Source organism: Streptomyces sp. ID05-26A, from assembly GCF_033794685.1.
Lineage (GTDB): Bacteria > Actinomycetota > Actinomycetes > Mycobacteriales > Pseudonocardiaceae > Lentzea.
The window spans coordinates 57,672-114,593 of sequence record NZ_JARAYZ010000010.1 but is presented as its reverse complement, the minus strand read 5'-3'; the positions used below and the strand labels follow the sequence as shown (position 1 = coordinate 114,593).

50 protein-coding genes (2 of these 50 running past the window's edge) are annotated in these 56,922 nt (G+C 70.6%); 28 read left to right on the top strand and 22 right to left on the bottom strand.

Annotated elements, in window-relative coordinates:
• On the top strand, positions 1-885 hold the 3' portion of the coding sequence (locus tag PV646_RS44300) for a uroporphyrinogen-III synthase (RefSeq protein WP_500349151.1). It extends 207 nt beyond the left edge of the window; only the last 885 of its 1,092 coding nucleotides appear in the window; its start codon lies beyond the left edge, outside the window; it ends in the stop codon at positions 883-885.
• A complete protein-coding gene (locus PV646_RS44295) occupies positions 882-1,595 on the top strand; it encodes a sirohydrochlorin chelatase (RefSeq protein ID WP_500349150.1) in 714 nt (237 codons plus the stop codon). The genes PV646_RS44300 and PV646_RS44295 overlap by 4 nt, the downstream gene beginning before the upstream one ends.
• A gap of 161 nt (positions 1,596-1,756) precedes the next feature.
• Here PV646_RS44295 and PV646_RS44290 read toward each other — a convergent pair whose 3' ends face one another.
• Genes PV646_RS44290 through PV646_RS44280 form a run of 3 tightly spaced genes read right to left on the bottom strand, consistent with a single transcriptional unit; the run spans position 1,757 to position 4,416 of the window.
• Positions 1,757-2,083: an MGMT family protein gene (locus PV646_RS44290; RefSeq protein ID WP_500349148.1), complete on the bottom strand. Its 327-nt coding sequence runs from the start codon at positions 2,081-2,083 to the stop codon at positions 1,757-1,759.
• 13 nt (positions 2,084-2,096) lie between these two features.
• Positions 2,097-3,086, bottom strand: a complete 990-nt coding sequence (locus PV646_RS44285; protein ID WP_500349146.1) for an alpha/beta hydrolase — start codon at positions 3,084-3,086, stop codon at positions 2,097-2,099.
• 7 nt (positions 3,087-3,093) lie between these two features.
• On the bottom strand, positions 3,094-4,416 hold the full coding sequence (locus PV646_RS44280; RefSeq protein ID WP_500349144.1) for a cytochrome P450: 1,323 nt from the start codon (positions 4,414-4,416) through the stop codon (positions 3,094-3,096).
• A 182-nt stretch (positions 4,417-4,598) separates the two neighbouring features.
• Here PV646_RS44280 and PV646_RS44275 point away from each other — a divergent pair, with 182 nt between their 5' ends.
• Positions 4,599-5,417 (top strand): SAM-dependent methyltransferase, encoded by an 819-nt coding sequence (locus PV646_RS44275; protein WP_500349142.1) that lies wholly within the window; start codon positions 4,599-4,601, stop codon positions 5,415-5,417.
• 102 nt (positions 5,418-5,519) lie between these two features.
• Positions 5,520-7,604, top strand: a complete 2,085-nt coding sequence (locus tag PV646_RS44270) for a putative bifunctional diguanylate cyclase/phosphodiesterase (RefSeq protein ID WP_500349140.1) — start codon at positions 5,520-5,522, stop codon at positions 7,602-7,604.
• Here the strand turns inward: PV646_RS44270 and PV646_RS44265 are convergent.
• Entirely contained in the window at positions 7,601-8,599 is a 999-nt protein-coding gene (locus PV646_RS44265) for an alpha/beta hydrolase (RefSeq protein WP_500349139.1), read from the bottom strand. The genes PV646_RS44270 and PV646_RS44265 overlap by 4 nt on opposite strands.
• A gap of 17 nt (positions 8,600-8,616) precedes the next feature.
• Positions 8,617-9,930 (bottom strand): cytochrome P450, encoded by a 1,314-nt coding sequence (locus PV646_RS44260; RefSeq protein WP_500349137.1) that lies wholly within the window; start codon positions 9,928-9,930, stop codon positions 8,617-8,619.
• Between the two features lie 187 nt (positions 9,931-10,117).
• On the opposite strand from PV646_RS44260, the gene PV646_RS44255 reads away from it, so the two are divergent.
• Positions 10,118-10,933 (top strand): SAM-dependent methyltransferase, encoded by an 816-nt coding sequence (locus tag PV646_RS44255; RefSeq protein ID WP_500349136.1) that lies wholly within the window; start codon positions 10,118-10,120, stop codon positions 10,931-10,933.
• Positions 10,934-11,039: 106 nt separating this feature from the next.
• Positions 11,040-13,160: a putative bifunctional diguanylate cyclase/phosphodiesterase gene (locus PV646_RS44250; protein WP_500349135.1), complete on the top strand. Its 2,121-nt coding sequence runs from the start codon at positions 11,040-11,042 to the stop codon at positions 13,158-13,160.
• 40 nt (positions 13,161-13,200) lie between these two features.
• On the opposite strand, the gene PV646_RS44245 is transcribed toward PV646_RS44250, so the two are convergent.
• On the bottom strand, positions 13,201-14,148 hold the full coding sequence (locus PV646_RS44245; RefSeq protein WP_500349134.1) for a chitinase: 948 nt from the start codon (positions 14,146-14,148) through the stop codon (positions 13,201-13,203).
• Positions 14,149-14,377: 229 nt separating this feature from the next.
• On the opposite strand from PV646_RS44245, the gene PV646_RS44240 reads away from it, so the two are divergent.
• Both PV646_RS44240 and PV646_RS44235 read left to right on the top strand, forming a co-directional pair.
• Positions 14,378-17,515: an ATP-dependent helicase gene (locus PV646_RS44240; protein WP_500349132.1), complete on the top strand. Its 3,138-nt coding sequence runs from the start codon at positions 14,378-14,380 to the stop codon at positions 17,513-17,515.
• 491 nt (positions 17,516-18,006) lie between these two features.
• Complete coding sequence (locus PV646_RS44235; protein WP_500349131.1) at positions 18,007-21,366, top strand: ATP-dependent helicase; 3,360 nt, start codon at positions 18,007-18,009, stop codon at positions 21,364-21,366.
• Between the two features lie 4 nt (positions 21,367-21,370).
• Here the strand turns inward: PV646_RS44235 and PV646_RS44230 are convergent, their stop codons facing one another.
• Together PV646_RS44230 and PV646_RS44225 are read right to left on the bottom strand one after the other, a co-directional pair.
• Entirely contained in the window at positions 21,371-21,910 is a 540-nt protein-coding gene (locus PV646_RS44230) for a hypothetical protein (protein ID WP_500349129.1), read from the bottom strand.
• A gap of 76 nt (positions 21,911-21,986) precedes the next feature.
• The gene (locus PV646_RS44225; RefSeq protein WP_500349128.1) at positions 21,987-22,367 is read right to left on the bottom strand and encodes a DoxX-related protein; all 381 of its coding nucleotides are present in this window, start codon (positions 22,365-22,367) and stop codon (positions 21,987-21,989) included.
• Between the two features lie 62 nt (positions 22,368-22,429).
• Between PV646_RS44225 and PV646_RS44220 the strand changes: the two genes are divergently transcribed.
• The 3 genes from PV646_RS44220 to PV646_RS44210 all read left to right on the top strand — a co-directional run bounded on the left by PV646_RS44220 (position 22,430) and on the right by PV646_RS44210 (position 25,599).
• A complete protein-coding gene (locus tag PV646_RS44220) occupies positions 22,430-23,854 on the top strand; it encodes a M20/M25/M40 family metallo-hydrolase (RefSeq protein WP_500349127.1) in 1,425 nt (474 codons plus the stop codon).
• Positions 23,851-24,894, top strand: coding sequence for a potassium channel family protein (locus PV646_RS44215; RefSeq protein WP_500349125.1), 1,044 nt, complete (start codon positions 23,851-23,853; stop codon positions 24,892-24,894). Before PV646_RS44220 ends, PV646_RS44215 begins: the two co-directional genes overlap by 4 nt.
• A gap of 69 nt (positions 24,895-24,963) precedes the next feature.
• Positions 24,964-25,599, top strand: a complete 636-nt coding sequence (locus PV646_RS44210; RefSeq protein ID WP_500349123.1) for a hypothetical protein — start codon at positions 24,964-24,966, stop codon at positions 25,597-25,599.
• Here PV646_RS44210 and PV646_RS44205 read toward each other — a convergent pair.
• Both PV646_RS44205 and PV646_RS44200 read right to left on the bottom strand, forming a co-directional pair.
• Complete coding sequence (locus PV646_RS44205; RefSeq protein WP_500349121.1) at positions 25,568-26,023, bottom strand: hypothetical protein; 456 nt, start codon at positions 26,021-26,023, stop codon at positions 25,568-25,570. The genes PV646_RS44210 and PV646_RS44205 overlap by 32 nt on opposite strands.
• A gap of 43 nt (positions 26,024-26,066) precedes the next feature.
• Positions 26,067-26,648, bottom strand: a complete 582-nt coding sequence (locus tag PV646_RS44200) for a hypothetical protein (RefSeq protein WP_500349119.1) — start codon at positions 26,646-26,648, stop codon at positions 26,067-26,069.
• Positions 26,649-26,728: 80 nt separating this feature from the next.
• Here PV646_RS44200 and PV646_RS44195 point away from each other — a divergent pair, with 80 nt between their 5' ends.
• From PV646_RS44195 to PV646_RS44185, 3 genes are read left to right on the top strand one after another with little or no spacing between them, the layout of a single operon-like run.
• On the top strand, positions 26,729-27,397 hold the full coding sequence (locus PV646_RS44195; protein ID WP_093602248.1) for a response regulator transcription factor: 669 nt from the start codon (positions 26,729-26,731) through the stop codon (positions 27,395-27,397).
• On the top strand, positions 27,394-28,674 hold the full coding sequence (locus PV646_RS44190) for a sensor histidine kinase (RefSeq protein ID WP_500349117.1): 1,281 nt from the start codon (positions 27,394-27,396) through the stop codon (positions 28,672-28,674). Before PV646_RS44195 ends, PV646_RS44190 begins: the two co-directional genes overlap by 4 nt.
• Before the next feature lie 12 nt (positions 28,675-28,686).
• Positions 28,687-29,166: a hypothetical protein gene (locus PV646_RS44185; RefSeq protein ID WP_500349115.1), complete on the top strand. Its 480-nt coding sequence runs from the start codon at positions 28,687-28,689 to the stop codon at positions 29,164-29,166.
• Here the strand turns inward: PV646_RS44185 and PV646_RS44180 are convergent.
• From PV646_RS44180 to PV646_RS44170, 3 genes are all read right to left on the bottom strand, one after another.
• Positions 29,163-30,056, bottom strand: a complete 894-nt coding sequence (locus PV646_RS44180; RefSeq protein ID WP_500349113.1) for a neutral zinc metallopeptidase — start codon at positions 30,054-30,056, stop codon at positions 29,163-29,165. The genes PV646_RS44185 and PV646_RS44180 overlap by 4 nt on opposite strands.
• A gap of 12 nt (positions 30,057-30,068) precedes the next feature.
• Entirely contained in the window at positions 30,069-31,277 is a 1,209-nt protein-coding gene (locus tag PV646_RS44175; RefSeq protein ID WP_500349111.1) for a neutral zinc metallopeptidase, read from the bottom strand.
• A gap of 127 nt (positions 31,278-31,404) precedes the next feature.
• A complete protein-coding gene (locus PV646_RS44170) occupies positions 31,405-32,448 on the bottom strand; it encodes a neutral zinc metallopeptidase (protein WP_500349109.1) in 1,044 nt (347 codons plus the stop codon).
• Positions 32,449-32,805: 357 nt separating this feature from the next.
• Between PV646_RS44170 and PV646_RS44165 the strand changes: the two genes are divergently transcribed.
• The 7 genes from PV646_RS44165 to PV646_RS44135 are packed head-to-tail and all read left to right on the top strand — an operon-like array spanning position 32,806 to position 40,036.
• On the top strand, positions 32,806-34,428 hold the full coding sequence (locus PV646_RS44165) for a DUF2207 domain-containing protein (RefSeq protein ID WP_500349107.1): 1,623 nt from the start codon (positions 32,806-32,808) through the stop codon (positions 34,426-34,428).
• 9 nt (positions 34,429-34,437) lie between these two features.
• Positions 34,438-35,721, top strand: a complete 1,284-nt coding sequence (locus tag PV646_RS44160; RefSeq protein WP_500349105.1) for a M16 family metallopeptidase — start codon at positions 34,438-34,440, stop codon at positions 35,719-35,721.
• Positions 35,718-37,124, top strand: coding sequence for a M16 family metallopeptidase (locus PV646_RS44155; protein WP_500349103.1), 1,407 nt, complete (start codon positions 35,718-35,720; stop codon positions 37,122-37,124). The genes PV646_RS44160 and PV646_RS44155 overlap by 4 nt, the downstream gene beginning before the upstream one ends.
• Positions 37,121-38,068, top strand: a complete 948-nt coding sequence (gene nudC / locus PV646_RS44150) for an NAD(+) diphosphatase (RefSeq protein ID WP_500349101.1) — start codon at positions 37,121-37,123, stop codon at positions 38,066-38,068. The genes PV646_RS44155 and nudC overlap by 4 nt, the downstream gene beginning before the upstream one ends.
• Before the next feature lie 40 nt (positions 38,069-38,108).
• Positions 38,109-38,582 (top strand): YbaB/EbfC family nucleoid-associated protein, encoded by a 474-nt coding sequence (locus PV646_RS44145; protein ID WP_500349099.1) that lies wholly within the window; start codon positions 38,109-38,111, stop codon positions 38,580-38,582.
• A complete protein-coding gene (locus tag PV646_RS44140) occupies positions 38,579-38,887 on the top strand; it encodes a WXG100 family type VII secretion target (RefSeq protein ID WP_500349097.1) in 309 nt (102 codons plus the stop codon). Before PV646_RS44145 ends, PV646_RS44140 begins: the two co-directional genes overlap by 4 nt.
• Before the next feature lie 3 nt (positions 38,888-38,890).
• Positions 38,891-40,036, top strand: coding sequence for a WXG100-like domain-containing protein (locus tag PV646_RS44135; protein WP_500349095.1), 1,146 nt, complete (start codon positions 38,891-38,893; stop codon positions 40,034-40,036).
• Here the strand turns inward: PV646_RS44135 and PV646_RS44130 are convergent, their stop codons facing one another.
• Together PV646_RS44130 and PV646_RS44125 are read right to left on the bottom strand one after the other, a co-directional pair.
• On the bottom strand, positions 40,037-41,638 hold the full coding sequence (locus PV646_RS44130) for a hypothetical protein (protein ID WP_500349093.1): 1,602 nt from the start codon (positions 41,636-41,638) through the stop codon (positions 40,037-40,039).
• 41 nt (positions 41,639-41,679) lie between these two features.
• Entirely contained in the window at positions 41,680-42,690 is a 1,011-nt protein-coding gene (locus tag PV646_RS44125) for a DUF2399 domain-containing protein (protein WP_500349245.1), read from the bottom strand.
• 278 nt (positions 42,691-42,968) lie between these two features.
• Here PV646_RS44125 and PV646_RS44120 point away from each other — a divergent pair, with 278 nt between their 5' ends.
• Positions 42,969-43,580 carry a TetR/AcrR family transcriptional regulator gene (locus PV646_RS44120; RefSeq protein WP_500349091.1) on the top strand — a complete coding sequence of 204 codons (612 nt, stop codon included), beginning with the start codon at positions 42,969-42,971 and terminating at the stop codon, positions 43,578-43,580.
• Positions 43,577-44,317 carry a maleylpyruvate isomerase family mycothiol-dependent enzyme gene (locus tag PV646_RS44115; protein WP_500349090.1) on the top strand — a complete coding sequence of 247 codons (741 nt, stop codon included), beginning with the start codon at positions 43,577-43,579 and terminating at the stop codon, positions 44,315-44,317. Before PV646_RS44120 ends, PV646_RS44115 begins: the two co-directional genes overlap by 4 nt.
• Here PV646_RS44115 and PV646_RS44110 read toward each other — a convergent pair.
• The 3 genes from PV646_RS44110 to PV646_RS44100 are packed head-to-tail and all read right to left on the bottom strand — an operon-like array spanning position 44,314 to position 51,004.
• The gene (locus PV646_RS44110; RefSeq protein WP_500349088.1) at positions 44,314-48,342 is read right to left on the bottom strand and encodes a TIGR02680 family protein; all 4,029 of its coding nucleotides are present in this window, start codon (positions 48,340-48,342) and stop codon (positions 44,314-44,316) included. The two genes, PV646_RS44115 and PV646_RS44110, sit on opposite strands and share 4 nt — an antisense overlap.
• Positions 48,339-49,535, bottom strand: coding sequence for a TIGR02678 family protein (locus tag PV646_RS44105; RefSeq protein ID WP_500349086.1), 1,197 nt, complete (start codon positions 49,533-49,535; stop codon positions 48,339-48,341). The genes PV646_RS44110 and PV646_RS44105 overlap by 4 nt, the downstream gene beginning before the upstream one ends.
• Complete coding sequence (locus PV646_RS44100) at positions 49,532-51,004, bottom strand: DUF2397 domain-containing protein (RefSeq protein ID WP_500349084.1); 1,473 nt, start codon at positions 51,002-51,004, stop codon at positions 49,532-49,534. The genes PV646_RS44105 and PV646_RS44100 overlap by 4 nt, the downstream gene beginning before the upstream one ends.
• 71 nt (positions 51,005-51,075) lie before the next feature.
• Between PV646_RS44100 and PV646_RS44095 the strand changes: the two genes are divergently transcribed.
• Positions 51,076-52,008, top strand: coding sequence for a cobalamin biosynthesis protein (locus PV646_RS44095; RefSeq protein ID WP_500349083.1), 933 nt, complete (start codon positions 51,076-51,078; stop codon positions 52,006-52,008).
• Here the strand turns inward: PV646_RS44095 and PV646_RS44090 are convergent.
• From PV646_RS44090 to PV646_RS44075, 4 genes are read right to left on the bottom strand one after another with little or no spacing between them, the layout of a single operon-like run.
• Positions 51,916-52,734, bottom strand: a complete 819-nt coding sequence (locus tag PV646_RS44090; RefSeq protein ID WP_500349081.1) for an SURF1 family cytochrome oxidase biogenesis protein — start codon at positions 52,732-52,734, stop codon at positions 51,916-51,918. The genes PV646_RS44095 and PV646_RS44090 overlap by 93 nt on opposite strands.
• Positions 52,735-52,738: 4 nt before the next feature.
• Positions 52,739-53,287, bottom strand: a complete 549-nt coding sequence (locus PV646_RS44085) for a DUF1349 domain-containing protein (protein WP_500349079.1) — start codon at positions 53,285-53,287, stop codon at positions 52,739-52,741.
• A 5-nt stretch (positions 53,288-53,292) separates the two neighbouring features.
• The gene (locus PV646_RS44080) at positions 53,293-54,024 is read right to left on the bottom strand and encodes a fructosamine kinase family protein (protein WP_500349077.1); all 732 of its coding nucleotides are present in this window, start codon (positions 54,022-54,024) and stop codon (positions 53,293-53,295) included.
• On the bottom strand, positions 54,003-54,455 hold the full coding sequence (locus tag PV646_RS44075) for a low molecular weight protein-tyrosine-phosphatase (protein WP_500349075.1): 453 nt from the start codon (positions 54,453-54,455) through the stop codon (positions 54,003-54,005). Before PV646_RS44075 ends, PV646_RS44080 begins: the two co-directional genes overlap by 22 nt.
• Before the next feature lie 84 nt (positions 54,456-54,539).
• Here PV646_RS44075 and PV646_RS44070 point away from each other — a divergent pair, with 84 nt between their 5' ends.
• The 4 genes in view from PV646_RS44070 to PV646_RS44055 are tightly spaced (at most 30 nt apart) and all read left to right on the top strand, a layout consistent with a single transcriptional unit that may run on beyond the window.
• A complete protein-coding gene (locus PV646_RS44070; RefSeq protein WP_030472678.1) occupies positions 54,540-54,746 on the top strand; it encodes a hypothetical protein in 207 nt (68 codons plus the stop codon).
• 30 nt (positions 54,747-54,776) lie between these two features.
• A complete protein-coding gene (gene cobC, locus PV646_RS44065; RefSeq protein ID WP_500349073.1) occupies positions 54,777-55,772 on the top strand; it encodes an Rv2231c family histidinol phosphate aminotransferase CobC in 996 nt (331 codons plus the stop codon).
• Positions 55,769-56,803 carry a Nif3-like dinuclear metal center hexameric protein gene (locus PV646_RS44060; RefSeq protein WP_500349071.1) on the top strand — a complete coding sequence of 345 codons (1,035 nt, stop codon included), beginning with the start codon at positions 55,769-55,771 and terminating at the stop codon, positions 56,801-56,803. The genes cobC and PV646_RS44060 overlap by 4 nt, the downstream gene beginning before the upstream one ends.
• Positions 56,800-56,922, top strand: partial view of a zinc ribbon domain-containing protein gene (locus tag PV646_RS44055; protein WP_500349069.1) — the 5' portion only. 615 nt of this gene lie beyond the right edge of the window; the window shows 123 of its 738 coding nt (coding positions 1-123); it begins with the start codon at positions 56,800-56,802; its stop codon lies beyond the right edge, outside the window. Before PV646_RS44060 ends, PV646_RS44055 begins: the two co-directional genes overlap by 4 nt.

Genomic DNA, 56,922 nt, shown 5'->3' with positions numbered 1-56,922 from the left:
ATCGGGTTTCGCGGGTGGTTCGAGGCTGCCGAGGGGTGGGGGCTGGCCGGGCGGTTGCACCGAGCGTTGGAGGGCGCTGTGGTGTTGCCGCGAGGTCCGAAGGCGAAGGGTGCGGTTCGGGCTGCCGGGCTGGTCGAGGCCTGGTCGCCGTCGTCCGAGTCGAACGCCGAGTTGTTGCAGTACCTGTTGCGGATGGGGGTGTCCGGGAAGCGGGTGGCCGTGCAGTTGCACGGGGAGCCGTTGCCGGACTTCGTGAACACCCTTGCCGCCGCGGGGGCTGAGGTTGTCGAGATCCCGGTTTACCGGTGGGAGCCGCCGGCTGATGTCGGGCCGTTGCTGCGGTTGATCGACGCTGTGGTGGCCGGGCAGGTGGATGCTCTGACGTTCACGTCGGCGCCTGCTGCTTCTTCCGTGTTGCGGACGGCTCCGGACTCGGCGGCTTTGATTTCTTGTTTGCGGCGCGATGTTCTGGTCGTCGGAGTTGGTGCCATCACCGCTGGGCCGTTGGTCGCCGCCGGGATTCCCGTGGTGCAGCCCGCTCGTTCCCGGATCGGGTCGATGGTGCGGGAGTTGGCTGTGGAGTTGCCTTCCCGGGCGTTGCGGCTGCGGATTGCCTCGCGGGACATGGAGATGCGCGCTCAGGCCGTGGTGATCGACGGTGAGCTGCGGCCCGTTGCGCCTGCGCCGATGGCTGTGCTGCGAGCTCTGGTGTCTGCCCGGGGACGGGTTGTTTCCCGGCAGGAACTGTTGGCTGCCCTGCCTTCTGGTGGCGAGGAGCATGCCGTGGAGACGGCTATCGGGCGGTTGCGGACCGCTTTGGGGTCGCCGCAGATGGTGTGCACGGTTGTGAAGCGTGGGTATCGGCTAGCTATGGAGCCTGCATGAAGCTGGTGTTGGCGTTTCACGGGACGCGGGATCCTCGTGGGCCTGTGGTGTGTGCTGAGATCGCGGCGGCTGTTCAGGCCTTTGTGGATGTTCCCGTTGTGGTGGCTTATGCGGATGTCCGGGAGCCGTCTGTTCGGGCCGTGGTGGACGGGCCCTGTGTCGTGGTGCCGGTGTTCCTGGCTGCCGGGTATCACGTCCGGGTGGACATTCCCGAGCAGATCGGGGGGCGGGACGGGGTTGTCGTGACTCCGCCGCTCGGGTTGGACGCGGTGCCGGCTGTTCGGGATCGGTTGCGTGAAGCGGGTTTCCGCCGCGGTGATGTTGTTGTGCTTGCCGCGGCGGGTTCTTCTGATTCGGCGGCGTTGGCTTCGGTGCGGGTCGCCGGGGAGTTGCTGGGTGCTGCCGGGGTTGGATATGTGGCTACCGCTACGCCTCGGGTCGCTGATGTTGTTGCTGGGTTTCGGGGTCGGGTGGCTGTGGCTTCCTGGTTGCTGGCTCCTGGGGTGTTCCACGAGTCGCTTGCTGCCTGTGGGGCTGAGGTTGTCTCTGCGCCTATCGGGGCTCATCCGGTGGTGGTTGAGGTGTTGGTGCGGCGGTTCTTGGATGCTGTTGCCGGTTCCAGCGGGGTTGGTCGCGTTCCTGGGGGCGGTCGCCTTGCTAGGACGGGCGCGCAGGTCGTGACGGATCAAGGGCTTGCGATTGGGGCTTGACCTCGAGCCTCTGGCATCCCGCCCAGCCAAGGTCAAGCCCAATCGCCGTGAGCGGGGCCTGTCGCTACCCAGAGCACGAGGTTCACACGGCTCGCTCCGCATCGCCACGCCAGGCGCCGTAGGTGGGTGGCCTGCGCTGGCGAGTGCGGTCGGTGTTGTGGCTACCAGAGACCCGGTGGCTCGACGGGCTCGTCCTTGCGGGCGTCCTCCCAGCGGTAGTCCCGCAGGTTCACCTTGCCGTCCAGGTTCGGGACGCCCTCCTCGTGGAGGAGTTGGAGCTGGGTGTCGCGCAGGTGTGGGGCGCAGGTGCCGTCGGCCTTCAGGACCCGTTGCCACGGCAGGTCGTGGCCGTCCTCGTTGAGGATTCGGCCCACCAGCCGTGGTGACGGGGCCTTGGCCAGATCCGCGATGTCGCCGTACGTGGCTACTCGTCCGCGTGGGATGGCCATGATCGTTTCGCGGACTCGCTCGTGGATCTCTTCGTCCATGCGGTGAGTCTAGCTAGATGGTTCTTGACCACTGGGCTACCGCGGCGTGGTAGTCCGGGGCGTTCGGGGCGTAGTTGATGGAGTGGCCGTAGCCGTTGAGGACGTAGGTGTCGAGGCGCGGAACCGCTGGGAAGAACGGCGCCTCGTCTGCTTTCAGGGCTGCTGGGGTCGAGCAGTCGCTGCCCATGAGGGGGAGGCCCGCGCTGCAGAAGTGGGTGTCGTTGCCCACCACCAGGAACACCGGGACCCTGATCTGGCGGGAGATCGGGATGATCACCGTGTTGAGCAGGATCGTGTCGACGGCCTCGGTGACCGCGAAGACGTCCTTGGTGGCCTCGTCGAACGAGATCGAGCCCGGGATGAGCGGGCCCGGTTTGTGGAACGAGTTGTAGCGGGTGTCCGGCATCGTGGTGAGGTAGCCGAGGTCCAGGCCCGCCGGGATCATGTTGGCCAGCACCGGGACCACGGTTGTGTAGTTCATCTTGTGCGTGAAGCCGGTGACCAGGACGCCGTCCACGTCGCGGTAGGTGCCTGCCTCGATCATCGCCATCGCCGAGCCGATGGAGTGGCCCGCGACGATCACCTTGGTGAAGCGGGGTTTCAGGGTGGTGATGACCTGGTGGACCGCGCTGGCCTGGGTCGAGGCCGTCACCAGTGCGCTCAGGGGTTTGCTGCTCTTGCCGGTGCCCAGGCGGTCCAGGGCGAGGGTGGCGAAGCCCGCGTTGTTCTGGGACCGGGTGAACGAGTGGGTCGACGGTTCGAAGCCCACGTCCCAGTACGTGCGGTCGTAGGTGCCGCCCGGGATCAGGACCTGCACGGTCCTCGCGCCGTCGGGGACGCAGAGCCTGCCCGCCATCGTCTCCTGCGTGGTGACCAGTGGGGTCAGGCCGATGCGCACCGGGTAGGTGACGTCCTGGCAGGAGGTGGCGGCGGAGGCCGTGTGCGGGGCTAACAGGGTTCCGGTGGCGAGCAGCGCTACGGCGCAGAGCCGGCGGAAACGCATGGGGGTACTACCTCTCGGGCTGGGTGCGGGGGACGGCCCTCATGAGCAGGCCGTTCGGGTACGGCGCGGACGTGAACTTCACGCGTGCCGGACGGGTGGGGACCAGTCGCCAGCGGGCGGCGATCGTGGCGAGGGTGATGACGATCTCGGTCTGGGCGAAGGTGTTGCCCAGGCACTGGCGGTTGCCGCCGCCGAACGGGATGAAGGCGCCGCGGGGCAGGCCCGCCGTGAACTCACGAGTCCAGCGGTCCGGCCAGAAGCGTTGCGGGGACGGGAAGTAGCGCTCGTCGTGGTGCAGGGCGTGGGGACTGACGATCACCTCGGCGCCCGCCGGTAACGAGACGTCGCCGAGTTGTACCTCGGTCAGCGTCCGGCGCATCACGAACCAGATCGGGTACATCCGCAGGGTCTCCTGCACGACCTGCGCCGTGTAGGTGAGGGAGGGGACGTCGGCGAACGTCACCGGGCGGTCGCCCACGACCGCGTCGACCTCGGCGTGCAGGCGTTGTTCGACCTCCGGGGAGGTGCCCACCTCGTAGAGGGCCCAGGCCAGCGCGATAGCCGTGGTCTCGATGCCCGCTGTGAGCAGGGTCAGGACCTCGTCGTAGGTCTGCTGGTCGGTCATGCCGACGCCGTCCTCCTGCGCGAGCAGCAGCATGGACAGGACGTCGCCGTTGTCGCGGCCGTCCGCTCGCCAGCTCTCGATCACCTGCAGCACAACGGCTTTCATGCGCGCGATGGCCGCGTCGAACTCCCGGTTGCCCGGCAGCGGGAGCTTCTCGACGAACGACGGGGAGAGCGCGCGGATCATCCCCTGCTGGATGACCGTGAAGATGGACCGGCGGACCTCCTCGACCGCGCGCCTGCCGATCTCCGTCGAGAAGAGCGTCTCGCCGACGATGGTGACCGCGAGCTCCTGCATGTCGTCCTCGATGACGCGGACCTCGCCGGGGCGCCACCGCGCAGCCAGCGAAGCAGCAGCACGAGCCATCGTCGAGGCATAGGCTTCAATCCGTTCCCGATGGAACGCCGGTTGCATCATCCGGCGCTGGCGCAGGTGGTACTCGCCGTTCGACAGCAGCAGTCCCGTCCCCAGGTACGGCTGGAACTTGTCGAACATGGCGCCCTTGCGGAACTTCGATCCTTGCGACACGAGAACTTCGTGCGTCAGCGCTGGGCTGGTGACGAAGTGCGCGTGCAGCGGGCCGAGGTCGAGGCGCACGACGTCGCCGTGTTCGTGCAGCGCGTCGGTGAACTTGGCGCGCCGCGTCAGCATCGACGGGGTGTGCCCGAGCAACGGCCATCGGTGGGGAGCCACCGGGACGGACATTCGGACTCCTGAGGAGTTCGGCCGAATGGGGACGGACCACCCTAGGAGCCGTTTGGGGGAAGACGACAGTGCCTGAACGGGTGGTTCGGCGTCACTCTGATGGTTCAGTGCGTGCGTCGCTCGGGTGACTAAGCTCGTGCGTCTTCCCCGACGAGCCACGAACGACCGAAGAGGTGTTCCCCGTGGCAGAGACCCAGAACTGGGTTCCGCTCGGCATCGACACGAACGTGCCGAGCATGGCCCGCGTCTACGACTACATCCTCGGCGGCGCCCACAACTTCGCCGCGGACCGCCAGGTCGGCGGGCAGATCGAGAAGCTGGTGCCAGGGCTGCCCAGCGTCGCCAGACTCAACCGCCGGTTCCTCGGCCGGGCGGTGAACTTCCTGATGGACCAGGGGATTCGCCAGTTCCTCGACATCGGTTCCGGCATCCCGACCGTCGCGAACGTGCACGAGGTCGCTCAGGAACGCGACCCGGCCGCGCGCGTCGTCTACGTCGACAAGGACCCGGTCGCGGTCGCGCACAGTCAGTTGTTGTTGGCTGACAACAAAAACGCCGCCATCGTGCAGGCCGACATGCGCGATCCGGAGATCGTGCTGTCGAGTCCCGAGGTCGGGAGGTTGCTGCGCCTCGACGAGCCGGTGGGGCTGTTGATGCTGCTCATGATGCACTGGGTGCCGGACGAGGACGGTCCGGAGAAGCTCGTCGCGCACTACCGCGACGCGCTGCCCGCCGGCAGCTTCCTCGTCATGACGCACGTCGCCAAGGACCAGATCGACGGCAGCGTCGACGAGGCCGCCGCGGTCGTGAACCAGAGTCGCAGCGCCGACCAGATGCACATGCGCGACCATGCCCAGGTCAGCGCCTTGTTCGACGGGTTTTCGCTGGTGGAGCCCGGTCTCGTCGGCTGCGGGGAGTGGCGGCCGGACGGACCGGGGGATTTCGCCGACGAGGCGTCGATGAACATGTTCTTGTACGCTGGGGTCGGTCGTAAGGACTGAAACCACGCTGTAGTGTCGGAGGATCACACGGTTGGCGCAATGGGCGTCGACTGCCGGTGGGTAAACTGCCGGACACTCTCCAACCCATACAGGGCAACGGGAATGACGAAACCGAGCCGAAGACCCGATGCCGCTCCACCCGAGGACACCGCCGCCGTCCGTGCGCGAGAAGCCTTGTCGCGCAAGTGGAGCTACCTGCTCAGCAGCGTCGTCGTAGTCGCGCTGAGCAGAGAGGAGCTGGACGCCGAACTGGGCGTTCAGCTCGACGCATTGTGCGCGGCGCTGCACAGCGAACCGTTCGACCCTGCTCCGTTCGAGGAGGTCGGCGAACGGCTCGTCGCTCTCGGCTACGTCAACGAGCCTGGCCTCAAGCGCACGGTCGACGTGCTCGGCAAAGGCTTGCTGGCGCTGGAGGAGTTCCACTCGAGCGACCAGCACACGGTCCGCGTCGTGGGCGGAATCGGCGCGCTGACGTGCGGCTTCACCGCCGCGCGAGCACGCTCGATCCTGGACCAGCAGGAGAGCATGCAGCGCTCGCTGCTCAAGGCGGCCCACGACGCGCAACGGGACCAGCGCCAGAGCGAGGCGAAGTTCGAGGGCATCGCGTCCTCGTCCACCAACGGCGTCCTGATCGTCGGCCTCGACGGCAGACTGGCCTGGGGCAACGAGTCGATCGGCGTGATCATCGGACGTCCGCCCGAGCTGGGCACCCGTCTCGTCGAGCTCATCGCGCCGACCTCGATCGTCGTGTTCCGCGAGATGATGGAACGGGTCCTCTCCGAACGCGGCGAGTTCGAGCGCGAACCGATGCAACTGGTGCGCGGTGACGGGGAGTTCGCCAAGGTGACGCTCACGGCGTCCCTGCTCAGGGACGACGAGGGCAAGCCCAGTCATGTCCTCGTGATGGCGGACGACGACACGGAACTTGCTTTGTTGCAAGGAGAACTGCGCAGGCAGTCACTGCACGACGTGCTGACCGGGCTGCCGAACAGGCAGTTCTTCACCACCCACCTCGAAACGGTGCTGCGCAGGGCCGATCCCGAGTTCGGCGTGACGATCCTCCACCTCGACCTCGACGCGTTCGGCCTGGTGTGCAACAGCCTCGGCGCGCGAGTCGGCGAACACCTGCTCCAGCACGTCGCACGCAGGCTGCGGGCCGTGATGTCGCACGAGAAGTCCATGGTCGCGCGGTTCGACGGTGACGAGTTCGGCATCGTCGTGGAGAACACGGCGCTCACGCCGAACGTCGCGACCATGGTGGCGAACATCAACGCCGACCTGGGCGAACCGACCTATGTGGACGGTCACGGCCTCGCGGTGTCGGTGAGCGCGGGCGTGGTGCACCGGCCGCAGGCCGACATCGATCCGGTCGAACTGCTGCGCACGGCCGACCTGGCACTTCGGCAGGCCAAGCGCGACCGCCGCGGCCAGTGGGAGCTGTTCCACACCAGCGAGGACGCCGCCGGCCGCCGGGACGCGGCACTCGCCGTCGTGATGCCGGGAGCGTGGGAGCAGGGCGACATCGGCGTCGTCTACCAGCCCGTGCGCGAACTGGTGACCGGCGCACTGGCGGGCGTCGAGGCGTTGCTGCACTGGGATCTGTCGGACCACTGCGCGGTGCTCGCGGACGAGAGCGGGCTCATCCTGCCGATGGGTGAGTGGCTGATCAGGATCGCCACCGGCCAGGCCCAGTGGTGGCGCCAGCGCGGCGAGCTCGACCAGCAGTTCGGCGTGCGGCTCACGCACCACCAGTCGACCGACGCCGACCTGGTGTCCCGGGTGTCGAAGGTGCTGGAGGAGACCGGAATGCCAGCCGCCAGGCTGACGCTGAGCATGCCGGTGGGCGTGCTGGGCGTGGCCGACGCGGCGGAGAACCTGGGCACCCTAGCGGACATGGGCGTCCGGATCGCCCTCGACGACTTCGGGCTCGGCCCGCGTGACCTGGCCTGGCTCTCGGCGCTGCCGGTGGTGTCCGTGCTGGTGCCGAAGGACCTGGTGCACAGGCAGGATCCCCGCTCCGCCGCGCTGATCCCGGCCGTGCACGAGCTGGGTGTGAACCTCTGCGTGGACGGCGTCGAGTCCGCCGAGCAGGAGAAGTGGTGGCAGGAAGCGGGCGCCGACCTCGCGATCGGCGCCCACTACGGCTCCCCGCTGGACGCGGGCGAGTTCCTGCGGAAGATCTCTTAGAGGCCGCGCTGCCACTCGGTGACCGCCGAGTGGTAGCGGTCGGCCGTCTTGGTGTCGAAGTTGAAGACGTGCCCGTACCCGTTGACGACGAAGCCGTCGAGCCTCGGTGCCTTGGGGTAGAACGGCTTCTCGGACCGCACCAGCGCCGCCGAGGACGAGCAGTCGGCGCCGAGCGGCGGGGTGCCGCAGAAGTAGTCGGCCGAGGTCTGGATGGTCATCACCGGCACGTTGATGAGGGCGCTCACCGGCAGCACGAGGTTCGACATCAGCGCGGTGGTCACGAACTCGCCCGCGGAGACGACGTCCTTCGTGGCCTCGTCGAGCGTGTTCACGGCGGGAATGCTCGGGCCCGGCGCGTGGAACATGGTGTAGCGCGTGCCCGGCGCCGTCGTCAGGTAGCCGACGTCGAGGCCCCGCAGGCTCAGCTTCGGGTCGATCACGGCGGGGATCAGGTTCGTCAGCGCCGGCACGGCCCTGATGTAGTCCCACTGATGCGTCATGCCGGTGACCAGGACGCCGTCGACGTCGCGGTACCGGCCCGCCTCCGCCATCGCGATGGCCGAGCCGATGGAGTGCCCGCCGACGAGGACCTTCGAGAACCGCGGGCGCAGGTTCTGGATGATCTGGTGCACCGCCTCGGCCTGGTTCGGCACGTCGACGAGGATGCTCAACGGCTTGGTGCTCTTGCCCGAGCCGATCCGGTCCACCGCCATGGTGGCGATGCCCGCGCTGTTCATCGCGCGCGTGACCGAACGGGTCTCGCCCTCGACCGGGATGTCCCAGTAGCCGCTGGTGTACGTGCCACCGGGGACGAGCACCTGAACGGTCCGGGCTCCCTGGGGGACGCACAGCCTGCCGTACATCGTCTGCCGGATGAGCCCGAACTGAACGGGCGTGTACACGTCCTCGCAGGTGGTCGCGGCAGCGCTGGCCGGTGCGGGAACCGGCAGGAGGGCAGCGAGCAGCACGGCGGCACTGAGCCGACGGAAACGCATGGGGGAACAACCTCCAGCTAGCGGGGGACGACCTTCATCATCAGGTCGTTGGGGTAGGCCGCGTTCGTGAACTTGGTGCGCACGGGCCGGTCGGGGACCAGCCGGTAGCGGGCGCAGACCGTCGCCACGACGACGGCGATCTCGGTCAGCGCGAAGTGGTTTCCGATGCACTGGTGGATGCCGCCGCCGAACGGCACGAACGCGCCCTTGGGCAGCTGCTTCGCGCGGTCGGGCGTCCAGCGGTCCGGGTCGAAGCGTTCGGGGTCCGGGAAGTTCGCCGGGTCGTGGTGCATGGTGTGCGGGCTGAGGATCACCTCGGTGCCCGGCGGCAGCACCGCGCCACCGAGCCGCACTTCCTCGGCCGTGCGCCGCATCACGAGCCAGAGCGGGTACTTGCGCAGGACCTCCTGCGCGACCTGGCCCAGGTACGTCAGCTTCGGCACGTCGTCGATCGTCACCGCGCGCCCGGCCAGCACCTCGTCGACCTCCGCCACGACCCGCCGTTCCACCTCGGGGTTGGCGGCGATCTCGTGGAAGATCCAGGCCAGGGCGAGCGCGGTGGTCTCGATGCCCGCGGTGAGCAGCGTGATGACCTCGTCGAAGACCTGGTCCCCGGTCATCGGTTCGCCGGTGTCGGGGTCGCGCGCCATCAGCAAAGTCGACAGCAGGTCGCCGTGGTCGGTGTCGTCGTCGCGGCGGCTCTCGATCACCTCGGTGACGATGGCCCGCATCCGGGCGATGGCCTCGTCGAACTCGCGGTTGGCCGGGATGGGCAGCTTCTCGACGAACCCCGGCGAGAGCGCGCGCAGGATCCCGTTCCTGATGATCACGAAGACCGACCGGCGGGACTCGTCGATCGCCTTCTGGCCGATCTCGGAGGAGAACAGCGCCTCACCGACGATCGTGACGGCCAGGCCCTGCATGTCGGCTTCGAGCTGCCGCACGTCGCCGGGCTGCCAGCTGTCGAGCAGGTCGAGCGTCGCGCGGAGCATGGTGTTCGCGTAGCCCGCGATCCGGTCGCGGTGGAACGCCGGCTGCATCATCCGGCGCTGGCGCAGGTGGAAGGCCCCGCTCGACACCGCCAGGCCGTTGCCGACGAACGGGCGGAACTTGTCGTACATCCGGCCTTTGTGGAACTTCGGCGCGTCGGTGACCAGCACCTGGTGCGTCAGAGCCGGACTGGCGACGAAATAGGCGCGCATCGGCCCGAGATGTACTTCGACCAGATCACCCTGGTCTCGTAAATTCCCGGTGAATACGAATTTTTTCCTGAGCATTGGCAACGAATGCCCGAGAAATGGCAGCCGACCGGGTGCCACCGGGACGGACATCATCGCTCCTCGCGAGGCGGAAAGAGAATCGGGCCACCCTATGAGTCGTTCGGTCCAGAGTGACAGTGCCCGATCGGGTGGAGTGCGTTCACACTTGCGGCCTAGTCGCTAGCGCTTTGTGCATGACTAAGCTAGTGCGTCCGCAACCTGAAGAGGTGCGTCCGCAACCTGAAGAGGGTGGGTCGTCGTGTCCGACGGGCAGAACTGGATTCCGCAGAGCGTCGACGTGTCCGTGCCCAGCGCGGCGCGTGTGTACGACTACCTGCTCGGGGGCGCGCACAACTTCGCGGTCGACCGCGTGATGGGCGACAAGGCGGAGGAGATGATGCCGAACTCCCGCAGCGCGGCCAGGCTCAACCGGGCCTTCCTGCGCCGGGCGGTGCGGTACATGACCGAGCAGGGCGTCCGTCAGTTCCTGGACATCGGCTCGGGCATCCCGACCGTGGCCAACGTGCACGAGGTCGCGCAGGACGAGGCCCCGTCCAGCCGGGTCGTGTACGTGGACCGCGACCCCGTGGCCGTGGCCCACGGTGAGCTGATCGTCGCCGGTAACGACCGCGTCGGCGTGCTGCAGGCCGACATGCGGGACCCCGAGAGCATCCTCGGCAGCGCCGAGGTGAAGCGGCTGCTGGACTTCGACGAGCCCATCGGGCTGCTGATGCTGTTCATGGTCCACTGGGTGCCGGAGGACGCGGACCCGCAGGGCCTGCTCAAGCGGTACCGCGAGGCCCTGCCCAGCGGGAGCTTCCTCGCGATCTCGCACATGGCGGGCGACCACGTCAACGAGGAGGCCAGGGCCGTGACGGACCGGATGGCCCAGTCGGGCGGGGGTGGCGTCGCCTATCGCGACCGCGCGGCGATCGAGTCCTTCTTCGGTGATTTCGAGCTGGTCGAGCCCGGACTCGTCAAGTACGCCGAATGGCGACCTGCCGGTCCTGGTGACATCTCCGATGATCCAGCGGTGAACAGGATCGCGTTCGCCGGCGTCGGCCGGAAGCCATAACCATTCTCGATGGTGTGAACTAGATTCACGCGGCCGGTTGAGGCGGCGCCGACTCTGCGTGGGTAAACTGCCGGACTTCAGAGCCCAATGCGAGGCGGCCCTCCGAATGTCCAACCCGAGTCGAATACCTGATGTAACGCCCTCGCCTCAGGACAATGCGCGGGCGCGGACGACGCTCGCGCGGAAATGGTCGTATCGCCTGCTCGGAGCAGTCGCGATTCCTCTGGGCCGAGACGATCTCGACGACGAACTGCGCGTCCGGCTGGACGCGTTGTGCTCGATGCTGCACGAGGAACCGTTCGCCACCGCGCCGGTCGAGGCGGCGGGTGCGGACCTCGCGGCGCTGGGCCATCTGGGTAAGTTCGGCCTGCGCTGCACGACCGAGGTGCTCGGCAGGGGCCTGCTCGCGCTGCCGGAGTTCCAGCCCCTCGAGCGCTACGCGGAACGGATCGTGCTCGCCATCGGTGCGCTCGGTGCCGGTTTCACCGCGGCGAACGCGGAATCCGTGCTGGCACAGCAGGAGAGCATGCAGCGGTCGCTGCTCAAGGCCGTCCGCGACGCGAACTGGAACCTCAAGGAGAGCCAGGCCCGCTTCAACGAGGTCGTCACGTCGTCCACCAACGGTGTGCTGATCGTCGGTCTCGACGGCCGGCTGCTCCAGGTGAACGCGGCCATCGGCCAGATCCTCGGGCGCACCACGGAAGAGCTCACCGGCACCCCGTTGCTCGACCTGATCGAGCCCTCCTTCGTGGAGTCGCTGCGGGAGTCGATGACCGACCTCGCCGACGGCACCATCGAACGCTTCCGGCAGTCGCAGCGGCTGCTGCGCGAGGACGGCGACTCGGCGCCGGTGACGCTGGCCGCGTCACTGCTGCGCGGCGCCGACGACAAGCCGATGCACTTCGTCGTGGTGGTCGAGGACGGCACCGAACTGGCGCTGCTGCAGAGCGAGCTCCAGCGGCAGGCGTTGCACGACCCGCTGACCGGGCTGCCGAACCGCCAGTTCTTCACGACCCAGCTGGAGATCGCGCTGCGCAAGGCCGATCCCGAGCACGGCGTCACCGTCTTCCACCTCGACCTCGACGCGTTCGGCATGCTGCGCGACAGCTTCGGCGGCCGGGTCGTCGAGCGGTACCTGCAGCACGTGACCGGACGCCTGAAAGCCTTGCTGGCGGCCGAGAAGGTCATGATCGCCCGCTTCGGCGGCGACGAGTTCGGCGTCCTCGTGGAGAACACGGCGACCACGCCCGGCATCGACACGATCATGAAGGGCATCAACGAGGACCTGATGTCCGAGCCGACCTTCGTGGACGGCCACGGGGTCTCGGCGTCGATGAGCGCGGGCGTCGTGCACCGGCCGAGCAGCGAACAGGAGCCGCTCGACGTGCTGCGCGCGGCGGAGAGGTCGTTGCGCAGGGCCAAGAAGGGCAGGCGCGGGCAGTGGGAGCTGTTCCACGCCGGTCAGGACGCCGAGGAACGCCGTGACGACGCGCTGGCCGTGGAGATGCCGGCCGCGTGGGAGAACGGCGAGATCACCGTGCGGTACCGCCCGATCGTCAGACTGTCGGACGGCGCGGTCACCGGCGCCGAGGCGGAGTTCCACTGGGACAGGCCGGAATCCGGTGTGCTGGACCACCAGCGGTGCGCGGACCTGGCCGAGCAGACCGGGCTGATCCTGCCGCTCGGCGGGTGGCTGCTGCGGGTCGCGGGCGGCCAGTCGACGTGGTGGCGGCAGCGCGGGCAGTTCGACAAGCCGCTGGCCGTGCGGCTCACCGCGCACCAGGCGTCCGACGCGGACCTGGTCTCGCGGGTGGTGGAGGTGCTCGACCAGATCGGGGTGCCGCCCGAGCAGTTGATGATCAGCGTGCCCGGCAGCCGGCTGTCCGAGCCCGACGCGGCGGACAACGTGGCCGTGCTGGCCCGCATGGGCGTGCTGACGGCGATCGACGACTTCGGGATGGGGCCGCTGGACTTCGGCCTGCTCGCGGCCGACCTGCCGGTGCGAGCGGTGCGGGTGGCACGGGGCTTGGTCGACTCGCGGTCTCCGTACGTGGTGGCGCTGTTGCCGTTGCTGCAGGAGCGAGGCGTGTCGGTCGCAGTGGAGGGGATCGAGAACGCGGAGCAGGCGCAGTGGTGGTTCGACGCGGGCGCGGACTTCGCGACCGGTGGCCACTTCGGCGCGGCGCGCACGGCGGGAGACTTCTTGCAGGAGCTGGAACTCCGGTGACCGGACGGGGTCGGGGTCACGTCCGGCCACCGGAGAAGCGCTAGCCGGTGAACTTCGCCAAGGCCTTGGTGAACTCGTAGGTCTGCTGGTTGATGCCGCTGCACGACGAGCTCATCGCCCCGCAGTTGCCGCGGTCCCGGTTCACGGCCCAGAACGAGACGCGCGCCAGGTGCTTGGAGTTCGCCCACGTCACGATGTCGCGGAAGTTCTGCGGGGTGACGGTCTCGCCCGTGTCGGTCTTGCCGTTCATGGACGACAGGCCGCTGCGCCGGTACGCCGCGTCGTCGGTGAGGCCGAACGTCGACTTGACGTGGTTCTTCAGGCCGTCGACGGCACTCTTGGTGAGAGCGAGCATGTCTCCGCCGCTGCCCCAGTCGAACGGCATGACGGCCCACGTGTCGATCGGCGCGTTGAGTTCCTTGGCCCGCGTGATCAGGCGCTTGCCCCAGGAGTTCGGGCCGGTGCGGTCGGTCGGCATGGTGATGACGGTCTTCACGCCCGGGTTGTTCTGCTTGACGATCTTCAACGCGCCGAGCACGCGGTCCTGCGTGGTGTTGTTCTCGAACTCGGCGGCCTCGATGTCGATGTCGATCGCCTTGAGCTGGTAGGCGTCGATCACCTTCTGGTAGGCGCCCGCCAGCGCCGCGGGGGAGTTGCAGAACTGGCCGAGCTTGTTTCCGGACCAGCCGCCGATCGACGGAACCGCGTCACCACCGGCCGCGCGGATGTTGGTGATCAGCGTCTTGTCCGACCCGGTCAGCGAGCGGCTGCCGTCCCACTTCGGGTTGCAGGTGCCGTCGCTCAGGATGAACGCCAGGGTGAACGACCTGATGCCCGTCTGCTGCATGACCGTGGCGGGGTTGGGCTGGCCGCCCCACTGGTAGAGGTAGGGCGCCGCGAGCACGGGGTTGACGGCCGCCTGTGCGGTCGTGGGCAGCATGATCGCCGCGCACGTGGCCGCGACTGCGCCGACGAGGAACCGCTTCATCAGTCCTCCAGAGACTGCTCGGTCCAGGGCGGCGGAGCTGGCAGTGAGGGGGCTCACAACGTCTTCAAAAATGGACTAGACCACTGCTGTCTGTCAAGAAGGTAGGCGAAAACGGCCCGCGGCTTCGGCCGAGTGGCAGCGTGCCGCGTTCACGCCTCTGAACTGGGCGATTCGGTGGCTTGCGGCGGGCTTCGACGATCTTGTCGGTGCCGCGTGGTGCAATCGATGCGTGGCACTTCCACCCCAGCTGGTCCGCCGGAAGCCGGAGACGCGGCCGCGTCCCCGGTGGGACGCCGCTGCCCAGCGGGTCTTCGAGCACGAGGGCTTCGTCCGCGTGCTCGGCGGCCCCGGCACCGGCAAGACGACGCTGCTCGCCGAACTGGCCGCGCACGTCGTGCTGGAGCACGGGGCCGATCCGGAGAACGTGCTCGTGCTGACGGCGAACAGGCGCGCGTCGGTGGCGTTGCGCGCGCAGATCACTTCGTTGCTGACCGGGCATCTGTCGGCGATCCGCGAGCCGTTGGTGCGGACGGTGCACTCCTACGCGTTCGCGGTGCTGCGCAACCAGGCGGTGTTGCTGGGCGAGCCGCCGCCGCGCCTGCTGTCCGGGCCGGACCAGGACGCGATGGTGCGTGAGCTGCTCGCCGGCGACGTGGAGCTGGGGGCGTTGAAGTGGCCGGAGCGGTTGCGGCCGGCGCTGGAACTGCCGGGCTTCGCGCACGAGCTGCGGGATCTGCTGCTGCGCGCGGCGGAACGCGGACTCGGGCCGGAGGACCTGATCGAGCTCGGTGAGCAGCACGGGCGGGACGAGTGGGTGGCGGCCGGGCGGTTCGGGGCGCAGTACGAGGCGGTGAACCTGCTGTCCGGGATGGACTCCGCGACGGCGTACGCCCCCGCCTACGACGCGGCCGAGCTGGTGTCGTCGGCGTACGCGGCGTTCGTCAACGACGAGGACCTGCTGTTCGCCGAACGGCGGCGGGTGCGGTACCTGCTGGTCGACGACGTGCAGCACCTCGATCCGATGCAGTACTCGCTGATCCGCTCGCTCGGGTCCGGGGCCGCGCGGTTCGTGCTGGCCGGTGATCCGGACCAGGCGATCTTCACGTTCCGCGGCGCCGATCCGGAGATCCTGCGGGACGCGGACGGCGAGACGGTCGTGCTGCGCCAGTCGCACCGGATGCTGCCGGAGGTCCGGGACGCGGTGGCGCGGCTGGCTGCCCGGCTGCCCGGTGCCTCTCCCGCGCGGGTGGTGGATCCCGTGGACGGCGAGGGGTCCGTGCAGGTGCGGTTGCTCGCGTCGTCCGCGCAGGAGGCGACGTGGGTGGCGGACCAGTTGCGGCGCTCGCACCTGGCCGACGAGGTGCCGTGGTCGCAGATGGCCGTGGTGGTGCGGTCGGCGACGTTGTCCCTGCCGGTGTTGCAACGTGCTCTGCTCGCGGCCGGCGTGCCGGTGTCCGTCGCGTCGGACGAGTTGCCGCTGGCGCAGCAGCCCGCGGTGCGTCCGTTGCTGGCGCTGGTGCGGGCGGCCGCCGCGCCGGGATCGTTGGACGAGGACACGGCGGCGATGCTGCTGTCGTCCTCGTACGGTGGCGCGGATCCGTTGGCGCTGAGGCGGTTGCGGCGTGGTCTGCGGCGGCTGGAGATGGCGGCCGGGGGTGACCGGCCGAGCGGCGACCTGCTGGTCGAGGTCGTGGAGACGGCGGACCGGCTGGCGGCGCTGGAGGACGCGGAGTCGATGCCCGCGCGGCGGATCGGGCACCTGCTGTCGTTGGCGCGCAAGGCGATCGAGGCGGGCAAGTCCGTCGAGGTCGTGCTGTGGGACCTGTGGACGGCGACGGGTCTGCAGGACCGCTGGGTGGCGCAGTCGGCCCGGCGCGGGATGCCGGGCATGCAGGCGGACCGGGACCTCGACGCGATCGTGGCGTTGTTCGAGGCGGCCGCGAAGTACGTCGACCGGTTGCCCGGTTCGGGGGTCGCCGGGTTCGCGGACTACCTGGAGTCGCAACGGATCGTCGGCGACACGCTGGCCGCCTCCGCCCCGACCGGGGAGGCGGTGTCCGTGCTGACGGCGCACTCCGCGGCCGGGCGCGAGTGGGAGGTCGTCGCGGTTCCCGGCGTGCAGGAGGGCAGCTGGCCCGACCTGAGACTGCGTGGCACCGTGCTGGGCGTCGAACGCATGGTGGACGTGCTGGCCGGGCTTGAGCCGTCGGTGTCGGCGGTGGCACCGATCCTCGCCGAGGAACGCCGGCTGCTGCTGGTCGCCGCCTCACGGGCGCGGTCGAAGCTGCTGATCAGCGCCGTGCGCGGGGAGGACGAGCAGCCGTCGCGGTTCCTGGACGAGATCGAGTCGTCCGCCGAGGACGAACGGAAGCTGCACCGCCCGCAACGAGGCCTGGTGCTGGGCGAGCTGGTCGGCGAGCTCCGCCGGGTGGTGTGCTCGGACTCGGAGGACTCGGCCCGGCGTGCGCGCGCGGCCGAGCAGCTGGCCCGGCTGGCCGAGGCGAACGTGCCGGGCGCACACCCGGAGTCCTGGTACGGCCTGGCGGAAGTGTCCGTCGACGCTCCACTGTGGACTGAAGAGCAGAAGGTCAGCGTGACGCCGTCGACCATCGAGGTGATCACGAAGTGCCCGCTGCGGTGGGTCGTGGAACGGCACGGCGGGCAGGACCCGGCGGAGCTCGCCTCGGTGACGGGCACGCTGGTCCACGCGCTGGCACAGGCAGCGTCGTCCGGCGCGGACTCGACCCAGCTGCGGGTGAAGCTGGACGAGGCGTGGGCCGCGGTGGACGCCGGAGCACCGTGGTTCTCCCGCCGCGAACGCCTGCGCGTCGAGAAGATGCTCGACACGTTCCTGGCGTGGCTCGCCATGAGCCGCAGCCAGCTCACGCAGGTCGCGGTGGAGGAGGAGATGGTCGTCGACGTGCCGAAGCGCGACGGCGGCCCGTGGCTGCAGGTGCGCGGCCGGGTCGACCGCCTCGAACACGACGCGGACGGCCGCCCGGTCGTGATCGACCTCAAGACGGGCAAGAGCCCGGTGTCACGCGAGGCCTCGCAGGAACACCCGCAGCTGGCCGTCTACCAGCTGGCGTCGTCGCTGGGCGGCTTCACCCACATCGGACTCGGCACGGAGCCGGGCGGTGCCCGCCTGCTCTACGTGGCGAAGGAGGACAAGAAGACAGGGGCGGTCGAACGCACCCAGGCGCCTCTGGACGAACAGGGCGTGCGGGCGTGGCTGGAGGTCGTGCAGGGTGCCGCGGAGTCGGTGCTCGGGCCCCAGTACACGGCTCGGGAGAACGCGGACTGCGATCGCTGCCCGGCGCGCACGACGTGTCCGGTGCATCCCTCCGGGCGGCAGGTCAGCGAGTAAGCACTGTTGATCTGTCAGCTTCCAGGGGTCCGGCACGGAGTCGGGCGGGCACGTGCCGGCAGCGCCGAGACGTGGTTGTCCGGTGTGGCTTCGGCGCGCTCGGTTTCGGTGGTGGGCTGGGTGCCGGGCGTGCGTGGTTTCGCTGGCGGGCTGGCCGCGTGGCGTGCTCGATCCCGGCGGCGGACCGGCCGCGAGGCGGGCGCGATCCCTGTAGCGGGCTGGGTACCGGGCGTGCTCGGTCTCGGCGGCGGGCTGGCCGCGTGGTGTGCTCAACCCCGGTGGCGGACTGGCCGCGAGGCGTGCTCGATCCCGGCGGCGGACCGGCCGCGAGGCGTGCGCGATCCCCGCAGCGAACCGGCCGCACGGTGCCCTGCCGGGCGCGAACAACAGGGTCACCTTCCTGACCTGCGCGTTTCTCGCGTCAGAACTGTCGGCGAACACACCGTCCCGGGTGGTGCGGACCCGTCCGGCCCGGGTAGGAAGATGTACCGGTGACCGTCAGCCCGTTTGAGATCGCTGAGGCGCTCGGGCTGAACAGGCCGACCCCCGAGCAGGCCGAGGTGATCGCCGCACCCGCGCGCCCCGCGCTGGTCGTGGCGGGCGCCGGTGCCGGCAAGACCGAGACCATGGCCGCACGGGTCGTGTGGCTGGTCGCGAACGGCTTCGTGCTGCCCGACCGGGTGCTCGGCCTGACGTTCACGCGCAAGGCCGCGCGCCAGCTCGCGGACCGGGTGCGGGCCCGGCTGCGCAGGCTCGCGGGCTCGTCCCTGCTGGACGAGCTCGACCCCAGTGGCGAACGCAAGATGGCCGTGCTGACCGGCGAGCCCGTGGTGCTGACGTACCACGCCTACGCGGGTCGCCTGGTGACCGAGCACGGGCTGCGGCTGCCGGTGGAGCCCGGCGTGCGGCTGCTGACGCAGACGGCGTCGTGGCAGCTCGCGCACCGGGTCGTGTCGACGTGGGCGAAGGACCTCGACACGGACAAGGTGCCGGCGACGGTCACCGGGTACCTGCTGTCGCTGGCCGGTGAGCTGGGCGAGCACCTCGTGACGCCCGAGGCGTTGGAGGCGCACGCGCTCGAGTTCTGCGCGTTGGTCGAGAACGCTCCGCGCGCGCCTCGCCAGCGGGACGCGTTGCCGGAGAAGCTGAAGGAGATCGTTGCGGCGCAACGGCTGCGGATCGCGATGCTGCCGTTGCTGGACGCGTACCAGCAGCGCAAGCGCAAGGAGGCGGCGCTGGACTTCGCGGACCAGATGTCGCTGGCCGCGCAGCTCGCCGCTTTCGACGAGGTGTCCGCCGGGGAACGCGAGCGGTACGGCGCCGTCCTGCTCGACGAGTACCAGGACACGGGGCACGCGCAACGCGTGTTGCTGCGGTCGTTGTTCGGTGACGGCGTGCCGATGCCGGTGACGTCGGTGGGCGACCCGGCGCAGGCCATCTACGGCTGGCGCGGGGCGTCGGCCGCGAACCTGCCGCGCTTCGTCGACGACTTCCCGCCGGCGACGAAGTTCGGTCTGCTGACCAGTTTCCGCAACCCGCCCGAGGTCCTCGAGCTCGCGAACGCCGTGTCGCTGCCGTTGCGCGAGGCCGGTCTCGACGTCGACGAACTGCGGGCCCGGCCAGGCGCGGGGCCGGGTGACGTCCGGCTGGCGCTGCACACCGACATCCGCGCCGAGCTCGACTGGATGGCGGACAACTTCGCCGCGCAGTGGGAGGCGCACCTCGACACCGAGGGGGTGCCGCCGACCGCGGCCGTGCTGGTGCGCCGCCGGTCGGACATGGCCGCGATCGCCGCGGCCCTGCGCGAACGCGGGCTGCCGGTCGAGGTCGTCGGTCTCGGCGGCCTGCTCGACGAACCCGAGGTGCGCGACCTGGTGTCGGCGCTGCGGGTTCTCGTGGATCCCCTGGCGGGAACGGCCGCGGCCCGCCTGCTGACCGGGTCGCGCTGGCGCCTGGCCGCCGTCGACCTGGCCGCGCTGTGGTCACGGGCGCGCGAGCTGGCGGGCGTCGCACCGCGACAGTCCGTTGTGGACGATCCGCTGATGGTCCTCGCGGACGCGCTGCCCGGCGAACACGCCGAACAGGCCGGCCTCGCCGACGCACTGGACGACCCGGGCGACCCCGACTCGTACTCCCAGGACGGCTACCGGCGGATCCGGCGGCTCGGCGGTGAGCTCGCGGCGTTGCGGCGCAGGCTCGACCAGCCGCTGTCCGAACTGGTCGCCGACGTGGAACGCACGCTGCTGCTCGACATCGAGTCGATGTCCCGGCCCGGCATGGTCGGCCGGGCCCACCTCGACGCCTTCTCCGACGTCGTGACGGACTTCGCCGCCGCCTCCCCGTCCGCGACGCTCCCGTCGTTGCTCGACTACCTCTACACGGCCGAGCACGCCGAGGACGGTCTGGAACCCGGCGAGGTCGAGGTCTCCGAGGACCGGGTGCAGATCCTCACCGTCCACTCCGCGAAGGGCCTGGAGTGGCGGATCGTCGCGCTGCCGCACCTGGTCCGCGACGTGTTCCCGGGTCGCAAGAAGTCCTCGTGCTGGCTCAAGAACGTCACCGACCTGCCCGCCCCGCTGCGCGGCGACTCGGCCGACCTGCCGACGCTGAAGCTGTCCGCCGGCTACAACCGCAAGGAGGTCGACGAGGCGCTCACCCTCCACGCCGAGGAGTTCGAGGAGCGCAGGCTGGTCGAGGAACGCCGGCTCTTCTACGTGGGCGTGACCCGGGCCGAGCACAGCCTGCTGATGTCGGGCCACTGGTGGGCCGAGGCCGGCGACAAGCCCAAGGGGCCGTCCGTCTTCCTGCAGGAGATGCACGAGGTCCTGCAACGGGAGGACCCGCCGGGCGACATCTCCGTCTGGGCCCCGGAACCCGAGGTGGACACCCCGAACCCGCTGGCCGAGGACGTGAAGTCCTCGATCTGGCCGTCGGACCCCCTCGGCAAGCGCCGCGACGCCGTGGTCGAAGGCGCCGAGATGGTCCTCGCGGCCCTGGACACCCTGCGGAACACCCCGCCGGAGCCGTTGGCCCTGATCTTCGACGAGCCCGAGCCCGAACTGCTCGACGAGGACTACCCGCCTCCGACCGACGAACCCCCGGACGACGACTTCCCGCCGGAGCCCGAACCGCTCCCGGACGACGTGGTCCCGGACGACCCCGAGATGCCGGAGGACGCCGACCCGGAGGGCTGGGCCCGCGACGTCGACGTGCTGCTGGCCGAACGGGCGGCGTCCCAGAACCGCCGCGAACAGGTGGCGCTCCCGGCCCACCTGTCGGTCTCGCAGCTGGTGGAGCTGGCCAAGGACCCGGACCAGCTGGCCCGCCGCCTGCGCCGCCCGCTCCCGTTCCCGCCGAACCCGCTGGCCCGCCGGGGCACGGCCTTCCACACGTGGCTGGAGAACCGCTTCGGCGCCACCCGCCTGCTGGACCTGGACGACCTGCCGGGCGCGGGTGACGCCGACGCCTCCCCGGACTCCGATCTGGAGAGGCTGAAGGAGTCGTTCCTGGCCAGCGCCTGGGCGGACCGCACCCCGCACGACGTGGAGGTGCCGTTCGAGGCGGAGTTCGACGGGATCTCGGTCCGCGGCCGCATGGACGCCGTGTACCGCGACGCCGACGGCTGGACCGTGGTCGACTGGAAGACCGGCGCCGTGCCCGAAGCCGAGGCCCTGCCCGCGCTGTCCGTGCAACTCGCGGCGTACCGGCTGGCCTGGGCGGCGCTGGTGGGCGCGCCGCTGGAGACGGTGCGCGCGGCGTTCCACTACGTGCGGCACGACCACACGGTGCGGCCGGCCGACCTGCTGGAGGAGCAGGGCCTGAAGGACCTGATCCGGTCCGTGGAGTCCTGAGCTTTCAGCCCTGGGAGCTGCTGCTCGCCGGCGCGTGCGCCGCCTTCAGGACCCGCTCGTACAGCACCTCGAGCAGCCACCGCCCGAACAGCGACGGCCCGAACTCCGGCGAGCGGTCCTCCGGCGGCACCATCAGGTCGACCGCGGTCTCGTCACCCACCACGACACCGATGCCGTAGTAGTCGAGCTCGATGTAGGACCAGGCCTGGGACTCTTCGGTGCGGGGGAGCATCACCGCGCACGGGGCCAGGGTCAGGAGGGTGCCGCACGACTGGAGAGCCCGGTCCGTCGTGGACTCGCTCACCAGGACGCCCACGAGTTCCACCGCGGCCACCGGGAGGCGGTCGTGGGCCTCGGGCTCGAACCAGGAGCGGAACCACGAGGGGTCGGCCCGAGGAGGCCAGCCGTTCTGGGTTCTCCACTCGTGCACGTCGGGCAGCAAACGCACGACCGCGGACACCTGCTGGCCCAGGACGGCGACGTCGGGAACGACGGCACCTTCCCAGCCGAGTGCGGTTGCGGCGCGCTCAAGAAGCGTTTGCACAGGGCGCATCCTAAGGTTCCTCGCGCAGAAAATGACAGCGTTTGCGGGATACTTGGTTAAGGATTACCCAGGGTGGTCATGGGGCTGCTTTCGCCACTTTCCACGCCCATGCGACGAGCGGGATCTGCAGTGGCAGGCGGCCGTACGCGATGGCACGGGCTTTGGGTGATTTGTCCCGGAAATCAAGAGCCATTTTCACGTTTGCCGGGAACACGGCCACGAACAGCGCGACCGCGGCGAATGCACCGAGGCGGCGGGTTCGGGGCGTGGCGACCGCCGCGGCGACGGCCAGTTCGGCCGCACCGGACACGTACGTCCACTGCCGCGGGGTGCCGGGCAGCGCACGCGGGACGATCGCGTCGTAGTACTTCGGCCTGGTGAAGTGGGTTGTCCCCGCCAGGCCCAGCAGAGCGGCGAGCGCCAGCGCCGACCGCGCTCGGGAACGGGTTGGTTCCATGGCGTCACCCTGTCATGCCTACGCCGCGTAGGCGAGATCGGGCTGGCCTAGTGTCCACGAGCGTGTCAGGTGATTCTCGTCATTCCGAACGCGCCGCTGTAGCCGCGCTGGCCGACTCCTTCGTGACCGGGCTCTGCGAGTGGATCAGGATTCCGGGCATCGGGGTCGACCCCGCCCACCACGGTGACGTGCGCAGATCCGCCGAGTGGCTCGCGAACGCGCTGGGGGCGGACGGCTGGCCGGAGGTCGAGATCTGGGACGACGGGCCGGCGCTCCCGGCCGTGTTCGCGTGCTGGCCGGCAGACGACCCACAGGCGCCCACCGTGCTCGTCTACGGGCACCACGACGTGCAGCCGGTCGATCCGCTCGACCGGTGGGAGCACCCGCCGTTCGAGCCCGTGATCAGCGGCGACGAGATCCGGGGCCGGGGTGCGAGCGACGACAAGGGGCAGGTCGCGATGCACCTGCTCGCGGTCAAGGCGCATCTGGCAGCCCTGAGTCAGAACGCTCCGAGCGTCACGCTGAAACTCTTCGTCGAAGGCGAGGAGGAATCGGGATCACCGCACTTGCGAAAGCTGCTCGATGATCACGAAAAGCAGCTCGCTTGTGATCTTGTGGTGTTCACCGACACGGCATTGCACGAACGCGACGCACCGACGGTCAACACCGGGCAGCGCGGTGTTCTCGGTGCCGAAATCACGTTCGAGGGCGGAACCGACGACGTCCATTCCGGACGTGCGGGCGGCGCGATTCCGAACCCCGCGACCGCTCTCGCGAAACTGATCGCCGCGCTGCACGACGACGACAACCGGATCCGGCTCGAAGGCTTCTACGACGACGTCCGCGAGCCGTCCGCGAGGGAACGCGAGGACTACGCCGCCCTGCCCTTCGACGAGCAGGACTGGCTGAAGCGCAACGGGGGCGGGGCCCAGGCCACCCGAGGCGAACCCGGTTACTCGACGTTCGAACGGCTCTGGGTGCGGCCCACCGCCGAGGTCAACGGGATCAGCGCCGGCTACACCGGTCCCGGCTTCAAGACGATCATCCCGGCGCGGGCCGTCGCGAAGATCAGCTTCCGGCTCGTCCCCGACCAGCACCCGGACCGGGTCAAGGTCCAGTTGGAGCGGTTCGTCGCCGAGCACACGCCGGACGGCATCACGGCGAGCGTCGTCATCCGGGGCGAGGGCGTCCCGCCGTACGCGATCAGCCCGGACGACCCGGCCAACGCCGCCGTTCACGAGGCCATGGAACTCGCCTTCGGCCGGCCCGTCCGGTTCGCGCGGGCCGGTGGGTCGGGGCCCGCGGCGGTGCTCCGGCAACGGCTGGGGGTGCCCCTCGTCTACCTCGGCGCGACCTTGCCGGATGATCGCGTCCACGCGCCGAACGAGCGCGTAGTGGTGCCGTTGCTCCTCAAAGGCGCGGAGGCGGCCGCTCACCTGTGGCGGATGCTTGCCCAAGCGGAGATCACGAAGAGGTTGTCCCGATGAGCCTGTCTGATGAAGCGTCGCACTCGCTCGTCGGCGTGGTCAGGATGCCGGACAAGGTCGAGAGCCCTGTCCGCGCGATCCTGAAGCGCGTCGTCGGCGCGATGGCGGCGCTGCTGCTCGCGGTGATGATCGTGTACCTGGACCGTGACGGCTATCGCGACGTGAACGAGGACGGCGTCTCCCTGCTCGACGCCTTCTACTACGCCACGGTGTCTCTCTCGACGACCGGCTACGGCGACATCACGCCCGCGTCGTCCACGGCGCGCCTCGTCAACGTCCTGGTCATCACGCCGTTGCGAGTCCTGTTCCTGATCGTGCTGGTCGGCACGACACTCGAAGTTCTCACCGAGCGCTCCCGTCAGGCGTTGCGCATTCAGAAGTGGAGGCGGGTCGTGCGGGACCACGTTGTGGTCGTCGGTTACGGCACCAAGGGGCGGTCCGCGGTCGCGGCGCTGCTCGGCGACGGTGTCGACCCCGGCTCGATCGTCGTCGTCGACACCGTGCAGGAGTCGCTCGACGCGGCCACCGCCAAGGGGCTCGTCGTCGTGCATGGGTCCGGTACGCGCAACGACGTGCTGAGGGTCGCCGGTGCGGCCCGTGCGCGCGCGATCGTCGTAGCGCCGAACCGGGACGACACGGCGGTGCTGGTGACGTTGACGGCCCGTGAGCTCGCCCCCAAGGCGCAGATCGTGGCGTCGGTGCGGGAGCGGGAGAACGAGCACCTGCTCAAGCAGTCCGGCGCCGACTCGGTGGTCGTGTCGTCCGAGACGGCCGGTCGCCTGCTCGGCATGGCCACCGCGACGCCGTCCGTCGTGGCGATGGTGGAGGACCTCCTCACGCCCGACGCCGGGCTCGCGATCGCCGAGCGGGACGTCGAGAAGAGCGAGATCGGCGGGTCGCCGCGGCACCTGCCCGACATCGTGCTCGGCGTGGTGCGGGGCAAGACGCTGTACCGGGTGGACGCCCCGGAGGCCGACGCGATCGAGCCGGGCGACCGGCTGCTCTACGTCAAGAAGGTGACTCCGCCCGGAGAGGAGTGAATCGGCGCGGCCCGCGTAGTCCAATGAGGGGCTCCCCACCGCCGGGGAGCCGTGCCCCTCGGAGGACGTATGGATCCGCTGCTGGTCCTGTTCCTGATCAGCCTTGTCGTGCTGGGCGTGGTCGTGGTGCTCTCGATCGTGTCGTCCGGGGAGGAGAGCGGGAGGGTCCGCGCCGCCACGGCGGCCATCCGTTCCCTCGAGCGACGGGCGGGCACTTCGGGGTGGACGAGGGCGTCCGACCAGGAGGAGATGCCGGCCGGGCGGATGAGCGGTCTGCCCGGGCTGGGACGGGGCGGCACCGTGGCGGGAGTCCGGGAGGGGCGTGCCGTTCGGGTCGCCGTCTTCTCCTCGACGACGTCCGTCGGGCTGACGTCCACCGGTTACTCCCACGTCGAGAGCACCGTCCCGGCGCTCGTGGTGGTGGTGGACGCACCGGAACTGACCGGAGACCTGCGGATGGACCCGCCTCGGCCCGGCGCGGGCTACGAGATCTCGGGTGACCTGGCGCCGGACACCGAACGCGGGGTCGTCGCCCAGCTCAGGTCGTACCAGCCACCTGCCGTCGACATCGCCGACGGCGTCGCGTGCTTCACCTTCACCGACCTGGACCTCGTGGAACAGCTCGACGACCTGGTCGCCATGACGTGCGACGCCGTCGAGATCCTCGTGAGGGCTAAGAAGCCGGCTCCGTCCGCCGAGGAGTAGGCAGGACGGCCGGTGCGCGCAGAGGCGCGTAGCGGAAGAGGAACGCGTAGAAACCGCCCGCCAGCGCTGCCATGCACAGCAGCAGCGCGGTGAGGCGGCGCCCGACCGGGAGTCCGACCGGGACGGACGCGGCGGACGACACCATCTCGCCGCCGGTGTTGACGATCTCCACGGTCTCACCCTTGGTGTGACCGCAGCCGTCGAGTTTGGCCTGCTTCTTCTGGCCGTCGGCGTCCCACTCGACCGTGTCCATGCCGGAGCCGCAGGAGCCGCTCTCGACGACCGTCGCCATCACGGGTCTAGGGGGTTCCTCAGCGCCCAACACCTTGGCGGGCAAGAAGAGCGCGAGCGCGACCCCGATCCCGACCAGTCCGACGACCAGCAGGATGAACACCCATCTGTCCGGGCTTCGCGGAACCGCCACACTGCGATGTTCGCAGACGCGGCGGCCCGCGTGGAGCCCAGGTTTACTTCGGCAGCTGACGCAGCTGCTCGACCTTGATGGTCTTGCCGTCGGTCACCGAACCGGTCACCGCGACGAGGTCACCGTTCTTCGGCTTCTCGGTCACCGAGGTCAGGTCCAGCGACGTCTGCAGGCCGTCGACCTGGACCAGCGTGGCGTTGTTGCCGTTGACGTCCTTGACGGTGCCGCGCGCCTGGGCCTTCGCCAGGGCCACGTTCAGCGCCTTGCCGTCCTTCACACGCACGGTCACGCGCTGGTCGGCCTTGAGACCGGCGAGGTCCCCGCCGCGCAGCTTCGTGGAGCCGTCAGTGGTCAACGACACCTCGCTGCCGTCGTCCTTGGTGATCGTGAGCTTGCCGGACTCGACCGACTTGACCCGCCCGACGACGAGCGTGCTGTCCTTGAGCTTGGCCTTGTCCGGACGTCCCGGCTTGTTCTGCCCGTGGGGGCCACCGAGGTGGCGTTCCGCGAACGCCGCGTTCGGCGGGCGGTCGGGACCCTCGGCCGCCGTCGCGACCGCGATGCCGCCGACGGTGAGGCCGACGGCCGCGACGATGGCGCCGGCCCACGCTGATTTCTTCGACATGCGCACCAGCGTGCGCGTGCATTCTGAGGGCGAGCTGAAGGCGAGTCGCCCGAAGTCCCGATGATCAGCAGAATGGAGAGGTGTCCGCCAGGGTGTTGGTGATCGAGGACGCCGAGGCGATCGGCGCCGCGGTGTCGTCCGCGTTGCGCGAGTCCGGGTACGAGGTGCAGCACCGCCTGGACGGGCGTCAGCTGGAGGCCGATCTCGGCCGCTTCCGCCCCGACCTGGTCGTTCTCGACGTGATGTTGCCCGGCCGCGACGGCTTTCAGCTGCTCGAGGTCATCCGCCGCTCGTCCGGCGCCGGTGTGGTCATGCTGACCGCGCGCGACGGCGTGCCGGACCGGTTGCGCGGCCTCTCGGGCGGCGCCGACGACTACGTGGGCAAGCCGTTCGTGCTGGCAGAGCTCGTGGCACGGGTGTCAGCGGTGCTGCGGCGGCTCGGCCGCACGCCGTCGACCGTGCAGGTCGGTGACCTGGTCGTGGACGCCGACGCCGGTGTCGTCATGCGCGCCGACCAGCCCATCGAACTGACCGCCACCGAGCTGCGGCTGCTCGTCTACCTGGCTGCTCAGCGCGGACGCGTGGTGTCCAAGACGCAGATCCTCACGGCCGTGTGGGGCTACGAGGACTACGACCCGAACCTGGTCGAGGTCCACGTCAGCGCCGTGCGTCGCAAGATCGAGGAACACGGCACACGGCTCGTGCACACCGTTCGTGGCCTTGGGTACGTGCTGCGGGCCGAAGAATGAACCTCCGCACGGTCTCGTTGCGCCGGCGGGTCGCGGTGTCCGTGCTGCTGGTGCTGTTCCTGGTGCTCGTGACGCTGGTCATCTCGGTCGACCGGACGTTCGCCGGGCAGTCCTCCAAGGACGTCGACGGCGTGCTGAACAGCGCCGAGTCGCGCGCGGTGGAGATGCTGAAGAACGGCAGGCGCCCGGCCGAGGTCGTCGGCGTGCTGACGAAGCGGAACATCCACGTCACCATCGACCTGCCCAACGGCACGACCGTCGGCAGCGCGCCCGAAGAGGGGCAGTTCCAGCGCCAGGTCCGCAACGTGGGCCGCAACAAGATCACCCTCTACGCCGACACCGAGGCGATCTCCCAGGCGCAGCACCGGTTGCGCAAGCTCCTGCTGATCCTGGGGCTCGTGGCGATCGGCGTCACCGGACTGCTGATCGTCGTGGTGGTGCGCAGGGCGTTGGCGCCGCTGGACGCCATGACGTCGCTGGCCCAGGCCATCGCCGCCGGGCACCGCGGCGGGCGGCTCAACCCGTCCAGGACGGACACCGAGCTGGGACGGACCGCGGCCGCGTTCGACGGGATGCTCGACTCGCTGGAGGGCTCCGAGCAACGCACCCGGCGGTTCGTCGCCGACGCCGCCCACGAGCTGCGGACGCCGATCACCGGCGTGCAGGCCGTGGCCGAGGCGCTCGTGCAGGCCCCGGTCGACTCGCCGGACCGCGACCAGATGTCGTTCCTGCTGGTCAGGGAGGCTCGACGGGCCGGACGGCTGGTCGACGACCTGCTCGCGCTCGCCCAGCTCGACGCCGGGTACGAGATGCAGCGCGAGTCGGTGGACCTGCTGGGCCTCGCCGAGGCCGAGGTCGCGCGGACCCGGTTCGTGGCGCCGGACTTCGACATCAGCGCCGAGGGCGTCCCGGTCGCCGTGGTCGGGGACGGGCAGCGGCTCGCTCAGGTGCTGGCGAACCTCGTGGACAACGCCCGCCAGGCCACCGGACCGTCGGGCGCCGTGCGGATCCGGGTCGACCTGACGGGGTTCACCGTGTCCGACGACGGACCGGGCGTGCCCGAGGCCGAACGGGAACGGATCTTCGACCGGCTCGTGCGGCTCGACGACGCCCGCGACCGGCGTTCGGGTGGGTCCGGACTGGGGCTGGCCATCGCGCGCGGCGTGATCCGCGCACACGGGGGAGATCTGACGTGCGAGCCGTCCGAGCAGCAGGGAGCCGTGTTCCGGGTGAGGCTGCCCGCGGTAAATCCGGTCGCCCAGCCGAGCCAGGTTTGATTCCATCGGTGCGTGGACGCGAACGTGGTGGTGCAGTGGGTGCGGACCGGGTGGACCAAGAAGTCCCGCGGCGGGGCTGAGGCGACCCTCCGCAACGCGGTCCCTGTCGGGTTCGCGCTGCCGCACCTGATGCCCGCCGTGCACGAGGTCCGGCACCACGAGTGGGACGGCTTCAACCCCGTGTGGTCGAAGGAGCGCGACGAGATCAACCGGATCGAGCTCACCCTCCGCGAGGACGACGACGTGCTGACCGTGCAGCTGCAGGACACCATGCGCTCCGCACCGAACCGGTGGAGCAGGCCTTCCCCGGTGCGGCTGGCCCGCGGGGAGTGGGTCCGCTGGCAGATCAACCACCGGTGGTCCGGCAGGAGCTACGGCGAGTGGAACTACCAGCTGACCACGCTGAACCTGGCCTACGGATCACCGGGTGACGCGAAGGTGTTCCTGCGGACGCCCACCCAGTACGTCGACGAGCGGGCCCGGCTGCGTTAGGAGACCTGGGCCGCGGGCGCCGAGAACGTGTTGCAGACGTCCGTCGAGTTCGCCTTGAAGCCCGCACCCGCCCACTGCGCCTGGTTCTTCGCGGAACCGTGCGCGTTGTTCTCGGGCTTCTCCTCGATCGCGAACTGGAAGTCCTCCTGCGCCTGCCGCGCGAGGCCCGCGGTCAGCGAGCCCCGGCCCGCCGCCGCGCTCAGGAACATGCCCGCGAAGCAGTTCGCCTGCAGTTCGATCCGGCGGGACATCTCGAGGCCCGCCGGGGTCTTCTCGCCCGCGTCGGTGATCTTGAGGTCCGCCGCGCGCAGCAGGCCCGTCAGCGCCTGCACGTGGTGGCCGTACTCGTGCGACAGCGTGGCCAGGTGGGTCGCCGGGGCGTCACCACCGCCGTTGTCGCGCAGGCGGGCCGTCGGCATGTAGATCGTGCGGTTGCGGCCGCAGTAGTACGCCACCGCGTGATCGGACTCCGGGGCCTCGCCGCACGGGCCGTCCTTCAGCACCGGCGAGGCGTCCAGGGTCGGCTTGTCGAACGGCAGGTTCGCGCCCGCCAGCACCGGGCCCCAGGCGGCGTCCAGGCACTCGACGCCCGCCGCGTAGTACGCGGCCAGCTGGGCGTCCGCCGTGCCGAACGGCGGCAACGAGCACGTCACCGGGGTCAGTGAGACCGGCTTCACCAGGAACGGGTGGTCGGCCAGCCGGAACACGGCGCGCGGCCGGATCGGCGTCGACGGCTCCGACGGAGGCGTCGACGCCGGGCGCGAACCGGCCAGGGCGTGGCCGGTGACCACTCTGGGACGACTCAGTTGACCGATTCCGAGGACGAACGCGACCACCAGCACGAACACTCCCGCGAGCAGGACCGGGTTGTTCTTGGCTGGTTGGGTCACGTTCTCCCCTTCCTAGGAGACGGAACCTGGGTCCGCTGCCCAGGTGTTGCACTCGGACGCCTTGTTCGACTTGTAACCGCGGTCAACCCAGCTCGCGTTGTTCTGGGGCGTGCCGTGGTCCTTCGTCGGATAGATGTCGTAGTCACCCCGGTTGCCCGCGTCGGTCAGGGCCACCCGGATCACCTCGATCGGAATCGCGCCGTGCGACAAAGGGGCCAGCGACATGCCTCCGAAGCACGTCGCCTGCAGCTCCATCCGGCGGTTCAGGTCGAGGCCCTTCGGAGTATCCCACCCTCCCGCGTCGTACTGCGCGCGGTCCGAGGCTTTGAGCATCCCGGTGAGCCACTGGAGGTGGTGGCCGTACTCGTGGGCGAGCTGGCCCAGGTACTTGCCGGGGTGGTTCGGGTTGTTCGGGTTGCGCTCGGCGGCGTAGGCGTTCGCCGTCCAGTAGATGCCGCCCTGGCAGTACCGCGCCGTCTGGTCCGGGCGGACGGTGCCGCACGGGTACTGCGCCGTCTCCGTGATGACGTGCAGTTCGACGGGCTGGTACGGCAGGTTCGCGGCCTGCAGCGCCGGCTTCCACATGTTCTCGATGCACGGCAGCGCGGCGCGCAGGAAGCGGTCCTGGCCCGCCGGCGAGTAGTCCATCGGCGGGAGGCCGCAGCCCGGGATCGTGTTCGCGCCGAAGCCCGGCTTGAGGAACGGGTGGTCCGCCAGCGCGTAGACGGCCTTCGGACCGGCCGGGGTCGCCGGGGCGGACGGGGTGCGCGACGCCGAGGGACGCGGCGCGCTCGTCGTCGTCGCGGGGCCCTCCGTCGTGGTCGGGAGGGAGAACGTCGGGCTGTACGTCGTGTAACCCGAGTAGCCCGTGTCCTTGACCTTGTTGCTCAGGGTCGCCGCGAAGACGCCGATCGCGCCGAGACCGAGGACCACGACACCGCCCAGGATCAGGGCGATCATCGGACCGTTGCTCCTGCGGCGCGGCGGCATCGGCGGGTAGTGGCCGTAGCCGGGAGGGGGCGGGCCCCACGACGGCTGCGGCGGCGGCATGACCGGGCCGGGAGGCGGCGGGCCGTAGTAGCCGGGCGGCGGGCCCTGCGGAGGCGCGCCGTAAGGAGGTGGTGGGCCTTGAGGCGGACGCTGCCCGAGTGGTGCGGGCATCGGTGGCGGGCCGACCGGGCGCGGCGGCGGCCAGTTGCCCGGTGGCGGTGGTTGCGTCATCGCCGGAGGTCCCCCCAATGGTCATCCTGGGTCGGGTACGAGCATAGGCGGCCCGGGATCACGCGTCCCCCGACCGGGCTAACGCGTCCCGTCCACCTCCTTGAGACGCACGGGCCGGGGGATCGGTTCACGAGACGTCCGCGGACGTCGCCGCCCAGGTGTTGCACGCGCTGATCTTGTTCTGCTTGTGGCCGTGCATCACCCAGCGGTCGTTGTTGGGCGCACTGCCGTGGTCCGGCCTGCGGTCGTAGTCCCCGCGCTTGCCCGAGTCGCTCAGACCGGTGTTCACGACCTCGATGGGGATGACGTTCTTGTGCGAGAACGGCGCCAGCGTCATCCCGCCGAGACAGGTGGCCTGCAGCTCCAGCCTGCGGTTGAGCTCCAGCCCCTTCGGGGTGTCGAACCCGCCCACGTCGTACTGGGCCTGGTCGGCGGCGCGCAACATGCCGGTGAGCCACTGGATGTGGTGGCCGTACTCGTGGCTGAGCTGGCCGAGGTAGACGCCGGGGTGCCGGACCGTCGAGCCGCCCTCGTTCGCGTAGAAGTTGCCGGGCCAGTAGATGACGCCACGGCAGAACATCGCCGTCGTGTTGTTCTGCCGCGAACCGCACGGCGTCTGCGTGGTGCCGGTGAACACCTGGAGCTCGGCCGGCTGGTACGGCAGGTTGGCGGCCTTGAGCGCCGGCTGCCACGCCTTCTCGATGCACGGCAGTGCCGCCTCGAGGAACCGCTTCTCGCCCGCCGGGCTGTATTCCATCCGCGGCAGCGGGCACGAGTCGAAGTCGTTCGCGCCGATGCCCGTGGTGAAGATCGGGTGGTCGGCGAGCTTGTAGATCGCCTTCGGGCCCACCGGGGTCTGCTGCGTGCTCGGCGTGCGGCTCGACGTCGGACGCGTGGTCGTGGTGGTCGTTGTCGTGGTGGTGGTCGTCGGGGCGGTGAAGGTGGGGCTGTAGGTCGTGTAGTTCGAGTAGCCCGTGTCCTTGACCTTGTTGTTCAGGGCCGCGGAGAAGACGCCGATCGCGCCCAGGCCGAGGATCACGACGCCGCCGAGGACGAGGGCCAGGATCGGGCCGCTGCTGCTGCGGCGCGGTGGGGCCATCGGGTACGGGGGCGGGGCGAACGCGCCGGGGTGTCCGTGTCCGTGGCCCCACATCGGTTGTGGTGGGGGCATGACCGGGCGCGGTGGTGGGAGCGGGGCATGGCCTGGAGGCGGACCGTAAGGCGGTGGCGCGCCGTACGGACGTGACTGCGGCGGTGGCCCGTACGGCGGCGGAGCCATCTGCGGACGCGGCGGTCCCTGGACCGGCTGAGGTGGCATCGGCGGCCTGTACGGCGGGGCCGCGGGCACGGGCGGTGGACCTTGTGGCGGACGCTGTCCGAGCGGTGCGGGAACAGGCGGCGGACCCACCGGGCGCGGCGGTGGCCGGTACCCCGGTGGCGGTGGTTGCGTCATCGCCGAAGATCCCCCAGATGGCGTCTGTTCGAAAGTCCGCCGGAGCATATGAGGACTCCGCTATTGTCCGCAGCCGTGTTGAAGAACTGGGGTGCGGCGATCTTCGTCGCCGTCGCGCTGACGTCCGTCACGTCTCTCGGGACGGCTGCCGGCGCGCTCGCGCAACCGCTTCCCGGCACCGTCAGCACCGAGGTGCGGATGAAGCTGGAGCGCGACGCCCGGCTCTCCGTCACCGAGACCGTCCAGGTGCCCGAGGGCAAGACCGTCAAGCGGACCGTCCCCTTGCGACTCGCGGCCGGCAACGACCTGGAGCGCCAGTACGAGGTCACCGACGCCAAGGTCGAGGGCAAGGGCAGCGTCTCGTCCGACGACGACAACTTCACCGTCACCCTCGAAGGCACCTCCACGCTGACCTACACGGTCGTCGGCGCCGTCGCCCCCGTCGGTGACGCGCTCGAGGTCCGCTGGCAGGTCGCGGGCGGCTGGGACGCCGAACTGGACAAGGTCGCCGTCTCCTTCTCCGCACCCGACTCCCCGACGTCGGTCAACTGCCTCGCCGGGCCGGTCGGTTCCTCGCAGCCGTGCACCAGCGCCGACCTCGCGGACGGCAAGGGCGTGCGCGCGCAGGAGATCAAGCTCGGCGCGGGCGAACGGGTCGACGTCGCGATCGGACTGTCCGCCGGGGTCGTGCCGCCCAACGCCGTCGTGGTCGAGCAGTCGGGCCTGGCCGCCGCGTTCGCGCTGACGCCGGTCAGCGGTGCCGCGCTCGGCGGGCTGCTCCTGCTGCTGCTCGGTGGCGTCGCGCTGCTCTGGTACCTGCGCGGCCGGGACGCGAGGGCCCTCGCGAGCGAGGTCGGCGCGGTGTCCGTGCTGGTCCGCGACGGCAACGACCGGGTCGCGTTCGCCTCGCCCGACGGCGTGCTGCCGGGTCAGGTCGGCACGGTCGTCGACGAGCACGTGGACGTCGTCGACGTGACGGCCACGGTCATCGACCTCGCCGTCCGCAACTACCTCTGGATCACCGAGACGGACGGCCACGACTGGCAGATCGTGCGCCGCAACCCGGTGGACGACTCCCTGTCCGGGTACGAGAAGGCCGTCTGCGAAGCGTTGCTGCCGCACGGAACCGAAGCGGTGAGCGTGTCCGAGCTGCGCGGCCGGCAGATCGACCTCGCGCACGTCCGCGACCGGCTCTACGCCGACGTCGTGGAGAAGCGCTGGTTCGTGCGCCGCCCCGACGCCGAGCGGAACCTGTTCTGGTGGGTGGGAATAGTGGTCGCGGTGCTCGGCGTGGCCGCCACGGTCGTGCTGGCGCTGACGATCGGCAACGCCCTGTTCGGGCTCGTCGTCGCGGTCGGCGGGGTGGCGCTGGCGTTCGGCGCGCGGTCGATGCCCGCCCGCACCAAGCGCGGCAGCGAGTTGCTCGAACACGTCCGCGGCCTGCGCGGTTACCTCGCCGGGGTGACGCCGGACGACGTGCCCGAGGCCGACCGCGAGCTCGTGTTCTCCCGGTCGCTGCCCTACGCCGTGGTGCTCGGCGAGACCGAGCGCTGGCTGTCCACGTTCGGTCAGCAGGACCTCTATTGGTACGGCAACGCGGGTGATTTCCGGCGCAGCTTCCCGGCGTTTCTCGGAGCGCTCGACGGCGTCCTCGCCCAGGCGGGCCACCTGCGATCGCTCCGGACTCCGAACCCGTAGGCTTGCCGCATGGCCTCACCCGAACTGCACAGGTTCACGTTGCCCAACGGCCTGCGGGTGGTGCTCGCCCCCGACGCCGGCGCTCCGGTCGTCGGCGTCAGCGTGCACTACGACGTCGGCTTCCGTTCCGAGCCGGAGGGGCGCACCGGGTTCGCGCACCTCTTCGAGCACCTGATGTTCCAGGGCAGCGAGAGCCTGGAGAAGCTGGCCCACTTCCGGCACGTGCAGTCGTCGGGCGGCACGTTCAACGGGTCCACGCACCCCGACTACACCGACTACTACCAGGTGCTGCCGAGCGCGGCCCTGGAGCGGGCGCTGTTCCTCGAGGCGGACCGCATGCGCGCGCCGAAGCTCACCGAGGAGAACCTCCGCAACCAGATCGACGTGGTGAAGGAGGAGATCCGGCTCAACGTGCTGAACCGCCCGTACGGCGGGTTCCCCTGGATCCTCCTGCCCGCGGTGCTGTTCAAGACGTTCGCCAACGCGCACAACGGCTACGGCGACTTCGTCGACCTGGAGAGCGCGACGGTCGACGACTGCGCGGAGTTCTTCGACACCTACTACAGCCCGGCGAACGCGGTGCTGACGGTGGCGGGCGACCTCGACGTCGAGACCACGAAGACGTTGGTGGAGAAGCACTTCGGCGACGTGCCCGCGCGGCCGAAGCCCGAGCGTCCCTCGTTCGCGGAGCCCGGTCCGCAGGGTGAGGTGCGGCACGAGCACGGCGACGCGCTCGCCCCGCTGCCCGCGATCGCGATCGGCTACCGCGTACCGGACCCGACCACGGACATCGACGGCTACCTGTCGTACCTCGTGCTCGCCGGCGTGCTGGCGGACGGCGACGGCTCGCGGCTGCAGCAGCGCCTGGTGCACCAAGAGGGCATCGTGATCGACCTGAACGCCGGCTGCGGTCTGTTCGGCCCGCTCGAGGCCCGCGACCCCGACACGTTCAGCATCACCGCGATCCACGCGGCCGAGGTGCCGGCCGAGCAGGTCGTCGCGGCCATCGACGAGGAACTGCAGAAGCTCGCGCAGGAGCCGCCGTCGGCCGAGGAGCTCGCGAAGGTCACCGCCCGCTGGGCGTCGACCATGCACAAGGAGCACGACCGGCTCACGAACCGCACGCTGGGCCTCGGCTCGGCGGAGCTGCTGTTCGGCCGCGCCGAGCTGATCTACGAACTCCCCCGTCGGATCGCCTCGGTGACCGTCGACGAGGTGTCCGCCGCGGCCAAGGCGCTGCGTCCCGACTCCCGCGCCCTTCTCTTCGTCAAGCCCACCGGAGGATCTCAGTGACCGTCTCGACTTCCTCTCCGGGGAACAAGACCCACCGTTCGGCTGACGAGATCGGGCGCACCGAAACAGGCCCGCGTCCGTTGCCGGAGCTGGGCTCGCAGAAGGCGGCCGCCGAGCTGTCCACTGTGGACACCACGCTGCCGAACGGCCTGCGCGTGATCGCGGTCCGCCGCGCCACCGTGCCGATGGTCGAGGTGCGGCTGCGCGTTCCATTCGCGGACCCGGCCGGCACCAGTGCCGGCTCCCAGCACTCCGCGGTGGCGGAGATCCTCGCGAACACCGTGCTCACGGGCACCGAGAAGCGTTCGCGCGTGCAGATCGACACCGAACTGGCGCTGGTCGGCGGCGAGCTCGACGCCGTGGTCGACCCGGAGCGCCTGAGCTTCACCGGCAACGCCCTGGCCACCGGCCTCGGCACCGTGCTGGAGGTGCTCGCCGACGTCCTGACGAACGCGTCGTACCCGGCCGACGAGGTCGAGCGCGAGCGCACCCGTCTCGTCGAGCGCATCACGATCGCCCGGTCGCAGCCGAGCGTCATCGCGCGCGAGGCGTTGCAGAAGGTGCTGTACGGCGACCACCCGTACGCGAAGGAGATGCCGGAGGCCGACGAGGTCGCCGCCGTCAGCCGCGAAGACGTGGTGGCGTTGCACGGCAAGGCACTGCTGCCGCGCGGTTCGGTCCTGGTCGTCGTCGGCGACGTCGAGCCGGCCGACGCCGTGGCCCAGATCGGCGAGGCGCTGACGGCGTGGCAGGGCGACGGCGAGGCCGTCCAGCTCCCGCCGCTGCCGCAGGTGTCCGGTGGCGACGTGGTGCTGGTGCACCGCGCCGGTGCCGTGCAGTCGCAGATCCGCCTCGCGGCGCAGGCGATCCCGCGCACCGACGAGCGCTACCCGGCGTTGCAGCTCGCGAACCTGGTCTACGGCGGGTTCTTCTCGTCGCGCCTGGTCGAGAACATCCGCGAGGACAAGGGCTACACCTACAGCGCGCGCTCGCACCCCGAGTTCACCGTGCACGGCGCGACGTTGATGGTCGACGCGGACACGGCGTCCGACGTGACGGCGGCGGCGCTGCTGGAGACCCGCTACGAGCTCGCCCGCCTCGGCCTCGTGCCGCCGTCGGAGTCCGAAGTGGACACCGCGCGCAGCTACGCGATCGGCACGCTGCTCACCAGCACGTCCTCGCAGGGCGGTCTGGCGTCGTTCCTGGTGAACCTCGTCGCGCTGGGTCTCGGCCTCGACTGGCTGGTGGCGCATCCGCAGCGCCTGCAGGCCGTCACGTCGGAGCAGGTGGCCGCGGCCGCGCTGGAGTTCTTCGCGCCGGGCAACTTCACCGGTGTGCTCGTCGGTGACGCCGAGCAGCTCAAGCCGAAGCTGTCGGCGCTGGGTGGGGTCTCGTTCCAGTGAGTTTCGACCTGCTCGGTCTGCCCGCGCTGTCGCGGTCCACGATCGACCGGTGCGAGCCGTTGCGCGGCGACGAGGAGAAGCTCGCCGCGCTCTGGCCCAAGGCCCGGATGATCGTCGTGGACACGCGCGGCCGCACCCTGGTCGCCGATCGCGGCACGCGGCTGGCCGACCGGCCGGCGCTCGAGTTCGGCGACCAGCCACCCGTGAACGCCGTCCTGCTCGGTGAGCAGGACGGCGTGGCGTACTTCGCCGTGCTGATGCCCGCCCAGGACGGCGAGGCGGTGCCGGCCAGCAGGGCGTGGGGTCCGCCGGAGCTCACGGACGAGCCGCAGTGGCTCGACCTGCGGCAGGCCGGCGCGACCCTGGACGACATGTCGGCAGGGCTGTTCACGACGGCCGCCGCGTTGTTCCAGTGGCACCGGATCAGCAAGTACTGCGCCAAGTGCGGCGCCAGGACGGTGCTGGAGAAGTCCGGCTGGACGTCGGTCTGCTCCGGGTGTGAGCGGGAGGAGTACCCGCGCACCGACTCGGCCGTGATCTGCCTCGTGCACGACGGCGCGGAGCAGGTCCTCGTCGCGCGTGGACCGGAGTGGCCGGAGGGCAGGTTCTCCGTGCTGGCCGGGTTCGTGGAGGCCGGCGAGTCGCTGGAGGCCTGCGTGGCGCGCGAGGTCTCCGAGGAGGTCGGCCTCGCCGTCCGGGACATCCGCTACCTCGGGTCCCAGCCGTGGCCGTTCCCGCGGTCGCTGATGATCGGGTTCGAGGCCGTGGCCGACCCCGCCGAGCCGTTGCGGCTCGCCGAGGGGGAGATCGCGGAGGCCAAGTGGGTGTCGCGGGCTGATGTCCGCAAGGCCATCGACGAGCCGGGGAGCGTGCCGGGCCTCGGGCTGGCCGGTGGCGCGTCGATCGCGTTCCGGATGCTGCAGAGCTGGTCCCGTCACTCCTAGCCGGGTTGCGCCGAACGGCGTAATCCGGTGTGGTCTACGCATGAGCAACCCGGAGCTCGAAGCGCGCAACGCTGCTTTGCGCGGCCAGGTCGACACGATGCTGGCGAACCTCGAGCAGCAGACCGCCCAGCTCAGGCAGGCGCAGGCCGAGGCGATGTCCAAGGTCGGCCGTGCGCGGTCGCAGGACGGGATGGTCGAGGTGACGGTCAACGCCGGTGGCATCGTCACCGGCGTCACCCTCGCGCCCGCCGCGTTCGAGCGCAGCACGCCCGAGAAGCTGGGCCAGAGCGTCGTGACGACGATCCAGCAGGCCGCCCTGCACGCGCGCGAGCAGGCCGACGCGGTCCTCGCGCCCTACCAGGAGGGCATTCCCGACCTGCCCGACCTGTTCCCGGGCATGCCGTCCCTCAAGGACCTCATCCCGGTGCCGCCGCCGATCGTGCAGCCGGCGCCGCGACAGAGCGACGACGAACCGCCGGAGTCCTTCATGGACCGTCGCGGGGGCCAGTGGTGACGGGCTTCGAGGTAGATCCGACGGCGTTGCGCTCGCAGTCGCCGAAGTTCTCCGCTGCGGGCGACAAGCTCCAGACCGCCTGGGACGCGCTGCGGGGCGTGCTCGACGCCAACAACGGCTGCTGGGGCGGCGACGAGGCGGGCCAGGAGTTCGCCAAGTCCTACCTGCCGATCGCGGACCAGGCGCTGCAGGCGTTCCCGGCGCTCACCGAGGGCATCCACTCGATCCGCGAGGGCCTCGACGCCTCCGCGGACACCTGGGAGGCCGTCGACCAGGCCGGCCGCAGGTCGCTCGGGGGGAGGTGAGCCGTGGGCATCGAGATTCCCGGCGCCGTCCAGTGGCTCACTCCGATCGTGGTCGGTGCGAAGTGGCCGGAGGGCGACGAGGACAGGCTGCGCCTCATGCGGGGCGCGTGGCAGGCCGCCGAGAAGGCGGTCGGCGAGGTCCTCGGGGACGGCAACAGCGCTTCGAAGGCCGCGCTGGGCTGCATGAGCGGGCAGACGGCGGAGAAGTTCGAGGAGTACTGGAAGGCCTACACCGAGGGCGACGCCTACCTGGTCAACCTGCAGCAGATCTGCGCCGACCTGGCGAAGGGCTGCGACAACGCGGCATTGGGCGTCGAGTACACGAAGCTCAGCATCATCGCCGCACTGATCATCCTGGCCGCGCAGATCGCCGCGATGATCGCCTCGGCGGTGGCCACGTTCGGCACGTCGACCGCGGGCATCCCGATCGCGCAGGCCGCGACCCGCATCACCATCCAGACGATCTTCCAGCAGTTGCTGCGGCAGATCATCATCAACGTCGCGATCAACGTCGGCGTCGACGCGGCCATCCAGGGCCTCCAGTTCGCCACGGGTGAGCGGAAGTCCTGGGACGTCGGCAAGACCGTCGACGCGGGCATCGCGGGTGTCGCTGCCGGTGTCGCGTCGGGAGCGGTCGGCGTCGGCAGTGGCGCGCTCGGCAACACCAGCGGCAACTTCGTCCAGGCCGCCGGACGTGGCGCGGTGGAAGGTGCCGTCGCGGGCGCGGGCGGCAACGTGCTGAACAACCTCGCGCACGGCAAGGTCAGCGCGGAGGACTTCGGTTCCGCGATCCTCTCCGGCGGTGTGTCGGGAGGCGTCGGCGGAGCGGTCGGCGGCATGAGCACCAGGCACGAGGGGCTCAGCCAGACCTGGGACACCGGGACGTCACCGGACGGCCAGTACACGGCGGGCGCGAACACCCAGGGCCACACGTTCCAGACCCCCGACGGGTCGACCACGCGCGCCAACATCGACGGCAACCCGTACGAGGGCGGCTGGCGGTCGGACAACGCGAGCACGTACATCCCGGCCGAGGGCGGCCCGAACAACGTCAACGACCCCGAGGACAGCGACTACCAGGTCAGGTCCTCGGCGAACCCGCCGCGGATGGTGGGCAGGCTCGACCTGCCCGACCCACCGGCGCAGTAGTCACCGCCAGGGCTGCCAGCCCGGGATCGGGGCGTGGTCCGGACGGATCTCGCCCCAGTCCGGACTGCCCGGCGGCAGCGCGTTCTGCTCGGCGAGCCGCATCCGGCCCCGCACCCGCCACCAGTCGAGCAGCAACCCTGCGGTCAGCGGCACCGCGACCAGGGTCCCGACGGTGAGCCCGAGAGCGACGAACATCCAGGCGAAGCTGCCGCTGACGGACGCGGCGACCAACCGCCAGCCGATGCCGACGGTCGCGTAGTCGCCTCGCCGGTTGGCGGTCGTCCGCCGGACCGCCCACCGGTGCAGGTCGCGCCACTCCTCGACGGACATCCGTTCGGCGCGCCCCGGCGTTCCCCGGCGCGACCGGATCAGTTCGGCGAGTTCACCGGCCTGCGCCACCGGCAGGATCCACTGCTGCGGCCGCGCCACGAGGCGGAGCATCGGACTGTCGCCGACGGGCGTCCTGACACCACCGGGCACCGGCCACGCGTGCAGGCCCGGCGAGGTGCCGGGTTGGACGAGCGTGAGGTCGCCGAGCCACAGCGCCTGGGGGTGGACGCCGCCGTCGTGCGACCTGTTCAGCTTGTGCACCAAGCGATCCCGTTGCACGTACAGCGACGCGCCGTTGCGCAACGGGACGCGCACCTCGACGGTGCGGCCGAGACCCGCGCCCAGCCGGAACATCCGCCCGCCGAGGTGACCCAGCAGCGGGCACAACACCAGAACCACGGGGATCCAGGCGTAGCCGCCCTTGCCCACCAACCAGAACACGGTCGTCGGCACCGCGAGGAACGCCACCCGCCCCCAGGTCCGCGGCACGTTCCGGTTCAGCACCCACACCAGCCCCGCGACACCCGCGAACGCGGGCGCTTGCCACGTCACGCCGGGTGTGGTGACCAGCGCGACCACCGGCAGCACGACGGTCCCGGCCAGAGCGAGCACGGCCCCGGCCAGCCACCGCACGGCGAGGGACGGCCCGGTGAGCGACACGGCCGGCCCCTCGACCGGGGTGGTCCGCTCACCGGCGGACGGCGGTGCCTGACCCACCTCGTCACCGGCGGCCAGGGCGGCCTCGGCGTGGACCTCGGGGAGGTTCGACACCCTGGACCGCACCAGGGACACGAACTTCCCCGGCTCCTCGACCGGCAGCACCTGCTCGCCCGAGGTGGTCCGCAGCACCACGACGTCGCCCGCCGGCACGGGAAGCCCGCGGCCGTCCGTCAGCGTGATCCACGGCCTCTCACCGGGCACCGCCTGCCGCGTGCCGATGCCGAGCAGGTCGCCGAAGCCGTAGAACACCCTGGTAGGCCCGCTGGAGGCGATCCGCCCGCCACCCGACACCGCCGTGATCTCCAGGCCACCGTCCTTGACCTCGACCGCGTCGGTGTACCAACTCGGCCGCGGGTCCACCCGGAACTCGAACAGCACCTTGCCCGCCACCCGCCGCGACACCAGGTGCACGAGGTACATCGCCACGAGCGGGACCCCGACCAGCACCGCCATGTTGACGGCAGGTGTCTCGCTGCCCGCGACGACCACGAACGTGATCGCGGCGGCGGCCGCCACGCCCAGCGCGACGAAGGGCCAGTGGTGCGGTTTCATTCGCCCATCTTGGCGCAAGTCGTTCGGCCGCGTGGACGAGCTCAGAGCAGCGACGGCAGCGCGTGCTCCTCGGTGACCATCAGCCCCGTCGTGGCCATGGTGTCCGCCAGATCGGGGTCCCAACTCGCGGCCTCCGGGCGGCTGTTCAACGTCGGCAGCTCCACCCCGCGCGCGATCAACGTGGCCACGGCCTCGCGGTAGTCGGCCGCCGACATCCGCCACGCCGTGCCGCCGGTCCAGGCGAGGACCTCGTTCGTCGTGCGGATGCCGTCGGGCGTGAAGTCGTTGTGGCACCGGACCGTCCTGCCGTCGAGGTGGTGCCGGGCCTGGGGGGTCAACCCGTCCGGCAGCACCACCAACGGGCCGGGCACGCCGGATTCGAGCAGGCGCGGGGACCGGACGACGGTGATCTCCCGCGCCGCCAACGAGTCGTTGAGCGTCAGGTAGCCCTGCGAGGTGAGGACGGGGTCGCTGTACGCGTCAGGCAGGACCCCGGCGCGTTCCCAGTCGGTGCCGGCGAGCCGCAGCGCTTTCGCGACGACGCGGGTCAACGGCCTGCCGTCGTCCAGGTCGTTGCCCGCCAGGGCGAACCGCGTGGTCCACTGCCGCGGTTCGGTGCCGAGCCGGGCGAGGATCGCCGCGGCCTGGTTCGCGATCATCGGCAACGCGGGCTGCGGGATCTTGCCGTACCGGCGGACGTGCTCGATCCACTCGGCGGCCCACGGACGGGACAGCAACCCGTGCTCGCGCAACGCGAACTTCAGCACGGCGTCCGCGGTCGACGACTCCTGGGACGTCGACATGCCGAGTGGCTTGCCGTGCACCGATTCCAGCACCTCGGGCAACGAGCTGCCGTGCGCGCGGATGTGTTCGTCCAGGCGTGCCAGCGAGATCTGGCGCCGGGCGGGGTGGTCGATCGGCTTGCGCAGCAGCTCACCGAGGACGGTGGCGGTGCTCGCGTCCTCGACGCGGAAGCTGAACGCGGAGCGGCCGCCGCCTTCCGCCGTCTCGCGGGCGAGACGCCAGAACTCCCGCAGCTCGGGCTGGTCCATGTTCACGGCACCACCCTAGTTTCCTGATTCGGCGCGCCCGGACGACGGTGCTGTCCGTGGCGGGGGTCGAGCGGAGCCGCCCGTAGGCGAGGAAGAAGCAGATGGCCCTCTCGTACAGCCTCGACATCGCGACCACGCTGCCCGCGGACCAGGTCGCGCGTCGGCTGCCGGGGCAGCGTCCCCACCACCGCGGCACACCCACGTTCAGCTAGCCCGGCCGCGCCGAGAGCGCAACCAGACCTTGACAGGGAGAGTCCCGAAGCGGACTCTTCCTAACCATGAGCGTTCTGCCTAATCGTGATAGGCAAGCCGAACGGCGTGAGGCGACACGGCGGGAGATCGTCGACGCGGCGTGGGAGATCGCGCGGCGCGACGGGCTGGGTGCCGTGACGTTGCGCGAGGTCGCGGCCATGATCGGCATGCGATCGCCGTCGCTGTACTCGCACTTCGACTCGAAGAACGCGATCTACGACGCGATGTTCGGGCAGGGCTGGACGCTCTACCTCGCCGAGATGCGCGAGCGCGGGCTGCCCGAGGAGCCGCGCAGGGCGGTGCTGGCCATCGCCGAGCACTTCTTCGCGTTCTCGCTCGCCGACGTCGCCCGCTACCAGCTGCTCAACCAGCACGCCATCCCCGGCTTCACACCCTCCGAAGCCGCCTACGCCCCGTCGGTCGAGGTCATCGGCCTGCTGCACGACACGCTGCGCGGGCTCGGCGTCACCGAGACCGCCGACGCCGACCTCTTCCTGGCCCTGTGCGGCGGCCTGCTCGACCGGCAGTTCGCCAACGAACCCGGCGGGGACCGCTGGCTGCGTCAGCTGCCCCGCGTGATCGACATGTTCGCCGACGAAGTCGGCCTGCCCGGACCGTCCCTGAGGAGTTCACGATGACCGCCGCCCTTGCCGCCAGACCTCGTCCACCGGCACTCGACCGGGAGACCGCGATGAGGCTCGCGGCCACCGAGTACGACCGCGTCGCCGCCCTGCTCGGCGGTCTGGCGCCGCAGGACTGGGACGCGCCCACGGGCTGTCCCGGCTGGGACGTCCGCGCGATGGCGACGCACGTGCTCGGCATGGCCGAGATGTCGGCGTCGATGCTCGAGGGCATGCGCCAGGCCAAGGCCGCCCAGGCCCGCGGCGGCGTGTTCATCGACGACCTGACCGCGGTGCAGGTCGAGGAACGCGCAGGCCTGGCACCCGCGGCCATCATGGCTCGTTTCGCCGAGGTGCAACCTCGTGCTGTGAAAGGGCGTCGTCGCGTGCCGGGCTTTGTGCGCGCACGGAAGATGCCCGGCACTCAGCACGTCAACGGCCGTGACGAGGCTTGGACGCTCGGCTTCCTCAACGACGTGATCATGACCCGCGACCCGTGGATGCACCGCACCGACATCGCGCTGGCGACGGGCGCGCCCATGGAGCTGACGGCCGAGCACGACGGCGTGCTGGTCGACGACGTGGTGCGGGAGTGGTTCGAACGGCTCGGCAGCCCGGTCAGGTTGCGGCTGACCGGGCCTGCGGGCGGCAGTTGGGGCGAGAGCGGTCCGGAGCTGGAGTTCGACGCGGTCGAGTTCTGCCGCGCGCTCTGCGGCCGGGGGACCGCCCCGCTCGGCACCGAGGTGCCGTTCTAGGGATCGATCCGGTCCAGCGCCGCGCCGTCCCACGTGGTCTGCGTGCACGCGACGCCCCGGCCGTTCTTGGGGCGCAGCACGTCGAAGATGTGCATGCGCGGGATCTTGTCCGACACGCCCCAGCCGGACGGCCAGGTGATCACCCAGTCCATGTCGAGGTCGACCAGCAGCCCCAGCATGCGTGCGATGGTCGGGTCGTCGAGGCGTTCGAAGGCCTCGTCCAGCAGCACCAGGCGCAGCGGGTCGAACTCGTCGCTCACGGCGTCGTAGAAGCTCGCCGCCGCCGCGAACAGCGTCACGTACGAGATCAGCCGGGTCTCGCCGGACGACAGCTGCTTGAGCCGCCGTTCGCGCGGGTTGCCGTCCGGGCCCGTGTCCGCGACGGTCACCGTGAACTGGTGCCACGTCCGGTAGTCGAGCGCCCGGGACAGGATCTCGGCGTAACCACCGGAGTGCGTGTCCCGCTCGTTCTCGATCCGTTCGGTGAAGACGCGCCGCAACGTCGCGTCCTGCTCGGGCGTGCGTTCGCCGAACGGCAGCCGCACGAGCGCAAGCGCTTGCCGCGTCGAGTCGTCCAACGCGCTCGACGACTTCCACGACAGCTTGACGTGCACGCCCTGGCTCGACCGGGCCTGGCCGAGCACCTCGTTCATGCGCTTGGTCAGGTCCTCGGCGACGGTGATCTGACCGCGCAGCCACTCGGCCAGGTCGCGGATCAGGTAGTCGGCGAAGATGCCCTGGTACTGCTCGTCGAGGAACCCGCGCTGCTCGGCCAGCTTCGTCGTCACCTGGCGGGCGGCGACGGCGACGGGCTTCGCGCCCTCCTCGCCGGTCACGGTGACGGTGAGCAGGCCCGCGTGTTGTTCGGCGGCGATGTCGTGGCTGCCGGCCAGCGACGTCTGCAGCGCCTGCAGCTTCGCGATCACGGTCGCCTCGGTGCCGCCACGGCGGTCGGGGGTCTCCGCGATGGCCTGTCGGACCAGGGCTTCCTCGGGTGCTTCCGGGAACGCCGCCGCCAGCAGTCCGGGCGCGCGCACGGTCGCCTGGAAGTTCGCGGACGCCCGCGTGAGCCCTTCCTCGGACTCGGTGACCTGCGTGGAGTTGGTCTCCAGCAACGCTTCCAGCTTCGCCGCCTGCTCACGCGCGGTCGTGATGCCCTCGCGCACGCCCTTCAGGTCCTCGCGCATCTTCTTGCGCGACTTCTCCAGCGACGTGAGCTGCTCGCTGATCTCCTTGGCCTCACCGCCGACCGCGTCGGTCAGCTCCGCCAAAGTCCCTGCCTGGGCCGCGTAGTCGACGCACCGGGTGTCGGCGTCGGCCTCCGCGGTCTGCCGGTCGGCGACGGCCTCGTGGTAGCGGTGCGAGGCGTCGGTGAGGTCGGAGATCGTGCCCTGGCACCGCCTCTTCACCGCGTCACCGAGCAGGTCGGCGGTCCGCCTGGCCTCCGCCGCGGCCGACTGGGCCTGGCGCAGCGCCTCCGTGTCGGACGACAGGTCGGCGTCACCCGCCTGCCGGGTCAGCTCGCCGCGCGCCGCCTCGAGCCGGGAGCCGGCGTCCTCCAGGGCGTCCCGCAGCTCGAACGTCCGTTGCTGCGCCCGCACGGCCGACTCCTCGGCGGCCTGGACGCGGCTGTGCTTCGCGATCAGCTCGCCGTCGCCGGGGAACGCCGCGAGGTGCGCCTCCCAGGTGGCGACGTGCTCGTGGGCGCGGGCCAGCTCGTCCTCGGCGGTGCCGAGCTTGGCGCGCAGGTCGGCCAGTTCCTCTTCCAGGGCAACGATTCGTCGGCCGCGGGCGGCTTCCCGCGCGCCCGCGCCGATGAACTCGGCCTCGGGTTTGGTCCAGCGGCCGGTCAGCACGCCCGTGCGCCAGTCGCCGGTGGTGGTCATGTCGTCCAGCGACACGGCACGCAGCAGGTCGGAGACGAACGCTTCCGGCACCGGTGAGCCCTCGACGGCCGGCACCAGGTAGTCGGCCAGCGTCCTGCCTTCGGCCGCGGGCCTCGGCACGGCCAGGACGTCGCTCAGGTCGGCGTCGGCCGGGGTCACCCAGGCGTCCAGCAGACCGCTGGCCTGCAACGCGGCTTCGAGCCCCGCGCGTTCGTCGTCGGTCAGCGCCGGCACGAAGTCGACCAGGCGGTAGAAGGGCGCGCCGACGGCGACGTCGCGGTCCGCCGACGTGTACTGGCCCGGCACCGGCACGCGCTCGTTGCCCGACCGCAGGCCGACGAGCTCCTCGTCCAGCGTGTCGAGCCTCGTGCGCAGATCGGTGCGCTGCTGGGTGAACGCGTGCGCGGCGTCGCGTGCCGTCTGCACGAGCGGGCCTGCCCACTCGCGGGCGGTGGCGCCCAACGTCTTGGCAGCGGCCGGATCCGCGGTCCGCGGCAGCTTCAAGGCCTCCGCGGGGCGTTCGTCCAGCAGCGGGCCGCTCGACGTCCACACCTCGACCTGCTCCAGCCAGGTCTGCACGACCTCGGCCAGCTCCTGCATCTCCTGGTTGCGCATCGACGTCGACTCGGTCGCGCCGAGCTGGGCGTCGCGGGCCTTCTGCCGCAACGACTCCACCTCGCGCTGCTGCGCGTCCAGGGCGAGTGCCTGTTCGTGCAGGGCCAGCGCCAGCGCACCTCGTTGGCGCGCAAGGGAAGCGATGCCGGAGGCCTGGTCGACGACCGACGTCAGCGCGGTCAGCACGTCCTCGGTCGCGGCGGCGGGCGGCACGCGGCGTTCGATCGGCAGCGGCCCGGCCTCGGGGTCCGGCTTCGCGCGCACGGACGCCGTGGTCACGGTGGCCTCGGCGGCCGGGACCTGCGGGACCTCCGGCGCCAGGTCGGAGTCCATGCCCGCGAGGCGCAGGTTCTCGCGCAACGGTTCGCCCAGCGCGTCGGCCGCCTGGAGGTCCTCCGCGAGGCGCTTCAGCAGCCGCAGCACGTTGTCGACGGCCGCGTCCTCCTGCGCCCGCTGGCGATGGGCCGTCTCGAGAGCGGCGACGGCGGACGAACGCTTCTCCGCCACCAGGTTCTCGCGCGTCTTCAGGTCCTGCAGGTCGCGGAACGCCGGCAGTTCCTTCAGCGCCGCGATGGTCTCCTCGGCCTGCTGCTCACCGGTCTCCATGTCGACCAGGGCTTGCTCGGACGCCGCACGTTCCATCCGCGTGAGGTCGAGCTCCTGCGCGAGCTTCGACTGCTCGCGCCGCAGCTTCGCCACGGACTTCTCGGCGGACTCCAGCCGTTCGGACGCGCTTCGGAGACCGCCGAACGCGTAGTCGCTGTACGTCTTGAGGAACGTACCCAGCGCACTGTCCGCAGAGGACAGTCGCACGATGTTCTCGCGGATCGACTCCAGGTCGTCGAACGACGTCGCGAGCTGCTCGACCATCGCCTGGTCCAGCGGCGGCAGCGCGTCGCTCAGGATCTGTTCGAGCTGCCCCTCCAGCACCTTCAGGCCGACGTCGGGGTTGCGCAGCGTCCGCTGGAGGTGCAGCAGGTCGCCGTACCGGGCGGCGGGCACGCCGTAGACGGTCTCGGCGATCTTCGCGCGGAACGCCGGCTCCTCGAACATGCAGTCCGCGCCGATGAGGTCCCGCAGCTGCGCCGGGCCGTGCGGAACGCGCTCGGCGCCGGCGAGCTGCAGTTCCGTGCCGACGCGCAGCGGCGTGACGAACCGCCACGAGTCCGTGATGGCCTGCGAGGTCTTGGACGCCTTCACGCCCAGACCGCACGTCAGGTACTCGTTGCCCGAGTGGTCGGCGGCCTCGCGGATCAGCTCGACCCACGTGTAGCCGATGCGGTTCGGGCCGCCGTCGTAGTCGTCCAGCATGAGGCGCCGCAGGCTGACCGTGTCGAAACCCTTGGAGCCGACCTGGCGCAGGTCGCCGTCGAGGCACAGCGGGAGCAGCAGCTCCAGCGTGCGGGACTTGCCGGAACCGTTGGTGCCCTGGAAGATCGCGCGGCCACCGGAGAAGTCGAACGTCTGCTCGGTGTACTGCCAGATGTTGACCACGCCGCCGCGGTGCAGCCGCCACCTGCTCATGAAACGTTCTCCTCGTCGAACAGGGACCAGCTCGGTACTTCTTGCACCACAACGGGTTCGGATGGTTGTTCTCGTTCCGGATCACCGTCGGGGGACGGCAGCCAGCGGTGCGCGGCCGCGCTGACCGACCACGACCCGTCCTCGGCGCGCGCGGCCAGTCCCATGCGGCGCAACAGTTCCGTCACCTCGGCGACCAGCCGGTCGAGGTCGTCGGTGAACTGCTTCGACCACGCCGCGGGGTAGTCCTCGACCAGCCCGGCGCAGACCTCGCGCAGGCGTTCCGCGGTGACGACGTACCGCGCCGGCGCGTCCTCGTCCTCGCTGTCGAGCAGGTCCGGCAGGGCCAGCAGCGTGATGCGCGCGACCGTCGAGACGCCGGGGAACGACAGGTCGGTCAGGAAGTCCTCGGGGTCGGCGGCGAGCACACCCTCGACCCGGCACTCGGTGTGCAGGCCGAAAGCCTGCTCCAGCAGCGCCGTCTCCTTGCGCTGGTTGCGGCGCAGCCACTCCGCCTGCTCGTTCGGCAGGTCCGCGTAGAGCACCAGCGGGGTCTCGACGAGCCGGCGTCGCACCGCGTGCTCGATGCCGCGCGGACCGGGGCGCGCGGCCAGTTCGACGAGGTGCGCCGGGTCCTGGGCCTCGCCGACCGGGCCCGTCACGAGCTGGCCCAGCAGGTCGGTGTCGATCGTGATCAGCGCTTCCTGCGGCAGCACGTCCTGCGCGACCGAACCTTCGGTCTCGTGCAGCACGCCGAGGGAGACGAGTTGGCGCAGTGCCGCGGTGAGCGCACGCCGTTCGGAGATGTCGTCCGGTGCGTCGATGCCCGCCTCGACCGCGGCGGAACGGATGTCGGCCACGAGCCGGGACAGCAGGGTCTGGCGGCCGATGCCGGTGAGGACCGCGAGCGTGAGAGCCAGGTACGCGTAGCCGCGCGGGGACATGCTGAGCAGGCCGCGCGTGTCGTCGTTGCCGGGACCCGACTTGTAGAGGCGCGCGAACCGGCGTTCCACGACGAGCCGGTAGCCGAGCAGGCCCGCGAACAGGTCCTGCAGCGTCGCGCGGTGCCGGTAGACGAGGCTGAGCAGCTCACCGTCCGGGCCGTCGGAACGCAGCAAAGGCCTGCGCAGCAACGTTCGCGCGCACCGCACCACGTTGGCGGCGTCGATGTCGGAGAGGTTGTCCAAGTGGTTCATCGCTTCAGTGCCACCGTCGCGTCGTGCAGGGTGAGCGTCCCGGCGGCCGACCTGATCTGGGTCGTCGTGCCGTGGGCGATCTCGAGTTTGAGGCCGCGCACGGGGTCGCTGGCCGATCCGCTGTCGTTGGGGGAGTCGCGCTGGGCCATCGCGAGCGTCAGCAGCTCGCAGAAGACCTCCAACGCGCCGTGCGTGAGCGTGGTGTTCTCCAGGTTTCCGGCGGCCTTGGTGAGCTCGGCGACGTGCCGTGCGCGGATCTCGTCCGCCTCCCGCGCCTCCGCGAGCAGCGACTGCTCGGTCATCGGGTCGTCGAGGATCCGGGACGGCCTGCCGCGGCCACCCCGGTCGCCTCTCGTGCGGACGCTCACGGTGACGTCGCAGACCGGGCCGTCGCGCCACGCCGTGCGCTCGTTGTCCGAGTCGTGTTCGGGTGCGGGGGAGAGGTGGCGGGCGCTGTAGAGACCGAACGCGGAGGCGTAGATCTCGTGCGCCTCCTCCCTGGTCGAGTCGTCGAACCAGCGTGCGAGCTTCAGCAGTTCGGCGCGGCGGCCCGGCAGCAGCCCACCCCCGGACGTCGCGCGCTTCACGCTGGCCAGCAGGCTGCCGATGGCACGGGCCGTGGCTTCGCGCAGCGCCGTGACCTGCGACGGACGGCCGGGGCGGTCGACGAACCAGTCCGTCAGCTCCTGCCAGTCCTCCGGTGTGCGGCCACGGGCACGTTCGACGTTCTGGCCGAGTTCGGTGCCGAGGAGGCGCAGGAGCTCGGTGCGGGCCTTCGTGAAGCCGGCCAGCGCCGTGGCGATCGGGGGCGTGAACTTCAGGACGTCCTCGACGACCCGCTGGATGTACTCGACCAGCAGGTTCCGGAAGCCCGCGATCTCCTCGGGTGCCAGGTGGTTCCGCGTCACGACCTGGCCGAGGTAGGCGTAGAAGTCGCGGACCGTCGCCGCGAGCTCGGCGTGCTGCAGGAACAGCGTGGTGACGCGTTCGGCCAGCAGCTCCTTCGTCTTGTCGCCCTCGTTGAGCAGGGCGACGCTGAGGGATCCGCCCAGCTCGTTGAGGCCGCGTTCGATGGCGGGGAGCAGCTCGCGGGAGACCTCGCGGGCGCCTTCGGGGACGCGCAGCAGCTCGTCGACGTCGCGCTGCACGCGGACGGCGAGCTTGGAGACCTGGTAGCGGACGCTGCCGTGCTGGAACTCGGCGATGCTGGCCGCGACGACCTCGCGCCGCCCCTGCACGAGGTTGCCCCACTCGACCAGCTGCTTGAGGCGGTTGATGACGTTCTCGATCCGGCTCTCGCCCTGCTCGACGCGCCCCTCGCGCTCCTGCCCGGCCAGTGCTCCGGCGACCTCGCCCGCGCTCAGGTCCGCGAGCAGCGTGGAGGTGAACAGCCGCATGATCGCCAGGTACGTGCGCTGATGATCGCGCGCGTCCAGATAGGCGTACAGCTTCAGCCGCTTGTGCTCCACGACCGGCCACCCTAATGCGCGCGCCCATCCGATGCGGCGCTACCGTGCCTTCGACGAGCTGGGGAGATGACATGGGCGCGGGGCGCGCGTTGGGGTTGTTGCTGGGCGTGGCCGCGGACGCGGTGTTCGGTGATCCACGCCGATTTCACCCGGTAGCGGCATTCGGGTCGTCCGCCGCGGCCCTCGAAAAGCGTCTGCACGCCAATTCCGAGGCCGCCGGTGTGGCGTACACGGCCGTGCTCGTCGGCGGGACCGTGGCCGCCGGCGTGGCCGTGGAGCGCCTCGCGCGCAAGCACTGGCTGACGCAGGCGCTGGCGACGGGCGTGGCGACCTGGGTGGTGCTCGGCGGCAACTCGCTGGCGACCGAGGGCACGTCGATGGGCCGCGAACTGGCCGACGGCGACCTCGAAGCGGCCAGGTCGAGGCTGCCCAGCCTGTGCGGCCGTGACGCCACCCGGCTGGACACGACGGGCCTGGCGCGGGCGACCGTGGAGTCCGTGGCCGAGAACACCTCGGACGCCGTCGTCGCCCCGTTGTTCTGGGGCGCCATCGCCGGTGTGCCCGGGTTGCTGGGGTACCGCGCCGCGAACACCCTGGACGCGATGGTCGGCCACAAGTCGCCGAGGTACCTGAAGTTCGGCTGGGCCTCGGCCCGCCTGGACGACCTGCTGAACCTGGCGCCGTCACGCCTGGCCGCGCTGCTCACCGTCGGCGGCGCCCCGGTGGTCGGCGGCTCGGCGTCGCAGGCGCTGGAGACCTGGCGCCGTGACGCGGCAGCACACCCGTCGCCCAACGCGGGCCAGGTGGAGGCGGCGTTCGCCGGCGCGTTGGAGATCCGCCTCGGCGGCCGCACCGTCTACTCGCACGGCGTGGAAGAGCGCCCGGTCCTCGGCCACGGCCGCAACCCGGACTCAGGTCACGTGACGCGAGCCGTGGAGCTGTCCCGAGTCGTCGGCTTCGGCGCGGGCTTCCTCAGCGCCGTCATCGCCCTCTTCCGCAAGTAGCTCGGCGATCGACTTCTTCTTGGTGCGGCCCTCGTAGAGCACGCCGCCCGGCCGTGCCTCGCGGATCGTGAAGTACAGCCAGCCACCGACCGCCATCACACCGAACGCGATCCACTGCAGCGCGTAGGAGAAGAACGGCCCGGACTCGAGCCGCGGCAACGGCAACGTCTGGAGCGCACCGGGCTGGTTCTCGATCAGCTGGTAGTAGCCGGGCTCGATGCCCGGGCCGACGGCGTTGTTGTTGATCGAGTAGATCTGCTTGCGGCCGTCCTGGTCGAACGCGGGCTGGTCGTTCGACTCGTTGGGCCTCGCGAGCCCGATGAGCGTGACCTCGGTGGTCGGCGGCGCCGCGAAGTCCGGCGGCTTGATGCCGTTGATCGGCCGCACGTACCCGCGGTCGATGAGGATCCGATGGCCCGTGGTGGTCTCGAACGGCGTGATGACCTCGAACGCCGCCTCACCCTGCACCGTGCGGAGCCGGGCCAGCGCTTCCAGTTCCGGCAGGTAGCGGCCCTTGATCTCGACCTTCTGCCACTCGTCGTGCTGCGCGCCGAACTGCGCGGGGTCGCTCTTCAGCGACTTGGTGATGGCGGTGTTCTGCTGCTGCCGCTCGTCGTTGCGGCCGAACTGCCACGGCGAGAGGAAGTAGACGCAGGACCCCGCGAACACCCAGACGGCCAGGGTCAGCGCCAGCCAGCCCGGCTTGAGGAGGAACTTGAACCGCACGACCTCACGGTAGTTGCGTGAGCTGGACCTCGTGGAACTGGGTCACGAACCCCTCGCCCTCCGGACTCGCGGCCATGATCCCGGCCGTGACCGCCACATCAGGCGGGAAGTACGCCTTGCGCAGCAGATTCGTCGGCTCCGACCCGTCGAGCCCGTACCGCACCCAGACCGCGTCACCCTTGCGTTCCGCACTCACCGTGAAGCGTTGGAACGGCTCCACGAGCGCCAGGTTCCAGTCCGAGAAACCCCGCGTCACGACCGTGCTGGCCTGCAGTTTCTCGTCGAACACCTCGACCCCGGCCTTGATCCAGTTCTCGCCGTCGGCCAGCAGCCCGACGCCCGCGTGGTCGTACTGCGCCGCGTACTCGCCGGAGAAGGTGGCGGTGACGGTGAAGTCGCCGGTGACGCTCAGGCCGTAGAGGTGGCCGTTGTCGCGGATCACGCCGTTGCCGGTCAGGCGCCAGAAGTCGCTGCCGGGGTCGGCGTGCACGGTCAGCGGGGTGGGCGACCACTCGCGCGGTTCGTTGAGCCAGGTCCAGCCGGTGACGTCCATGATCCTCATCCTCGCAAAGCGGCCCGTGCCGCGCTCAACGCTTGTGCGCGGTAGCCGCCGCCGAACAGCACGGCGTGCACGAGCAGCGGGAACAGTTGGTGCAACGGCACCCGTGCCTGCCAGCCGTCGGCCAGGGGCGCGACCTCCTGGTAGGCGCCGAGGACGTGGTCGAGGAACGGGCAGCCGAAGAGCTGGAGCATCGCGAGATCGCTCTCCCGATGGCCGCCGTGAGCTGCGGGGTCGATGAGCCACACCTGGCCGTCGGCGCCCCACAGCACGTTGCCGCTCCACAGGTCGCCGTGCAGCCGTGCGGGAGGTTCCGGCGGACCGGCCAACGACGCAATGTGCGCGCACACGTCACTGACGTCGACGCCGGCTTGCCGTGCGTACGGCTCGATTCGTTGTGATGCGAACCACGCCGACCACTCCGGCGCCGGCTCGTTGACCATCGCGGCCATGCCGATCGTGGCGTCACGCGGACCGCCCTCGGGCGGAGCGCCGAACGCCTCGGCGCCCGCGAGGTGCATCAGGGCGAGCCGGCGTCCGAAGGTCACGGCCGCCTGAAGATTCGGCTCGCCGCGCGGGATCTCGTCGATGACCAAGGTGCCTTCCGACGCGCTGCGCACGAACGGGATCGGCGGGCCGCCGTCGACGCGCAGCCACCGCAGACCGGCCGCTTCGGCAGCGGTGGCCTGCGGTGACTGGTGTTTGGTCCTCAGAGCTGCTCGCGCACCCACGCGATCAACCCCGGCATCGCCGCCTCCGTCATCACCAGCACCTCGGTGAACCCGGCGTCGTCGCCGTAGTAGGGATCCGGAACGTCCACGCCGTCGGCGTCCGGATCGAACGAACGGAGCAGTCGCACCCGATCGGGATCGGCCATCCGGCGCAACGCGCGGGCGTGACCGGAATCGAGGGCCACCAGCAGATCCGCGCCGAGGTGGTCGGAACCGACCTGCGCCGCCACGTGGTCGACGGGATATCCGTTGTCCGCCAACGTCTTCAACGCACGCGGATCCGCGGGGTCGCCGACGTGCCATCCGCCGGTTCCGGCACTGGACACCCGGACCTGGTGCGACAATCCTTCCCGGGACAGCCATTCTCGGAACACGAGCGCTGCCACGGGGGACCGGCAGATGTTGCCGGTGCAGACGAACGAGACGTGCATGTCACGCAGCCTATGTGGTGCCGCCGCACGGTAACGCTCAAGCACTGTCGCAAGATGTACGGACAAACGACATGGAGGCCGCCCATGCAGACAGGTACCGACGTGCCCCCGCAACGGGAGATCATCGGGTGCACCGACGCCCTCGGGCGCCGTCGTGCGTTCGAGGTGTACCTCAACGAGAAGGGTCGCGTCTGCTTCCGCACCCCGCCCGGTGAGTCGGCGCAGCTCGACGCCTTCCAGCTGGACGAGCTGATCAGCCACCTCACCGAGCTCCGCCGCTACATGCAGTGACGCGCCGGGCCGTCGCCTAAGATCGCGGCGATGACCGGACCGGATCTGCGCCACCACGGTGACGTCGACGCCGCACCAGGCCTCGCCGACTTCGCCGTCAACGTGCGGGTGCCGCACCCGCCCGCTTGGCTGCGCGACCGGCTGGCCGCGGCGCTCGGCGACCTGGGGCGTTACCCCTCGAAGCTCGCCGAAGAACGCGCACGTGAGGCCGTCGCACGCCGTCACGGACGTTCACCGGACGAGGTTTTGCTGCTCAACGGTGCCGCCGAGGGCTTCGCGCTGCTGCCGAAGCTCTCGCCGCGCCGCGTCGCGATCGTCCACCCCGGGTTCACCGAACCCGAGGTGGCTTTTCGCGATGCCGGAATCCCGATCGAGCACGTGCTGCTCGACGGTGACTTCCGCCTGCGTGACGTGGTCGCGGACGTCGACCTCACCGTCATCGGCAACCCCACGAACCCGACGTCCGTGCTGCACGAGGCCGCCGCGCTCAAGGCGTTGCCCGGCAGGCTGGTCGTCGACGAGGCGTTCATGGACGCCGTTCCCGGCGAGCCGGAGTCGCTCGCGCACGACCCCGACGTCCTGGTGCTGCGCAGCCTGACGAAGACGTGGGGCCTCGCCGGCCTGCGCGCCGGATACCTCCTCGGCGACCCGGAAACGCTCGGCAGGCTGGCGCACGGCCGTCCGCACTGGCCGGTGGGCAGTCTCACGCTCGAAGCGATCACGGCGTGCTGCGAACCCGAGGCGCTGGAGCAGTCGGCGCGGTTCGCCCGTGAGGCCTCGAAGTACGCCGCGCACGCGTTGGAGCAGCTCCAAGACCTCGTCGTCGTTGCCCCGAACGGGCCGTTCCTGCTGATCAGGGCGCCTCGCGGGACTCGGCAGGCGTTGCGGGACAAGGGGATCGCGGTGCGCCGCTGCGACACGTTCCCCGGACTGGATGACACCTACCTGCGCGTGGCGATCCGGCCGCCGGAGGAGTTCTCGGTGTTCGTGGACGCGTTGCGCGTCGTGATGGAGGAACTGGCGTGAAGCTCGCCGACGTGATCGCGGTCCTGGAGTCCGCGTATCCGCCGAAGACCGCCGAGAAGTGGGACGCGGTGGGCCTGGTCTGCGGTGATCCGGCCGAGGAGGTCAGCAGGATCCTGGTCTGCGTCGACCCGACGTCGTCCACTGTGGACGAGGCGGTGGAGGTGGGCGCGCAGCTCGTGCTCACGCACCACCCGCTGCTTCTCAAGGGCGTCAACGGCGTTCCTGCCGACGACCCCAAGGGTGCGTTGGTGCACAAGCTGATCCGGAACGGCGCCGCCCTGTATTGCGCGCACACCAACGCCGACAGCGCGTTGCCGGGCGTCTCGGACGCACTCGCCGAGGCCATCGGACTGACTGTCACCGGCCCGCTCGACGCCACCCCGCGCACCCCGCTGGACGTGCTGACCACCTCCGTGCCGCTCGCGGAGCCGCAGTTGCTGCTCGAGGCGGGCGCGGTCGAGCTGACCAGGCACGAGGAGACGCGCGTCGAGGTCGTCCTGCCCCGCGCCCGCCGCAACGCGGTCGTCACCGCGCTGAGGGCGGCCCACCCCGACGGGGAACCGGGCTTCACGCTGCACGAGATCGCGGACCTGCCGGGCGACACCGGCCTCGGTCGCATCGGTGAGCTCGCGGAACCGGAGTCGTTGAGGGCCTTCACCCAGCGGGTGGCCGACGCGTTGCCCGCCACCGTGCAGGGCGTGCGGGCGGCCGGAGACCCGGAACGCCTGATCAAACGGGTCGCGGTGTGCGGCGGCGCGGGCGACAGCTTCCTCGGCCTGGTGCAGCGAGCCGGTGTCGACGCCTACGTCACGGCCGACCTGCGGCACCACCCGGCGAGCGAGCACATCGAGTCCGGCGGGCCCGCGTTGGTGGACGTCGCGCACTGGGCCAGCGAGTGGCCGTGGTGCGAGCAGGCGGCGGAGATCCTGCGACAGGCCTTCGGCGGTAGGGTCGACGTACTCGTCTCCAGTCGCCGGACCGATCCGTGGACCGTCGCTGCGACGAGCCCAGCAGCAGGAGGACATGCGTGAAAGCCGACCCCGCAGTGCAGCGCAGGCTGCTCGACCTGGCCGAGGTCGACGCCGAACTGGCGCGTGTCACCCACCGTCGCCGCACGCTGCCGGAGATCGCGGAGATCGCCGCGGTCGAA

Excerpts from the sequence above, each read along its gene's own strand:
- PV646_RS44070 (WP_030472678.1), top strand. The coding sequence starts at position 54,540 with ATGCAGACAGGTACCGACGTGCCCCCGCAACGGGAGATCATCGGGTGC.
- PV646_RS44270 (WP_500349140.1), top strand. The coding sequence starts at position 5,520 with ATGACGAAACCGAGCCGAAGACCCGATGCCGCTCCACCCGAGGACACC.
- PV646_RS44280 (WP_500349144.1), bottom strand. The coding sequence starts at position 4,416 with ATGTCCGTCCCGGTGGCTCCCCACCGATGGCCGTTGCTCGGGCACACC.
- PV646_RS44170 (WP_500349109.1), bottom strand. The coding sequence starts at position 32,448 with ATGCCCCCACCACAACCGATGTGGGGCCACGGACACGGACACCCCGGC.
- PV646_RS44130 (WP_500349093.1), bottom strand. The coding sequence starts at position 41,638 with ATGAAACCGCACCACTGGCCCTTCGTCGCGCTGGGCGTGGCGGCCGCC.
- PV646_RS44105 (WP_500349086.1), bottom strand. The coding sequence starts at position 49,535 with ATGAACCACTTGGACAACCTCTCCGACATCGACGCCGCCAACGTGGTG.
- PV646_RS44120 (WP_500349091.1), top strand. The coding sequence starts at position 42,969 with ATGAGCGTTCTGCCTAATCGTGATAGGCAAGCCGAACGGCGTGAGGCG.
- PV646_RS44095 (WP_500349083.1), top strand. The coding sequence starts at position 51,076 with ATGGGCGCGGGGCGCGCGTTGGGGTTGTTGCTGGGCGTGGCCGCGGAC.
- PV646_RS44085 (WP_500349079.1), bottom strand. The coding sequence starts at position 53,287 with ATGGACGTCACCGGCTGGACCTGGCTCAACGAACCGCGCGAGTGGTCG.
- cobC (WP_500349073.1), top strand. The coding sequence starts at position 54,777 with ATGACCGGACCGGATCTGCGCCACCACGGTGACGTCGACGCCGCACCA.
- PV646_RS44260 (WP_500349137.1), bottom strand. The coding sequence starts at position 9,930 with ATGTCCGTCCCGGTGGCACCCGGTCGGCTGCCATTTCTCGGGCATTCG.
- PV646_RS44145 (WP_500349099.1), top strand. The coding sequence starts at position 38,109 with ATGAGCAACCCGGAGCTCGAAGCGCGCAACGCTGCTTTGCGCGGCCAG.
- PV646_RS44250 (WP_500349135.1), top strand. The coding sequence starts at position 11,040 with ATGTCCAACCCGAGTCGAATACCTGATGTAACGCCCTCGCCTCAGGAC.
- PV646_RS44125 (WP_500349245.1), bottom strand. The coding sequence starts at position 42,690 with ATGGACCAGCCCGAGCTGCGGGAGTTCTGGCGTCTCGCCCGCGAGACG.
- PV646_RS44210 (WP_500349123.1), top strand. The coding sequence starts at position 24,964 with ATGGATCCGCTGCTGGTCCTGTTCCTGATCAGCCTTGTCGTGCTGGGC.
- PV646_RS44075 (WP_500349075.1), bottom strand. The coding sequence starts at position 54,455 with ATGCACGTCTCGTTCGTCTGCACCGGCAACATCTGCCGGTCCCCCGTG.
- PV646_RS44115 (WP_500349090.1), top strand. The coding sequence starts at position 43,577 with ATGACCGCCGCCCTTGCCGCCAGACCTCGTCCACCGGCACTCGACCGG.
- PV646_RS44295 (WP_500349150.1), top strand. The coding sequence starts at position 882 with ATGAAGCTGGTGTTGGCGTTTCACGGGACGCGGGATCCTCGTGGGCCT.
- PV646_RS44265 (WP_500349139.1), bottom strand. The coding sequence starts at position 8,599 with ATGCGTTTCCGTCGGCTCAGTGCCGCCGTGCTGCTCGCTGCCCTCCTG.
- PV646_RS44290 (WP_500349148.1), bottom strand. The coding sequence starts at position 2,083 with ATGGACGAAGAGATCCACGAGCGAGTCCGCGAAACGATCATGGCCATC.
- PV646_RS44110 (WP_500349088.1), bottom strand. The coding sequence starts at position 48,342 with ATGAGCAGGTGGCGGCTGCACCGCGGCGGCGTGGTCAACATCTGGCAG.
- PV646_RS44225 (WP_500349128.1), bottom strand. The coding sequence starts at position 22,367 with ATGGAACCAACCCGTTCCCGAGCGCGGTCGGCGCTGGCGCTCGCCGCT.
- PV646_RS44285 (WP_500349146.1), bottom strand. The coding sequence starts at position 3,086 with ATGCGTTTCCGCCGGCTCTGCGCCGTAGCGCTGCTCGCCACCGGAACC.
- PV646_RS44175 (WP_500349111.1), bottom strand. The coding sequence starts at position 31,277 with ATGACGCAACCACCGCCACCGGGCAACTGGCCGCCGCCGCGCCCGGTC.
- PV646_RS44160 (WP_500349105.1), top strand. The coding sequence starts at position 34,438 with ATGGCCTCACCCGAACTGCACAGGTTCACGTTGCCCAACGGCCTGCGG.
- PV646_RS44190 (WP_500349117.1), top strand. The coding sequence starts at position 27,394 with ATGAACCTCCGCACGGTCTCGTTGCGCCGGCGGGTCGCGGTGTCCGTG.
- PV646_RS44245 (WP_500349134.1), bottom strand. The coding sequence starts at position 14,148 with ATGAAGCGGTTCCTCGTCGGCGCAGTCGCGGCCACGTGCGCGGCGATC.
- PV646_RS44200 (WP_500349119.1), bottom strand. The coding sequence starts at position 26,648 with ATGTCGAAGAAATCAGCGTGGGCCGGCGCCATCGTCGCGGCCGTCGGC.
- PV646_RS44215 (WP_500349125.1), top strand. The coding sequence starts at position 23,851 with ATGAGCCTGTCTGATGAAGCGTCGCACTCGCTCGTCGGCGTGGTCAGG.